The organism is Xenophilus sp. Marseille-Q4582 (genome assembly GCF_916700565.1).
GTDB lineage: Bacteria > Pseudomonadota > Gammaproteobacteria > Burkholderiales > Burkholderiaceae_C > Xenophilus.
In genome coordinates, this window is the sequence record NZ_CAKAKO010000001.1 from 1,068,429 (window position 1) to 1,123,800 (window position 55,372).

A 55,372-nucleotide genomic window follows, 5' to 3' on the forward strand; every position below is an offset into this window, starting at 1 on the left:
GAAGACCACGACGTCGATGAAGTCGTGATGGGCCTGCTGCTGGAAAGCTGAACCGCGCGCAGCGCGCCCGCAGGACGCCGCCCGCGCGGGCGGCATGCCGCGCGCATTCAGCGCGGCCCGCGGAACAGCTCCAGGATCAGCGCCCGCGCCCAGCGCAGCAGCGGGTCGTTCTCGTAGCGCGGGCTCCAGTGCAGCGACACGGTGAAGCGCTGCGCGGGCAGCGCCGCATCGACGACGCGGTAGCCGCCCCGGCTGGCGAAGCCGCTCGCGATCTCCAGCGGCATCAGCACGCCCAGGTCGGTCTGGCGCACGATCGACGGCACGGCCAGGAAGTGCGCGGCCGTGAGCCGCACGCGCGACTCCAGCCGCAGCATGCGCAGGATGCGCAGCGTCTGCGCGTGCGAACGCACGGCCACGTATTCCAGCTGCGCCAGTTCCTCGAGCCGCAGGGCGCGGCGCCGCCGCCGCGCGAGCAGCGGATGCCCTTCGCGCAGCAGCACCCCATAGCGGTCGTCCAGCACCTCGGCATGCTGCGTGCCCTGCACCGAAGGCAGGAAGCCCAGCGCGAAGTCGAGCGCCCCGCTGTCCAGTGCCAGCGCGATCTGCTCGTGCGGCCAGGGCATGGTCTCGGCGCGCACGCCGGGCGCGCGCGCATGCAGCGCGGCCATGAGCTGCGGCAGGAAGCGCGCCTCGCCAATGTCGCTCAGGTGCAGGCGCAGGGTGGCCTGGGCGGTGGCGGCCTCGAAGCTGTCGTCGACATGCAGCACGGCCTGCACCGTGGCCAGCGCCGACTGCACGCCCTGCGCCATGCGCTGCGCGCGCGGCGTGGGCGCGACGCCGCCGCCCGCGCGCACGAAGAGCGGGTCCTTGAGCAGCAGGCGCAGCCGCGTCAGCGCCTGGCTGGTGGCCGGCTGCGCCATGCCCAGCAGGGCCGCGGCGCGGCTCACGCTGCCGGCGCGGTAGATGGCGTCGAACACGCGCAGCAGGTTCAGGTCGAGGTCGTTGACGTGCATGGATCGAAGGGGCGGCTGGCTGCCCGAGAGGCGGCCGCGGGAAGGGCGGGGCGGCCGCAGTATGCCTGTCATGCATGAAGCATAGTGCCGCAGATGGCTTGTCCCGCGGCACCGCGCGGCCGAGACTGCGGGCATTGCTCCAGTGCGGCGCCCTCGTGCCGCCCGGCCCGAACCGCCCGCCGCGGCCGGGCCCCGAGCGTCGATCACCGAGTTCCCGAGTCCCCGAGTCCGCCGTTTCATGCCTTCACCCCTCCCACCCTCCGCGTCCGCCCCTTCCTCGACCGTGCGCACCGCCGTGCTCGCGCTGCTGCGCGAGCTGGGCATGACCACCATCTTCGGCAACCCGGGCTCTACCGAGCTGCCCATGTTCCGCGACTTCCCCGAGGACTTCCGCTACGTGCTGGGCCTGCAGGAAGCGGGCGTGGTCGGCATGGCCGACGGCTATGCGCAGGCCACGCGGCGCCCGGCCATCGTCAACCTGCATTCGGCGGCCGGCGTGGGCAACGCGATGGGCAACATCTTCACGGCCTTCCTCAACCGCACGCCGCTGGTCATCACGGCCGGGCAGCAGGCGCGCTCGATCCTGCCCTTCGACCCCTTCCTGTTCTCGGCCCAGGCCACCGAGCTGGCCAAACCCTACGTCAAGTGGAGCATCGAGCCCGCGCGTGCGCAGGACGTGCCGCAGGCCCTGGCGCGCGCCTGCTACGTGGCCATGCAGCCGCCCTGCGGCCCGGTGCTGGTGTCCATTCCGGCCGACGACTGGGAACAGCCGGCCGAGCTCGTGCCCGCGCGCCGCATCGGCACCGGGCTGCGGCCCGATCCGGCCGTGCTGGCGCAGATCGGCGATGCGCTCGACGCGAGCCAGCGCCCCGCCATCGTGGTGGGCGCGGGCGTGGACCGCGACGGCGCCTGGGACGACGTGCGCGCGCTGGCCGAGCGCCACCAGGCGCGCGTGTGGGTCGCGCCCATGTCGGCGCGCGGCGGTTTCGCCGAAGACCATCCACTCTTCGCCGGCTTCCTGCCGGCGATCCGCGAGCGCATCGTCGAACGCCTGGCCGGGCATGACCTGGTGCTGGTGCTGGGCGCGCCGGCCTTCTCGTACCACGTCGAAGGGCAGGGGCCGCACCTGCCTGCAGGCGCGCAGCTGTGCCAGCTGATCGACGACCCGCACACGGTGGCCTGGACGCCCGTGGGCATCGCGGCCCAGTGCAGCATCGGGCTGGGCGTGCGCGACCTGCTGGCGCGCCCCGCGCCCGCCACGCCGCGCACGCCCCCGGCCCCGCGTCCGCAACTGCCGCGCGCCGAGCCGCCGCCGCCCGGCGAGCGCATGTCGGTCGCCTTCGCGCTGCAGACGCTCAATGACGTGCGCGACCCCGGCTGCATCGTGGTCGAGGAAGCGCCGGGCTCGCGCCCCGTGATGCAGGAACGCCTGCATTTCACACGCAGCCACACCTTCTTCACCATGGCCAGCGGCGGGCTGGGCTGGGGCATGCCCGCCACGGTCGGCGTGGCGCTCGGCAGCCCGGGGCAGCGCGTGATCGGACTGATCGGCGACGGCTCCAGCATGTACTCGATCCAGGCGCTGTGGAGCGCCGCGCAACTGAAGCTGCCCATCACCTTCCTGATCCTCAACAACCGGCGCTATGCCGCGCTGCAGGACTTCGCGCCCGTCTTCGGCTACGCCCCCGGCGAAACGCCGCAGGGGACGGCGCTGCCCGACCTGGACTTCGTCGCGCTGGCGCGCGGCCAGGGCCTGGAAGCGCTGCGCGTGAGCGACGCGAACGCATTGGCGGGCGTGCTGCGCCAGTCGCTGCAGGGCACGGGGCCGGTGCTGGTGGAAATCGAGGTGGACTGAGCTTCCCGCCCCGCCCCCGAGCCTGAGCGAACCAAGTGCGTGCCAGAACGGATTCGCACGCGCCTTCACCACGAGAGCGGAGACAGACCATGCCGAAGACCCTTTCCTCGACCCCCGCGCGCTTCCTGCCCCGCCGCCGCGCCGGCCTGCTGCTGGGCGCCGCCCTGGCCCTCGCGCTGCCGGGCGCCGGCGCCTGGGCGCAGGCCGCGGCCTGGCCCAGCAAGCCCGTGAAGATCGTCGTCAACTTCCCGGCCGGCGGCGCGGCCGACCAGATCGCGCGGGCGATCGGCACGCCGCTGCAAGAGGCGCTGGGCCAGCCCGTGGTGATCGAGAACCGGGGCGGCGCGGGCGGCAACATCGGCGGCGATGTGGTCGCCAAGTCGGCGCCCGACGGCTACACCTTGCTCATGAGCTCGGGCGGCATGGTGTCGGTCAACCCCTTCATCTACGACAGGATGCCCTTCGACCCGGCCAAGGACCTGGTGCCCGTGGCCGCCACCGCGCGCGTGCTGGTGTTCCTGGTCACGCGGCCCGACTTCCCGGCCCAGGACGCGAAAAGCTTCCTGGCCTATGTGAAGGCGAACCCGGGCAAGCTGAGCTTCGGCTCGCCGGGCAACGGCAGTTCGCCACACCTGGCGACCGAGATGCTGAAGTCGCAGGCCGGGCTGGTCGCCACGCATGCGCCGTACCGCGGCGCGGCGCCCGCGCTCACCGACCTGCTGGGCGGCCAGCTTGACTTCCTGTTCGACCCTGGCGTGGCCGTGCCGCACATCCAGGCCGGCAAGCTCAAGCTGCTGGCCGTGGGCAGCCCCACGCGCTCGCCGCTGTTCCCCGACGTGCCCACGCTGGCCGAAGCGGGCCTGCCGGGCTTCGACGCCGACACCGTGTTCGGCCTCTATGCGCCGGCCGGCACGCCGCCCGAGGTCGTGGCGCGCCTGAACCGCGAAGTGAACAAAATCCTCGCGCAGCCCGGCCCGCACGAGCGCGTCCTGGCGCTGGGCGGCGAGGCCGCACCGATGACGCCCGAGCAGTTCCACCAGCGCGCGATGAGCGATGCGGAGCGCTTCGGCAAGATCATCCGCGAGCAGAAGATCCGCGGCGACTGACGGCTTCGCCGCCACGGGCCGCCAGGGGCCGGGCCCGGACCTTCAGCGCACCAGATCGGCCGGCAGCCAGCCGCGCAGGCTGTTGACGAACGCGAAGGCCTGCACGCGGGGCAGCTCCTCGACGCGCACCACGGCCTCGGCCAGCTCGCCGCTGCGCAGGCGCAGCGCGCGGCCGATGCCATTCAGCAGACCGCAGCGCAGCGGCGGCGTCACCCACCGGCCGTCCTGCCGTTGCAGCGCGATGTTGCCGCGCGTGCATTCGGTGATCTCGCCCTCGGCGTTCCACAGCAGCGTGTCGAACACGCCCTCGGCCGTGGGCGCGAAGGCCTCGTAGTGCGCGCGCCGCGTGGTCTTGTGGCGCGAGAACTCGCTGCGGGCCTCGTCGAAGGCGCGATCGGCCAGTTGCAGGCACACGCGCGCGGGCGGCGGCTCCATTGCAAAGGCCTGCGCGCGCGGCATGCCGCCTTCGTCCAGCAGCAGGCGCACGCGCCACAGGCCGGTGGGGTGCTCGGCCGTCAGCGCCTGCAGCACCTGCCGCACACGCTCGGGCTGCCAGGGCCGGCCGAAGTGGGCCGCCGCTGCGGCCATGCGGGCCAGGTGGTCGTCGACATGGCGCAGCGTGCCGCCGTCCAGTGCCAGGGTTTCCAGCAGGTCGAAGCTCGGTTCAGTGCTCATGGGGCTTGGGGGCGGATGGCGCGCCAGGGTGGGACGAGACGGGTGGCGCCGAGGCTGCGGCGGTCCACAGAAAAGCCAGCTTGTGCTGCCACTCGGCCCATTCGGCCGCGGCCTGTGCGTCGGAAGTGATGCCGCTGCCCACGCCGCAGAACGCGCGGCTTCCACGCAGGGTGACGGTGCGGATCGGCACGTTGAAGCGCGCGCTGCCGCCCGGCTGCACCACGCCCACGGCGCCGCAGTACACGCCGCGTGGCTGCGGCTCCAGCGCGTGGATCCGCTTCATCGCGCTGACCTTGGGCGCGCCCGTGATCGAGCCGCAGGGGAAGAGGGCGGCGAACAGGTCGGCCAGCGTGGTGCCCGCGCGCGTGCGCGCCTGCACGTCCGAGGTCATCTGCCACACGGTGGGCAGCGCCTCGGTGTGGAACAGGCGCGGCACGCGCACCGAGAAAGGTCGCGCCACGCGCGAGATGTCGTTGCGGATCAGGTCCACGATCATCACGTTCTCGGCCCGTTCCTTGGGCACGGTGCGCAGCCGGCGCGCGTTCGCTTCGTCTTCGGCAGGCGTGGCGCCGCGCGGCGCCGTGCCCTTCATGGGCCGGCCCAGCCACTGGTCGCCCTGCCAGTCGAAGAACAGCTCGGGGGAGACCGACAGCACCTGTTCCTCGCCTGCGTCGATGAAGGCCGTGTAGCCGTCGGGCTGCGCCTGGCGCAGCGCGCGAAAGCAGCGGCGCGCGGCTTCGGCGCTCGCGTCCGCCAAGGGCGCCTGCAGCGTCATCGTGTAGTTGAGCTGGTAGAGCTCGCCATCAGCGATGGCGCGGTGGATCTCGGCCATGTGGCGATCGAACTGCGCGCGCTGCAGCTGCGCCTGCCAAGCCAGCGGCGGCAGCACGGCCCCGGCCGCCAGTTCCTCGCGTGGCCAGGGCAGGGGCGTGTCGTGCACGCCGAACCAGGCCAGCGGCCCGTCGGCGGGATGCACGGCAAAGGCCGGGTCGAAGGCGGCCGCGGCTTCGTAGCGCAGGTAGCCCACGCACCAGCGGCCCTCGCGCGCCGCGGCTTCGGCCGCGTCCAGCACGGGCCGCACCTCCTGCGGCATGCGCGCGGCCAGCACGCGCCGGGGCGTGCCGAAGGCGGCGCGCAGGCGGCCGGCGCGCGGATCCGGGCTGTGCGGGTCGGCAAAGTCGATCAGCGCCTGCCAGGGCGCCGCCGGGCGCGCCGGCGTGTTCATGGCGCGGCCGCGGCCGCAGGCGCCGCCGGGGCTGCGGCCTGCCGCGCGCGCACGCGCTGGCGCACGGTGTCGATGTTGTGCCGCAGCGCGTACAGCTCGTCGGCATACGACAGCGGCACCGCGATGCGGTCCACCACGCGGTCGAGCTGGTCCAGCTCGTCCAGCAGCGCCTGCCACTGCTGCGGCGTGCGGCCTTCGCCCGCGTCGGCCTTGGCCTCCACCTCGCGCAGGCGCGCGTACCAGCGGAACACGCGCCGCCGCACGCGGAAGGTGTACAGCGGCGGCACGACGCGCGACAGCGGCAGCAGCAGCACGATCAGGCCGCCCAGCACCAGCCACATGCGCTCGATGAGGTTGCTGGCCCAGAAGGGCAGGTAGCGCTGCCAGAAGGGCGGTGTGCCGTTGATGGCGCGGTCGCCCTCGGCGCTCACGGGCAGTTCGCTGGTGCGCGTGTTCGGGAACTCGCGCGCGCCGTTGAACCAGTGCGCGCCGCCGTGGATGGTCTGCGCCGCCTGCGCGAAGAGCTGGCGCAGCGCGGGGTGCGTGTCTTCGCGCGTGAGCAGCGACACCGTGGCCGCCAGCATGGTCACGTCCTGCGGCGGCTGGTCGCCCGCCAGGTCCACGATGCCGCGCGGCAGGCTCACGGCCGAGAAGAAGGGGAAGATGCGCGTGTAGGCCTCGGCCTGGCGCAGGTCCAGCAGGCCGATGCCCGGGCTGCGCAGCAGGCGCTGCACCAGCGGCGACTGCGGGGCCGACGCCATCACCTCCACATCGATCATGCCGCCCAGCAGCGCCTCGGTGGCGGGGCTGGGGTCCAGCTGCGACAGCGGCATGCGCGCCGCGTCGATGCGGTTGGCGTTCAGCATGCGCGCCATGATGTCGGGCACGCCGCTGCCGGCCTGGCCCACGTTCACGCGCAGCGGCCGCAGGTCGGCCAGCGAATCGATGGCGCCGTGCTTCCTTTCATCGCCGGGCCGCCCCAAGATGAAAGGCGCCCCCTCGGGGGGCAGCGGACCACGCGCAGCGGGGGAGCGTGGGGGCGTATTTCTGATGCGTTGGGCCGCATCGAGCCGGTAGAAGATCCACAGCGGCTCGTAGTAGAGCGCGCCCAGCGAGACGAGGCCTGCCTCGCTGTCGGCCACCGGGTCGGCGCTGCCGCCGCGCACGAAGGCCGCGTCCACTTCGCCCTTGCGCAGCAGCGCCAGGTTGTTCACCGAGCCCGTGGTGGGCTTGAGCACCACGGTGATGCCGTTGGCGCGCAGGGCCTCGGCATAGCGCTGGCCGAATTCGGCATCGGCGCTGCCGGCCGGGCCGGTGGCCAAGGTCACGCTGCGCGGCGGCTGCGGCTGCAGGTAGACGTAGGCCGCGATCAGCACGCCGGCCACCAGGAAGACCACCGGCCCAACCGACGCGATCAGGTCGCGAAAGCCCAGCCACAGCAGCTTGAAGTAGCGCGGCACGGCTTTCATGTCAGGGCTTCTTGCGATCGGCTCGCATGACAGCCGTCATGCCTGCGGCGCCCAGTCCGCGCGGCCGGGGAAGCGCAGGCCCTCGGCGCCTTCGATGCTGCGCGCGGCCCACGCGGCGCGCACGGTGGCGCGGGCCACGGCCTCGGCGGCCATGGTGCTCAGCACGGTCATGCCGGGGGCGGCGTCGCCCAGCGGCACGCGGCCGGTGGCCAGCGCGAACAGCGTGTCGCCGTCGCTCATGGTGTGCACCGGGTTGATGGCGCGGGCCAGGCCGTCGTGCGCCACGGTGGCGAGCCGGTTGGCCTGCACCTTGGTCAGCACGGCGTCTGTGGCCACCACGCCGATGGTGGTGTTGGTGCCGGCCAGCAGCGGGCGCGGCGGCTCGCCGGCCAGCAGGGCGCGGCGCGTGTCGCGCAGGCGCAGGCCGTCGTCGGTGCGCGCACCGGCGATCACGGCGCCGGTGTCCGGGTCGACCACATCGCCCAGCGCATTGCAGGCGATGAGCGCGCCCACCGTCACGCCGCCCACGGTGACCGAGGCGGTGCCGATGCCGCCCTTCATGGCATGGGCGGCGCCGAAGAGCTTGCCCACCAGCGCGCCGGTGCCGGCGCCCACGTTGCCTTCGGCGGGCGCTTGCGCCGAGGCGGCCTCGCAGGCGGCGCGGCCGGCGGCGGCGTCGGGCCGCACGCGCGCGCCGGTGGAGGGCAGGTCGAAGAGCACGGCGGCGGGCACGATGGGCAGGGTGCCGTAGCGCACGTCCAGGCCCACATTGCGCTCTTCCAGCCAGGCCACCACGCCATCGGCCGCGGCCAGGCCCCAGGCGCTGCCGCCGGCCAGCAGCACGGCATGCACCTGCTGCACGAAGTTGCCGGGCGCGAGCAGGTCGGTTTCCCGCGTGCCGGGCGCGGCACCGCGCACGTCCACGCCGGCCACGGCGCCTTCGCGCGCCAGGATCACGGTGCAGCCGGTGGGGCCATCGGGGTGGGAGAAATGGCCGACTTCGAGGCCGGCGACGTCGGTGATCGCACCGGCGTCGGCAAGGGGGGCAAAGGGGGTGTTGCGGGACATCGGGCGGGATCATACGAGCCGGGTCGCCGTCCATGGCCCCGGCGCCCGGCTCACCCCGGCGCGGGCGTGGCCCGCCCGCATCGCCTTCAGTCCGCCTGGAAACCCGTGGCCTTGACCACCCGCGCCCAGCGCGCCGAATCCTCGTCCATGCGGGTGCGGAAGGCCGCGCCGCAGCGGTCGGCCGAGGGCGTGAGGCCCGAGGCCGCCATGCGCGTGCGGAACTCCGGCGAGGCCAGCGCCTTGCGGTGCGCGGCCGTCAGCCGCTCGGTCACGGCGGCCGGCAGGCCCTTGGGGCCGATCAGCCCGAACCACACCGTGGTCTGCAGCTGCGGCAGGCCCACTTCGGCCACCGTGGGCACTTCGGGCAGCTCGGCCGTGCGCTGCGGCGCGGTGGTGGCGTAGGCCGCCAGCTTGCCGGCCTTGATGTGCGGCGCGGCGGTGGAGATCTGCACGAAGCCCAGCGGCGAGACGCCGCCCAGCATGTCCGACACCTGCGGCGGGCTGCTGCGGTAGGGCACATGCGTCATCTCCACCTTCAGCGCTTCCGAGAGCTGGTAGCCCAGGAAGTGCGCGGGCGAGCCCGGCGAGAAGGAGGAGTACGCCGGCGCCGGCTTCTGCGAGGTGATCCAGGTCTTGAGCTGCGCGAAGTCGCCCTTGCCCACGCTGGGGTGGCTGGCCAGCACCAGGCCGGCTTCCACGCCTTCGCAGAGGGGCGTGAAGTCGGCCAGCGTGTAGCGGGCCTTGGTGTTGGCATGTGGCGTGATGGTGAGCATGCCGGTGGTGCCCACCAGCAGCGAATAGCCGTCGGCGTCGGCGCGCGTGAGCGCCTGCGCCGCCACCATGCCGCCCACGGCCTGCGAGTTCTCCACCACGATGGCCTGGCCCAGTTCCTTGCCCATCAGGTCGGCGATGGCGCGGGCGTAGGCGTCGGGCGGGCCGCCGGGGGCCGAGGGCGCGACCAGCTTGATCGGCTTGGTGGGCCAGTTCTGGGCCAGCACCGGCGTGCTGCAGGCGGCCAGGGCCATCAGCGCGAAGGCGAGAGGGCGGGGGCGGAAAGCGGGGGAGGGCGTGTGCATGAGGTCTCCTGTTCTTGAAATCGGAATCGGGGCAGCGTCCGGGCCGTGTTCGGGCCATGTGTGGGCTCTGCGGGCGGGTGCGGCGAATGGTGAGCCCACCGCTCGCGCAGCGGAGTGGCTCAGCGCTGCGGCATGTCGGCGGCCGAGTAGCCCAGGCTCACGGCCGCGTCCTCCGGAATGGGCGGCACGGTCTCGTTCCAGGCCAGCCATTGCGCGCGCAGCGCCTCGAAGATGTCGGGGTGGCGCTTCGCCAGGTTGGCGCGTTCGCGTGCGTCGCGGCTCAGGTCGAAGAGGTATTCGTGCTCGTCCACGCGCAGGTACTTCCACGGCCCCTTGCGCAGCGCGCGCTGCTGGCGGTGGTTCATGCGCCAGTACAGCGGGCGCTCGAAGGTCTGCGCAGGCTCGCGCAGCACGGCGGCCAGCGACACGCCGTCCAGCGCGTGGCCCGCGGGCGCCGCGGCGCCGCCCAGCTCGAGCATCGTGGCCGACCAGTCCATGGTCATGCAGTGCTGCGTGCTCGTGCTGCCGGCCGGAATCACGGCCGGCCAGTGCGCCACCCAGGGCACGCGGATGCCGCCTTCGGTCAGGTCCATCTTGCCGCCCACCAGCGGCCAGTTGTCGGAAAAGCGCTCGCCGCCGTTGTCGCTGGTGAAGACGATCAGCGTGTTCTCCAGCAGCCCTTCCTCGCGCAGCGCGGCCACCAGCTGGCCGATGCCTTCGTCCATGTGGTGGATCATGCGGCGGTAGGTCTCGACGTCGCCGCCGTCCAGGTGGAACAGGTTGGCCGCCACCTCGGGCGCCATATGGGCGTCGGCTCGCGTTTCCCACGGCCAGTGCGGCGCCGTGTAGTGCAGGCTCAGGAAGAAGGGGCGGCCTTCGCGCGCATCGCTGGCGCGCTCGCGCACATGGGCCACCGCGCGCTGCGAGAGCAGGTCGGTGAGGTAGCCCACCTCGTGGTGCTCTTCCTCGCCCACGAACAGGTCGTGGTCGCCCTTGCCTGAGCAGTGGGTGAAGTAGTCCACGCCGCCGGCCATGATCCCGTAGAAGGCGTCGTAGCCCGAGCGCAGCGGGCCGAAGGCCGGCGGGTAGCCCAGGTGCCACTTGCCGATCAGCGCCGTGGCGTAGCCGGCCTCGCGCAGCAGCGAGGGCAGGGTGGGCAGCTCGGGCGGCAGGCCCAGGCGCGGGTTGCCCTTGCTCTTGCTGTTGATGGGCTCTTCCATGCCGCCGCGCAGGCGGTACTGGTAGCGCATGGTCATCAGCGCGAAGCGCGTGGGCGAGCACACGGGCGAATTGGCATAGCCCTCGGTCATGCGCAGGCCGCCCGCGGCCAGCGCGTCGATGTTCGGCGACACCGGCCCGAAGCCCGCTTCGCGCCCGCCGTAGCAGCCCAGGTCGGCAAAGCCCAGGTCGTCGGCCACGATGTAGATCAGGTTGGGTCTGGGTGCGGAATCGGTCATGGCGCGAGGGGCAGAACAGTCCGGCCCGGTCGGTAGAGGGGAAACAGGGGCCAGCTTAGGCCGGGAACCGGCATCCGTAAAATTGAAAATTGATTGCCAAAGATAAAAATATCTATGGATCCGCGCCACCTCGTGCAGCTCGCCACCATCCTGGAAAAGGGCTCCATCACGCAGGCCAGCCGCCACCTGCACCTGACGCAGCCCACGCTCACGCACAACATGCAGACGCTGGAGATGCAGGCCGGCGGCCTGCTCTTCGAGCGCAGCCGCTACGGCGTGCGCAGCACCCCGCTGGGCGAGATGCTGGCGCGCGAGGGCCGGGCCATCGCGCGCCAGCTGCGCGACGCGGCCGAGGTCACGGCCCGCCACCGCGGCGGCATCCGCCGGCAGGTGCGCATCGGCGTGGGGCCGGTGGTGGGCGCGGCGGTGATGGGCGCGCTGGCGCACCAGCTGCTGGCGCGGCTGCCCGACCTGGCGCTGTCCATCCAGAGCGACCGCCCGCACCTGCTGATGGAACAGCTGATCGACGGCCGGCACGACTTCGTGATCGCGCCTTCGTGGCTGGAGCGCCCGCCGCCCGGCATCGCGCGCGAGCTGCTGGTGGCCGACGCGCTGGGCGTCTTCTGCGGGCGCACGCACCCGCTGGCGGGCCAGCCGCTGGGCGAGGGCGCGGTCGACGGCCAATCGTGGATCAGCCTGGGCACGGCCTCGCCCTTCGACCAGGACGTGCGTGACATGCTGCGCGCGGCCGGCGTGGCGCGCATGCGCGCCGAAGTCACGGTGCTCGGCGAAGCCTTCACCCTGCTCGACCTGCTGTCGCGCGGCCGGCACCTGTCGGTGCTGCCGCGCTTTCCGCTGCGGCGGCTCATGGCGCGCTTCGGTGTGGTGGAGCTGCCCTGGCCCGGCGTGGCCACGGCCCGGCCCATGTACCTGTGGAGCCGCGCCAGCGCCCAGGAAGACGCGGCGATGGCGCAGGTGGGACAGCTGCTGCGCGAGGAGATCGCGGCCATGGCAGCGGGCGATGCCGCCGAGGGGCCCGATGCCGCCGCTCACGCGCCCCGCGGCGCGGCCTGAAGTCCGGTGCAGCCGCTGCCGCGCGGACTCAGGTGTTCAGGCTTTCAGGCTTTTCGGGCCGGCTCAGCCCGCAGCGGTGTTGCGGGGCGCATGCGGCCGGTGCGGCGGGTGCGGCAAATGGGGCACCACCGCCACGTCGCTGTCCACGATGTCCAGCGCCTGCCGCGCCACGCTGCCCAGCAGCAGGCTGGCCAGCGCGCTGCGCTCGGCCCGGCCCAGCACGATCAGGTCTTCGGGCTGGCGCGTGCTGTGCTCGTACAGGCGCAGGGCCGCATCGCCCGGCTCCAGCGCCACGCGCACACGGGCGCGCTGCGCGGCCTCGATGGGCAGGCCCGCCAGCCACGCCTGCAGCCGCTCCAGCGCGGCGTCATGCGCGTTGCGGGTCGCCAGGCCCGCGCCCACGGCCTCGCGCAGCCGGGGCACGGTGTCGAAGGCGTGGAACAGCGTCACTTCCGCGTCGGGGAAGGCGGCCAGCGCCCAGCACAGCGCCTGGCCGGCGGAATCGCTCAGGTCGGTGGCCACGCGCACGCGCGCGTAAGGCACGCGGGCGCGGTTGCGCACCACCAGCAGCGGCACGGGCGAGCGGCGGGCCAGCGTGTCCACGCTGGAGCCCAGCAGCATGCGGCTCAGCGCCTCGTTGCGGGCCACGCCGGTCACGATGAGATCGGCGCCTTCGGATTGCGCCACTGCCAGCACCGTGTCGGCCACCGGGCCGCGCTCCACGCGCACGGTGAAGGGCAGGCATTCCACGGCCAGATCCGCGCGCAGGCGCTTCTCGGCCACGCTCTGCGGCACGCGCTCGGGGCCGCCCAGGGCTTTCAGGTCGCGCCCGGCGGTGGCCGGGTCCAGCACGCTCAGCGCCACGGCGCTGGCCTGCCATTGCTGGCCCAGCAGCACGGCGCGGTCCAGCGCGCGGTCGCAGCGGCTGCTCAGGTCGGTGGCGAACAGAAGGCGCTTCGGGGCTTGTGCGGTCATGGCGCCCATTCTCGGCCGCCCGCGGCGCCCTGCAGGTGAAGGTGCAGGATGCGGCGGATCTCGAGGATCGCCGCCGGGTGCTCCTGCACGCTGTGGCCCGAGGGGATGACCCGCTCGGACTGCGCGCTGGCCAGGTGCGCGCTGCGGTAGGGCACGATGCCGTCGCTGCTGTCTTCCAGCGGCACGGCCGGGTCGATGCGGCCGATGATCGAGTGGTGCGGCACGCGTGGGTCGATGGGCAGCGCCGCCGCGGCGCGCACGAAGGGGTCGCGGTCGCTCAGGTTGTCGATGCTGTTCGGAATGCGCGCCAGCGTGCTGCCCTCGGCAGAGGCGGGCAGGCCGCGCTGCGGCGCCTGCGCGCCCTGCTCGGCACCCGGCCGCATCTGCGCCAGCAGCCGCGCCAGGTCGCCCACCTCGTCGAGCATGGCCAGCGGCAGCGTCACCAAGTTGGCCACGCGGCGCGCGATGCGCTGTTCGGCAAAGGGCGTGCCGCGGTGCGGCGCGGCGATGAACACCGCGCGGCCCACGCCGGGCAGCGGCTCGAAGCGCAGGTACGCGGCCAGGCCCTCGCGCTCCAGCTGTCGGCGCGTGTCACCCTCGCGCGCCTCGGGCGGCAGCAGCTGCCACAGCTGATCGTCGGCCCGCGACACCAGCAGCCGCGCCAGCACGCCGCCCATGCTGTGGCCCACCAGCGTGATGTCCCGCGCGGCGACCGAGCGGCCCTGCGGATCGAACTGCGCCAGCGCCTGCTGCAGCGCCGCGCGGATGCTGTGCAGGTTCAGCGCCAGCGGCGCGTTGGTGGGGTAGTAGACCTGCCACACTTGGTAGTTCTGCCGCAGCTGCTCGTCGCCCATCACCTCGTTGGCCACGTTGACCCAGGCCTCGGGGCTGCTGGCCAGGCCGTGCAGCATCACGACGATGCGGCGCTCGGGGTTCCAGGGCTGCATGATCTGCACGCGCGGCGCCACGAGGCCGTCGGACAGTCCGAACAGCGTGCGCAGCGACTGCGTGGCAAAGCCCGAACGCGCCAGCCACAGCCCGTAGCCGGCCGTGAAGTTGGCCGCCAGCGGCACCTGCTCGCCGCCCAGCCGCGCATGCGTGGCGCGGTACGGGTCGTAAAGCAATACCTGCAGCGCGTCGGTGCGCATCACCTCGGCCAGCGTGGCGCCTTCGAAGCGCAGCAGCGCGGTCAGCGAGGGGTATTGCACCTCGCCCGTGCCGGCTTGTGCGGGCGGGGGCGGCGGCTTCAGCACGCGGTCGGTGTCGCCGCCGCTGGCCGCCACCTCGGGCGGCGCCAGCACGGCCACGAACTCGGCCCCGAAGCCGTCGCGCCGGTAGGTGTTGCGCAAGCCCGTGAAGCGCAGCGACGCGGCGGGCACCAGCTCCTGCGGCAGCGTCATGCCCGGCGGCAGCGGCATGTCGATGGCCTGGCTGCCGATCTGCCAGCGGCCGATGCGCGTGGTGATGGCCTGCGCGCCGGCCACGCCGCGCGCCTGGTACAGCGCGAACAGCCGCGACATCGCCTGCTGCGCCGCGTAGTTGTAGTAGTCGCGCACCTGCGTCTGCCGGTCTTCGAAGGCGCGCTCGCCCGGTCGCCGCGCCGTGTGGAAGAGGTAGGCATACGCATGGCGCGCCGACTCGATCCAAGCGTCGAGCACCGGATCGCCCTGCGCCAGCGTGGCCGGCAGCGTGTGGGCGCCGGGCGCGCGCGCCGTGGCCAGCGCATGTTCCAGCCACAGCTCCGACAGCGCCGACAGCCGCTGCTCGTCGGTGATGCCGCCGGGCGTGTTCGCCGGCTCCAGCGTGCGGCGGCAGGCCGCCGGCTGCTCGCGGCAATCGTTGATGCCCACCACGCGCAGCACCTCCTGCGCGGCCACGCTGAGCCGGCCCATGGTCAGCACGTCGCCGCGCCGCTCGGCCAGGTAGTCGGCCGGCAAAATGGTGGACACGCTCACCGCCGCGCAACCCGTGAGCAGCAGCACGCCGGCCATCAGCGCGCTGGCCCGCAGCGCCGACCGTCCCCAGCCGCGCAGCGCGGCGGCCGGCCGGGTCAGCGCACGGAAAGGCGCGGTCGTCGTCACACTCGAAGTCAGGGAAAGAAGAGGCAGAAGATGCGAAGGAGGCACGGTCGCGTGGGCAATCACAGTCACGCCCGCCATCATCCCTCAGGGCGATTGCATGGGGCTCAAGCCGTTCATGCCCGGAATGCCCGCACGGATCGCGCGCGAGAACTGCGGGTCCGCATCGGCCGCCTGCGCGCGCAGCGTGATGCGGCCCGCGCTGCGCAGCGCATCCAGCGGCACGCCCGGCGCCAGCGCGCCCACGTCATGCACGTACTCGGGCAGGTAGCCCGAGGCCAGCAGCCGCCAGTCGGCCGGCAGGCCGCCCACGATGCGCTGCGCCATCTGATAAACGATGGTGGTGCAGTTGGCCGTGAGCGTGTCGTAGAAGCGCGGCTGGCGCTGCAGCGACTCGGCTTCGGCCACATAGGCCAGAAACAGCGAGCGCATGGCCGCCGGCGCCATCTGCACGCGGTAGAGGTACACATCTTCATTGCGCACATTGGTGCGCACCCGCAGCAGGTCGCGCTCGTCGCCGGCCACCAGGCTCAGCTCGAACTCCTTGAAGAAGCCCGCCACGGCCGAAAAGCGCTCGTGCCGCTCCTTGCGGATCTCGATGGAGAAGGCCACGTAGTCGGTGCCGCCGCGCCCGTCGTCAAAGCCGAAAGACACCAGCGTGTGCGCAATGGCCGGCCCCATCCAGTAAGACAGGCCCATGTCCACCGTGCGCAGCCGGTCCAGGTCGTAACGCCGCGCTTCCCAGCGCGCCGTGTAGTCGGTGTCGCTGCGCCAGTCGAAATTGCGCACGTTCTGCAACAGTACCTGACTGCCCTGTACGCGCGGCTGCAGGTGCCGCGCCACATCGTCGGCCCAGTCGCGCGTGTCTGAAGGCACCAGCCGCACCCACCACCCCAGCAGCAGCGCAAAGGCCAGCCCGTAGGTCAGCAGCGCCCGCCAAGGCTGCCCGCGCCAGAGCAGCAGCAAAGCCGCGATGGCGAACAGGCCCCAGGCCACGACGGCGGCCACGCGCAGTTCCGGCGAGAGCGGGAGCTGGTAGTGGAGGGCGAGAGCGGCCCATAGGGCGGTAAGGAGCAGGGGGAGGCTGGCGGCGATGCGGCGCAGCCAGCCGAGGCGGCTTTCATTCATGCGAAAAGTGCTCTAGCAGGCCGTTGAAAAATCCCCTGCGAGCGTCCGCGTCGGCCGCTACGATCTGAAGCCATCCCGGAACAACTGCGACAAGAAAGATGAGAGGCAACCAAGACTTCCAGGGGGCGATGTTTAGCTACATCAGCCTTGAAGAAAGAGTGCCAGCGGCACACCCGCTGCGCAAGTTGCGCGCCGTGGTGGATGCGCTGCTGTCGAGCATGAACAGCGAGTTCGAAGCGGTGTACGCCCGCCGTGGCCGCCCCTCGGTGCCGCCGGAGATGCTGCTCAAGGCCTTGCTGCTGCAAATCCTGTTCTCCATCCGCAGCGAACGCCAGCTGGTCGAGGCGGTCAACTACAACCTGCTGTACCGCTGGTTCGTGGGCCTGAACATTGAAGACAAGGTCTGGGACCACTCCACCTTCAGCGCCAACCGCGAACGCCTCTTCAACGAAGACCTGGCGCGCGCCTTCTTCGAGCGCGTCAAGCTCAGCGCCCAGTGGGGCCGGCTTGCCAGCGACGAACACTTCAGCGTGGACGGCACGCTGATTGAGGCCTGGGCCTCGCACAAGAGTTTCAAACGCAAAGACGACGACAGCGGCACGCCACCCGGACGCAACCCCGAGGTGAACTTCAAAGGGCAGGAGCGCTGCAACGACACCCACGCCAGCACCACCGATGCCGATGCCCGGCTGTTCAAGAAGAGCGCGGGCGACAAATCTCGCCTGTGCCACATGGGGCACATCCTCATGGAGAACCGCAACGGGCTGATCGTGGATGTGGAGATCACACATGCCAGTGGCACCGCCGAGCGCGAGGCGGCGCTGGCGATGCTCAAACGCCGGGGAAACAAGAACAAGCGGGCCACGGTCGGGGCCGACAAAGGTTACGACAGCCAGGCCTTCATCAAGGGCTGCCGAAAGCTCAAAGTCACGCCACACGTGGCGGCCAAGGACAAGCACTCGGCGGTCGATGGCCGCATCCGGCGCCACGAGGGCTACAAGACCAGCCTCAAAGTGCGCAAGCGCATCGAGGAGGCCTTTGGCTGGATCAAGACAGTGGGTGGTCTGGCCAAGACCAAATTGATCGGTCAGGCCAAGCTCGCGGGCCAGGCGCTGCTGTGCTTTGCCACCTACAACCTGGTGCGCATGGGCAGTCTGGGCGGCTGGTGGGACGCGCATCATGCGTGAACCATGGGATACGTGCGCCCGGAACGGGCAAAACGGCCTGCAAACAGGCCGAAATGGCCGCTCCAATCGCTGCGCAGGCCAGTTTGGGCGATCCGTTTCTTCGAAATCCACGACCCTGGCGCGTTCGATGAGCATTTTTTCAACGGCCTGTTAGCTACATCAGCCTTGAAGAAAGAGTGCCAGCGGCACACCCGCTGCGCAAGTTGCGCGCCGTGGTGGATGCGCTGCTGTCGAGCATGAACAGCGAGTTCGAAGCGGTGTACGCCCGCCGTGGCCGCCCCTCGGTGCCGCCGGAGATGCTGCTCAAGGCCTTGCTGCTGCAAATCCTGTTCTCCATCCGCAGCGAACGCCAGCTGGTCGAGGCGGTCAACTACAACCTGCTGTACCGCTGGTTCGTGGGCCTGAACATTGAAGACAAGGTCTGGGACCACTCCACCTTCAGCGCCAACCGCGAACGCCTCTTCAACGAAGACCTGGCGCGCGCCTTCTTCGAGCGCGTCAAGCGCAGCGCCCAGTGGGGCCGGCTTGCCAGCGACGAACACTTCAGCGTGGACGGCACGCTGATTGAGGCCTGGGCCTCGCACAAGAGTTTCAAACGCAAAGACGACGACAGCGGCACGCCACCCGGACGCAACCCCGAGGTGAACTTCAAAGGGCAGGAGCGCTGCAACGACACCCACGCCAGCACCACCGATGCCGATGCCCGGCTGTTCAAGAAGAGCGCGGGCGACAAATCTCGCCTGTGCCACATGGGGCACATCCTCATGGAGAACCGCAACGGGCTGATCGTGGATGTGGAGATCACACATGCCAGTGGCACCGCCGAGCGCGAGGCGGCGCTGGCGATGCTCAAACGCCGGGGAAACAAGAACAAGCGGGCCACGGTCGGGGCCGACAAAGGTTACGACAGCCAGGCCTTCATCAAGGGCTGCCGAAAGCTCAAAGTCACGCCACACGTGGCGGCCAAGGACAAGCACTCGGCGGTCGATGGCCGCATTCGGCGCCACGAGGGCTACAAGACCAGCCTCAAAGTGCGCAAGCGCATCGAGGAGGCCTTTGGCTGGATCAAGACAGTGGGTGGTCTGGCCAAGACCAAATTGATCGGTCAGGCCAAGCTCGCGGGCCAGGCGCTGCTGTGCTTTGCCACCTACAACCTGGTGCGCATGGGCAGTCTGGGCGGCTGGTGGGACGCGCATCATGCGTGAACCATGGGATACGTGCGCCCGGAACGGGCAAAACGGCCTGCAAACAGGCCGAAATGGCCGCTCCAATCGCTGCGCAGGCCAGTTTGGGCGATCCGTTTCTTCGAAATCCACGACCCTGGCGCGTTCGATGAGCATTTTTTCAACGGCCTGCTAGGAGGAGCATTTCAGTGGAATAGAAAAACTGGTAAAGCATGGAGAATTCAGCAGTGCGATTTGGCACTTGCCTCACTCGCCGTCTCAGAGCTGATTCAATTGACCCGCTCGGAAAACAATACCTAGTCAGCCCTGAACAATTCAGTTGTCAGCTACAGATAGGCTGACGTCGCCAGGAGCGGCCAGCAGTGCGGCGATGACCGCCTGCATCGATAACCCGAATCGGGCGCAATAAAGCCGCAGCGCGGCCAGGATCAGGCGCAGGTTATGCCCGGCACCGCACATCACCGCGTGCAGCGCATCGCCCAGCGCACCCTTGAGCGGGTTGCGGCCCAGCCGCCCGTCCATCTTCATGTGCCCAATGGCCGGTTCGATGGCGCTGCGCCGCTTGATCATGGCCCTGAGCGTTCGGGTGATGCCCCGCTTTTGGCCCGACATCAGGATGCGCACACCTTCAACTTTCACACCCCGGTAGCCCTTGTCCACGATTGCCGTGGCGGGCGGCCTGTCCGTGCCAGTGAGGATGCCCACCTGCTCCAGTGTCTCAGCCAGGGTGTGGCCGTCGTAGGGGTTGCCCGGCATGGAGCGCATGCCCACCACCAGGCCTTCCTTCAACGTGGTAGCGATGCTGACCTTCACGCCGAACTCGTACGGTGTCCTGGCTTTGCCTTTGCTGATGCATTCGACCTCGGGCGCGTGCAGGGCGTACAGCTTGTTCTTGTCCTTCGTGCGTTGACTGAGGATGCGGCCGGTGCGCTGCAGCAGGTCTTGGACCTTGGCCTGGGCCGCTTCGGGCAGCATGTGCAGTTGGCGGGCCACCTCGCGGTGCACGCGGCCAACCCGGGTGCGCAGTGTGCGAACGGCCTTGTTCATGCGCTTGAACTGCTTGGCGTGGGCGTAGCGCCCGATCTGCGCGGCCAGCCGTGGGGCGATGCGGTTGTAGTTCTGGCGCAGTTTCAGCCCATTGCCCTCGGCCACCTTGACCAGGTGCTGGCGGCTTCGCTCCAGCAGGCGGCTGTCGGTGGGGTGAGCGATAGCCTTGGGCATCACCGTGGTGTCCACGATCACTTGCTGCACGCTGGCTTTCTTGATGACGCCACCACGCCGGGCGGCATCGATGCTGGCCGCCAGCAGCATCTCCACGCCTTCTTCCCCAACGCGCTTTCTCCAGCGCGTCAGGCTGGACGGGTCAATGGGCAGCTCGGTCTGCAGGTAGGTCTCGCCGCAGAAGAACTGCCAGTATGGGTTCTCCACCCAGGTGTTGACCACCGCCTCGTCGGAGGCATCGAAGGTGTGCTGCAGGTACAGCAGCCCGGCGACCAGGCGCGGCGCCAAGGCGGGCCGCCCGCGCCCCGAAGTGAACGACACCGCGAACGTGCGCTCGATCTCGGCCCAGTCGATCAGCGCGCCCAGCCTGACCAGCGGATGCTTCATGTTGATCTGCTCGTCCAGTCGTGGACGAAACAACTCGCCCGTTTGCGGCTGCGAAGGCTTCGGACCCATCGGACTCCCCGGAGAAATTTGCAAAAAAACAGGCACTGGCAAGACCATACCTTGCAAATCCCGCGCCCATCAACTCGAAGAACAACCAGTCAGATCAAGGGCTTGCGAGTTGTTCAGGGCGGACTACCTAGTCAGCCCTGAACAATTCAGTTGTCAGCTACAGATAGGCTGACGTCGCCAGGAGCGGCCAGCAGTGCGGCGATGACCGCCTGCATCGATAACCCGAATCGGGCGCAATAAAGCCGCAGCGCGGCCAGGATCAGGCGCAGGTTATGCCCGGCACCGCACATCACCGCGTGCAGCGCATCGCCCAGCGCACCCTTGAGCGGGTTGCGGCCCAGCCGCCCGTCCATCTTCATGTGCCCAATGGCCGGTTCGATGGCGCTGCGCCGCTTGATCATGGCCCTGAGCGTTCGGGTGATGCCCCGCTTTTGGCCCGACATCAGGATGCGCACACCTTCAACTTTCACACCCCGGTAGCCCTTGTCCACGATTGCCGTGGCGGGCGGCCTGTCCGTGCCAGTGAGGATGCCCACCTGCTCCAGTGTCTCAGCCAGGGTGTGGCCGTCGTAGGGGTTGCCCGGCATGGAGCGCATGCCCACCACCAGGCCTTCCTTCAACGTGGTAGCGATGCTGACCTTCACGCCGAACTCGTACGGTGTCCTGGCTTTGCCTTTGCTGATGCATTCGACCTCGGGCGCGTGCAGGGCGTACAGCTTGTTCTTGACCTTCGTGCGTTGACTGAGGATGCGGCCGGTGCGCTGCAGCAGGTCTTGGACCTTGGCCTGGGCCGCTTCGGGCAGCATGTGCAGTTGGCGGGCCACCTCGCGGTGCACGCGGCCAACCCGGGTGCGCAGTGTGCGAACGGCCTTGTTCATGCGCTTGAACTGCTTGGCGTGGGCGTAGCGCCCGATCTGCGCGGCCAGCCGTGGGGCGATGCGGTTGTAGTTCTGGCGCAGTTTCAGCCCATTGCCCTCGGCCACCTTGACCAGGTGCTGGCGGCTTCGCTCCAGCAGGCGGCTGTCGGTGGGGTGAGCGATAGCCTTGGGCATCACCGTGGTGTCCACGATCACTTGCTGCACGCTGGCTTTCTTGATGACGCCACCACGCCGGGCGGCATCGATGCTGGCCGCCAGCAGCATCTCCACGCCTTCTTCCCCAACGCGCTTTCTCCAGCGCGTCAGGCTGGACGGGTCAATGGGCAGCTCGGTCTGCAGGTAGGTCTCGCCGCAGAAGAACTGCCAGTATGGGTTCTCCACCCAGGTGTTGACCACCGCCTCGTCGGAGGCATCGAAGGTGTGCTGCAGGTACAGCAGCCCGGCGACCAGGCGCGGCGCCAAGGCGGGCCGCCCGCGCCCCGAAGTGAACGACACCGCGAACGTGCGCTCGATCTCGGCCCAGTCGATCAGCGCGCCCAGCCTGACCAGCGGATGCTTCATGTTGATCTGCTCGTCCAGTCGTGGACGAAACAACTCGCCCGTTTGCGGCTGCGAAGGCTTCGGACCCATCGGACTCCTCGGAGAAATTTGCAAAAAAACAGGCACTGGCAAGACCATACCTTGCAAATCCCGCGCCCATCAACTCGAAGAACAACCAGTCAGATCAAGGGCTTGCGAGTTGTTCAGGGCGGACTACCTAGCGTCAACAAAGACCGCTGCCGGCCGTCAACTTCTTTCGTCTATAGCGCGCCTTGCTGCGAATTGAAAGCGTCTGGGCATTAAGCAGAAATCGATTTTTACCGCATCAATGCTTGTTTCTACTTTTCTGATTGATATTAAGCTTCTGCGTTGCGGTGAATATGCGACTATTCGTCGTTGTACTCATACATATCGCGGTGGTATTCTCGCAGAATTTCTTCTGCGTCGACGTAGTCTCTTGGATCAATATTAAAGTGCTCCAGAGGATCTACTTCGTCAATAGAGCGGTACTCATGCGAGAAACCTGCCGCCATTAGTTCGTCCAACCCCTTGATTTCCAATGCACAGCATTTGCATGAAAATTGCATCGGCGTGACACGAACTTCCTGTACCAGTTCCTCGCCCTTCAAGAAGGCCGAACTCCTTCCAACAGGTGTTGCGATCAACTTACCTATCGCTGCACAAGCGGGGCATTTTAGGAATTTAAGATGGTGGCCACTCGTGAGAACTGCCGAAACAGCATCAGTTTTTTCTTCGTCGCGCTTGATTTTTTGATCGGATTCAGAAAGAGCGAAAAATCGTTCCTTGCAAATACGTATCAAGTCAGATACTCGTTTCGATCTATCTTTCGCGATGGCGCTGGAAGTTTGCAATGCGAGCTGTGCGTCTTCTGAGCCAAGTAAGGACTGCAGGTCTTCTTTGGCGAAAACCGAGACCTTTACGATGAATGAATAAACGCTTGGCATTAAAGCATCTACGGACAGCTGTGCCATCTCGGCGGAATCACCGTGCAACTCCCCATTTCGAGCATCGATAAGTGAGCGCACCTTAAGGATCTCGTTGTCCCGTCAGTTCCGGAATCAAGCGATGTAATCGCTTGAGAGCCTCAGTGAGGTCAATTGATCTTGCCGGTGTTCTCGGTGCTTGCCCGCAAGCGAAAAACAGACTTTCAAGATCCGGCGCTGAGTTTAGGGCTGGGTTGACTGAACAGAGTGCTCCCCGGGTAACAAACTCAATAGTGAAGCTTACACTCAACAAAAAGTCTTCTTCCGATCTCTCCCGTGCGCTAGCCTTTGTCCAATAATTCTGCGCTTTAGCAAAGAAACTAGCTGATGTCCAAGTCATTTATTTTGCTCCAAACTGAGAATCTAAACAATGATACGTCGTCGTTATCAGTAAATGCACTTCTAGCGTGAAGCATAGCCCAATTATCCACTAGGGTCATATAGTTCGCCCTCCAGTCAATAGTAATCGTGTTGCATTTTGGGGAACGCAAATATTCATCTATCGCACTGGCTTCAGCGTTTACTGCGCGCATCACGTCCGGGTTATATCGGATACATTGCTGGTTACTGATATCAACCAGTAATCGAGAGTAGTGACCGTTGCGCGCTATCTGAACGAAAAGTGCGCGACGTAAATAATTTTCTCCAAAAATAGTTTTCAGATTTTCAGTGTCAAAAAGTCTAGTTTGAGTTGTGCGAGGGCGCGGTGCAACTAGGAGCAGCCACCTTGGAGGCGTGTGAGTGAGTGCCCTATCCGAATGCAGTGGAAACTCTTCATGTCCATGAAAATATGAAAGAGTATTTTCTCTAGCAGCTGACGACGAGCGGCCCCATAGTCGTTCCAATACAACCCGGTCAGGTCGTAGGGATTCAATAATTTCTCTTGCACGAACACGTAGCCTTCCGTCTGTTCGTGGATAAATTTTCCAGCGTATAGGGTCTAACTGCGACATAAAATTTAACGAAAACTAGCAGAGCAACTGCTTTCTATTTTGGTGCCCCCCGCTTCCTTGCGATGCGTCGGATTCTCTTTAGTCCGCCCTGAACAACTCGCAAGCCCTTGATCTGACTGGTTGTTCTTCGAGTTGATGGGCGCGGGATTTGCAAGGTATGGTCTTGCCAGTGCCTGTTTTTTTGCAAATTTCTCCGAGGAGTCCGATGGGTCCGAAGCCTTCGCAGCCGCAAACGGGCGAGTTGTTTCGTCCACGACTGGACGAGCAGATCAACATGAAGCATCCGCTGGTCAGGCTGGGCGCGCTGATCGACTGGGCCGAGATCGAGCGCACGTTCGCGGTGTCGTTCACTTCGGGGCGCGGGCGGCCCGCCTTGGCGCCGCGCCTGGTCGCCGGGCTGCTGTACCTGCAGCACACCTTCGATGCCTCCGACGAGGCGGTGGTCAACACCTGGGTGGAGAACCCATACTGGCAGTTCTTCTGCGGCGAGACCTACCTGCAGACCGAGCTGCCCATTGACCCGTCCAGCCTGACGCGCTGGAGAAAGCGCGTTGGGGAAGAAGGCGTGGAGATGCTGCTGGCGGCCAGCATCGATGCCGCCCGGCGTGGTGGCGTCATCAAGAAAGCCAGCGTGCAGCAAGTGATCGTGGACACCACGGTGATGCCCAAGGCTATCGCTCACCCCACCGACAGCCGCCTGCTGGAGCGAAGCCGCCAGCACCTGGTCAAGGTGGCTGAGGGCAATGGGCTGAAACTGCGCCAGAACTACAACCGCATCGCCCCACGGCTGGCCGCGCAGATCGGGCGCTACGCCCACGCCAAGCAGTTCAAGCGCATGAACAAGGCCGTTCGCACACTGCGCACCCGGGTTGGCCGCGTGCACCGCGAGGTGGCCCGCCAACTGCACATGCTGCCCGAAGCGGCCCAGGCCAAGGTCCAAGACCTGCTGCAGCGCACCGGCCGCATCCTCAGTCAACGCACGAAGGACAAGAACAAGCTGTACGCCCTGCACGCGCCCGAGGTCGAATGCATCAGCAAAGGCAAAGCCAGGACACCGTACGAGTTCGGCGTGAAGGTCCGCATCGCTACCACGTTGAAGGAAGGCCTGGTGGTGGGCATGCGCTCCATGCCGGGCAACCCCTACGACGGCCACACCCTGGCTGAGACACTGGAGCAGGTGGGCATCCTCACTGGCACGGACAGGCCGCCCGCCACGGCAATCGTGGACAAGGGCTACCGGGGTGTGAAAGTTGAAGGTGTGCGCATCCTGATGTCGGGCCAAAAGCGGGGCATCACCCGAACGCTCAGGGCCATGATCAAGCGGCGCAGCGCCATCGAACCGGCCATTGGGCACATGAAGATGGACGGGCGGCTGGGCCGCAACCCGCTCAAGGGTGCGCTGGGCGATGCGCTGCACGCGGTGATGTGCGGTGCCGGGCATAACCTGCGCCTGATCCTGGCCGCGCTGCGGCTTTATTGCGCCCGATTCGGGTTATCGATGCAGGCGGTCATCGCCGCACTGCTGGCCGCTCCTGGCGACGTCAGCCTATCTGTAGCTGACAACTGAATTGTTCAGGGCTGACTCTTTAGTCTTGGGATTTTTTAATAAGATGCCCATGCCGGGCCATGAGCAAGAATTTATGTTTAATTTCTTTTAAAAACATATCCTATTAAAAATCAGTACAGCAATCCTAGAATTGCCAATTTTTCGAAATTCTATGTTTAATCCAAATCATAGACTTCATAATCCCCTCGTTTTATATATCCCATGTAATTTTCAATACGAACGGGGATTCTTTCTATTGCAACCCAGGGCGTCATTTTTGAGTCTCGCCCTAGTCGAAATAAGTAGTTTTGGCCAGCGTCAAAATGCACATTTATCTCGCGCCATCCTGTGGGGTCGGGACCGATGTTGTGTAGACCGGGCTCCACGTCCGCATATAGGTACTCCGATATGCCAATTTTTCCGATCAACTTTCTGTCAAGGTAAAGCTCGACGTCCTTCAATTGAGTCAAGCCCCATGCGGCTTCCCTGACTGCGAATAGGCCGGCTTTGCCAGGTGCGGGAGTCGAGTACTTGCTGGTGTCGAAGTTTTCCGTGCTGGTCGCGCAGCCGGCGAGTAGCACCGTTGCCCCAAAAAGCAACCCCAGTTGAAAACGAGAAATGCGATTCTTCATGCGATCTTAAGTACCAGTATTGGTGCGTGAACTGTTTGTGACCTAATGTATCTTGTTCTCCATCAGCGAGGGCTGGTTGTTGTGGCTTTCGACGATGCGGATCTGCACTCTGGCTAAGAACTTATCCGTAAATAGTTAAACTCACGACCCGAGCCGCAGCTGACGCGGTGCGGGATCGAGAACTTGGCCAATCGTGTTCAGTCATGGGTCGTGACAGATGAGTTCTGGCAGCGCGTTGAGCCGTTGATTCCTGCGCGCTCGCCGACAGACAAGATCTACGTGCGCAAGCCCGGCGCCGGGCGACCGCCCAAGCCGGCTCGACAGGTGTTCGAGGCCATCGTGTACGTACTGCGCACAGGCTGCCAGTGGAAGGCATTGCCCAAGGAGCGCTTCGGCAGTGCGAGTGCAATCCACAAGCGGTTCCTTGAGTGGGAGGCTGCGGGCTTTTTCGAGGAACTGTGGAAAGCAGGCTTGGCAGAGTACGACCAGATGCAGGGCATTGCCTGGCGCTGGCAGAGTGTGGACGGCGCAATGATGAAGGCGCCACTGGCCCGGGAGGCCGTGGGGCCCAACCCGACGGATCGGGGAAAAAAAGGGCAGCAAGCGGCATCTGTTGGTGGACGGCCGTGGCGTCCCGTTGTCGCTCGTCGTGACCGGGGCCAACGTCCATGACTGCAAGCGCCTTGACGCGGTCCTCAACGCCATCGTCGTCGAACGCAAGGATCCACCGCATCGACGAAACAAGCACCTGTGTGCTGACGCTGGCTACCGGGGCGCGGAACACCTTCGCACCATCGAAGACCACGGCTACATCCCTCATGTCGTCGGACGCCGCACTGAGGCTGATCTCATCAAGCAACGCGACCCCAAGAAGAAGGCGCGACGGTGGGTCGTAGAGGTCTGCCATAGCTGGTTCAACCGGTTCCGAAAGCTACTCGTGCGCTATGAGAAGCTTGAGCGCAGCTTTATCGCGCTCAATCATCTCGCCGCAGCCATCATTGCCTTGCGCAAGGTGCCGGCAGGGACGAACATTATTTACGGATAAGTTCTAAAGGTCGTGACCCTGCTCAGCTACGAGAGCAACTAAATCGGGCCATAAGCCTGAAGCGCCACTCGGTACCGCTGCAGCACACTTCAGCGTGACATGCGTCGTCTCCACTTTCTTGCTATCGCGTGTCACAACCGCCGTTGCCTTGGCGTCCGCCTCAGCCTCAGCCTCAACCTCGACCGCTGCATGAGGTCTGGATCAATGCACCACGCGAGCAGCCGTGTAGATGTCTGGGCAACGCTGACGGCATGAGCCGCTGGTAGGTGGCACGGAGAATGAGGGGGGTCACGCCGTGTGGTCCGGTTTGAGAGCACTCGCCCGGCCCCCGTGCATGGGGTGGTGCAGATGCTGGTGCTGGCGCGCGAGTCGGGCCGCATGCTGCGGTGGCAATGCATCAGCGCGCACGATGCGTCCACGCCCGCGTCGGAGTGGACGGGCACGACCATCACCTTTGCCCTGGGTGAGCGCGCGTCTTCGGCCGCGGCCAGCGGGGGCTGGGCGCGGCAGATTCCGGTGCAGACGGTGCTGAGCTTCACGCACCAGGGTTGGAAAGAGGGCGCGCGCTTCTTCGCTTTTTGCAACACGGCCTGGGGCACGGTGCTGCAGCAGTTGAAGGACTGCGCCATGCTGGAGCCGCATCACTGAGGTGCCAAGGTCGATGGCACGCGCGGCGGCACGACCGGCGCGGTAGCCGGCTGCCGCCGCAGGGCGTGCTTCACTTCAGCGTGAACCGCGCCGTCCCCAGGCTCTTGCCTTCGCGCGTCACCACCGCCACCACCTTGGTGCCGGCCGGCACGGTAAAGCTACCCGTAGCTTCCAGCTTGTCGCCGGCGGGCTTCAGTTCCACGTCTTGCTTCTGCGTGCCGGCCAGCAGCGTGAGCTTGGCGCTCAGGCCGGCCGCGGGCACGGGCTTGCCGTGGTCGCGCAGGTACAGCTGCACGGCGGCGGGCTTGGCCACCAGTTCGTAGACCATGTGCTTGGCCTCGACCACCACGCCGCCGTGCGCGGGGGCGAGGTCGTGGCTTTCATCGGCCCAGGCGGGCAGGGCGGCGAGGGTGAAGGCGGCGCACACGGCGAAAACGGCGCTGGGGGCCAGCAGGCGGGTACGGGGTGTCATGCGGTGCTTTCCTTGTGAAGTAAGTGTTGGAGACAGGAAGGAAGGATGAGGAAGGAGGCGGGCGCGCTCGTCACAGCGCCTGCGTGTCGTCGGAGTTTTCGACCAGCCGCTGTGCGCTCTTGCGGCCGAAGAGCCAGAACAGGGCGGGCGTCAAGAAGGTGTCGAGCAGCGTGGAGCTGATGAGGCCCGAGAAGATGACCACGGCCACGGGGTGCAGCACTTCGGTGCCGGGGCGTTCGGCCTCGAAGAGCAGCGGGGCCAGCGCAAAGGCGGTGACCAGCGCGGTCATCAGCACCGGAGACAGCCGCTCCAGCGAGCCGCGCACGATCATCTTCGTGTCGAACTGCTCGCCCTCGAAGCGCATCAGGTTGATGTAGTGGCTGACTTTCAGAATGCCGTTGCGCACCGAGATGCCCGCCAGCGTGATGAAGCCCACCAGCGCCGCCACCGACAGCGGCTGGCCCGACAGCCACAGCCCGATCACCGCACCCACCAGCGCCAGCGGGATGTTGGCCATGATGAGCACCGACAGCACGGTGGACTGATAGCGGCTGTAGAGCACCACGAACATCAGCGTGAGTGACACCAGCGACAGCAGGCCGACCAGGCGCGACGCTTCTTCCTGCGCCTGGAATTGGCCGCCCAGGGTGATGAAGTAGCCCTCGGGCAGCTTCATGTCGGCCACCACGGCGCGCATGTCGGCCACCACGTCCGATAGAGCGCGGCCCGATGCGTTGGCCGAGAGCACGATGCGCCGGCGCCCGTCGTCGCGGCTCACCTGGTTGGGGCCGTCGCTGTCTTCGATGGTGGCGATGCGCGACAGCGGCACGTGGCCGGTGGGCGTTTCGATCAGCAACTGGCCCAGGCCTTCGGCGCTGCGCGCGCTTTCGGGCAGGCGCACCACCAGCGCGAAGCGGCGCGCGCCTTCGGTCACCTGCGACACGCGCTGGCCTTCCACCAGCCGCTGCAAAGACGCCAGCACCTGCGGCGCGGCCACGCCGTACTGCGCGGCGCGGTCGTAGTCCACATGCACCTTGATCTGCGGCGACAGCACCTGCTTTTCCACCTCCAGGTCGGTCATGCCGTCGATGGTGGCCAGCCGTGCGCGCAGCACTTCGGCCTGGCCGCGCAGCACGTCCAGGTCTTCGCCGAAGAGCTTGATGGCGATCTGCGCGCGCACGCCCGAGAGCATGTGGTCGATGCGGTGCGAGATGGGCTGGCCGATGCTGATGGCGGCTGGCAGGTGCGCGATGCGCTGGCGGATGTCGGCCGTGATCTCGGCCATCGGGCGCTTGAGTGCCGATGCAGGCAGCAGGCCCACGTCCAGCTCGCTCACGTGCACGCCTTCGGCATGCTCGTCCAGTTCGGCCCGGCCGCTGCGCCGGCCCACGTGCGTGACTTCGGGCACTTCGCGCACCAGGCGTTCGGCCTGGCTGGCCAGGCTGGCGCTTTCGGCCAGCGTCACGCCGGGGTTCAGGCGCATGCCGATCAGCAGCGTGCCTTCGTTGAAGGGCGGCAAGAAGGTGGTGGGGAAGAAGGGCACCGCCGCGCCTGCTGCCAGCACGGCCACGGCCGCCGTGGCGATGGCGATGCGCGGGCGCCGCAGCACGGCCTGCAGGCCGCCGCTGTAGCGCGCCTTCAGCCAGGCCAGCAGTTTGGTGTCGCCGTGCTGAAGCCGCTTCATGCGCGGCAGCAGGTAGTAGCTGAGCACGGGCGTGACGGTGACCGACACCACCAGCGAGGCCAGCGTGGACACGATGAAGGCCACGCCCAGCGGCACGAACAGGCGCCCTTCCAGCCCCGGCAGCGCGAACAGCGGCAGGAACACCAGCACGATGATCACGGTGGCGTAGAGGATGGCCGAGCGCACTTCCATCGACGCGCGCTTGACCACTTCCAGCGGGTTCAGGCGCGCGCCGGGGTTGCGCGCGCGGTCTTCGCGCAGACGGCGCATGATGTTTTCCACGTCCACCACGGCGTCGTCCACCAGGCCGCCGATGGCAATCGCCAGACCACCCAGGGTCATGGTGTTGATGGACATGCCGAACCAGCGGAACACCAGCGCCGTGATGAAGATGGACACCGGAATGGCCGTGAGCGCGATCAGCGTGGGCCGCACGGTGCCGAGGAAGAAGAACAGGATCACGGCCACGAAGACCGAGGCGCCGATCAGCTTGCCCTGCAAGGTGGTGATGGAGGCCTCGATGAAGCTGGCTTGGCGGAAGGTGACGCGCGGTGCGTCCATGCCCGCGGGCAGCGAGGCCTTCATGCCCGCCAGCGCTTCCTCGATCTGTTTGGTGAGCGCGATGGTGTCGGCCGTGGGCTGCTTCTGGATGCCCAGGATCACGGCGGGCCGGCCTTCGAAGCCGGCGTCGCCGCGCTTGAGGGCGGGCGCGAAGCTCACCTGCGCCACCTGGTGCAGCAGGATGGGCTGGCCGTTGCGGTGGCCCACGGCCAGGCGGCGCAGGTCTTCCAGGCGCGAGGTGCGGCCCAGATGGCGGATCAGGTACTCACGGCCGTTGACTTCGAGGAAGCCGCCCGAGGTGTTGGCCGAAAAGCCCTGCAGCGCGGCCTCGAGCTGTTCGAAAGACACGCCCAGCTGCGCCATCTGCGCGGCCAGCGGCTGCACCTGGAACTGCCGCACCTCGCCGCCGATCGGGATCACCTGCGCCACGCCGGGCACCGACATCAGGCGCGGGCGCAGCACCCAGTCGGCGTACTCGCGCACGGCCATGGCCGAGATCTTTTCGCTGTCCACCGGAATGGCGATCTGCATGATCTCGCCCATCACCGAGCTGATGGGCCCCATGCGTGGCACCACACCGGGCGGCAGGCCTTCTTCCATCGCCGACAGGCGCTCCGACACCAGTTGGCGGGCGCGGAAGATCTCGGTGCTCCAGTCGAAGGTGACGTAGAGGAAGGACAGGCCGGCGGACGACACCGAGCGCACCGTCTCCACGCCGGGCAGACCGTTCATGGTCGTTTCCAGCGGGAAGGTGATGAGCTGCTCCACCTCTTCGGCGGCCATGCCGCCGGCTTCGGTCATCACCGTCACCGTGGGCTTGTTGAGGTCGGGGAACACGTCCACCGGCGTGCGCGAAAGCGTGAACAGGCCATAGGCCATGGCCGCCAGCGCGACGATGATCACCAGCAGCCTGTGGGCCAGGCTGCTGTCGAGGAGCCACTTGAACATGGTGTGTCGGTGCCTCGTTCAGCGGACCTGGTTGATCAGCGTGGCGCCCTGCGTGGCCACGCGCTCGCCGGCCTTCAGGCCCGAGGTGACGGCCACGCGCACGCCGTCGAGCGGCACCACCGTGACGGTGCGCGGCGCGAAGTGCTCGGGCTGCGTCTTGACCCAGACGATGGCCTGGTTGGCGGCGTTCTTCATCACGGCCGATTGCGGCACGGCGATGGCCTGCACCGTGCTCTTGCTGTGCACCTGCACGCGCAGCGGCTGGCCCACGGCCAGCGTGGCCAGTGCGTCCGCCTGCGCCTGCGTCTGGGAGCCAAAGGCCAGCGGCAGCGCCTGTTCGCGCAGGCTGCGCGCGGCGCCGATGAAGCGCAGCGGCACGCGCGCATCGCCCACCGCGACGCTGGCACCGGCGATGTCGGCCAGCAGCGCCGGGTCGTAGGCCAGCGCCTCGATGCGCAGGCGCTGCGGGTCGACGATTTCGAAGATCACTTCACGTGCGTCCACCACCTGGCCCGCCACCACGGCGGAAGAAGCGATGACGCCCGACACGGGCGCGACCAGCGGGTCGCGGTTGGTCAGGCCCGCGCCGATGGCCTGGGCGCGGGCGCGCGCGCTGGAGGCCTCGCTTTCGGCGGCTTCGATGTCCTTGCGCGGGATGGTGTCGCTGAGCTCGCGCAGGCGGGCCAGGCGCTTTTCCGCCAGTTGCTGGGCGGCGCGCAGCTCGGCCAGCTGGGCCGATTGCGAGGCGCGTTCCAGCGGCGCGGCGGCCGGTTGCACCCAGGCCAGCACCTCGCCCTTGCGCACGGCCTGGCCGGGCTCGGGCAGGCCGCGTGGGCCGGCTTCCACCCGGCCGGCGATCAGCGCCTGCACGCGGCCGCCGCTTTGCGGGTCCATCACCACGCGGCCGTCCAGCTCGGTGCTGCGCGGGTGCTGGCCGCTTTCGGCCCGCACGGTGCGCACGCCCAGCTGGCGCTGCGCGGGCTTGGGCAGGAACACGCTGCCATCGGGCAGGCGCTGCGGGCCGTTGCTGCTGGCGGCGGGGGGCGCGTCGCCATGGTCATGGCCGGGGCCGGCGAAGGCGGGGGCGCCCAGCGTCAGTGCGGCGAGCAGCGCCATGTGTCGCAGGCGCGCGGCGCTGCACTTGAGGGGGCGGGTCGATGCGGCGCGGTGCCCCTCCAGCGAGGGCAGGTTCAGGCGGTTCATGCGCGGGCTCCTTCGAGGGGGGCGTCGCGCTTGCCACGGCCCCGGGCCAGGCCGAGCGCGGCGATCAGCGCCAGTCCGCCCACGGCCCAGGGCGCATAGCGGCGCCAAGCCGGCGCGGCGGCGGGGGCGTCGTGCACGGCCTCATCGATGTGCAGCTCACCGGCCAGCAGGTCGGCTTCAGGGCCCACGGCCAGCGTGGCCGTGACGGGCAGCTCGCCGGCGGGCAGGGGCTGCGGCAGCGTCACTTCGTATTCGCCGGGGCCGTGCGGCTCGGCGGTGTAGCTGGCGTCGCCCAGTTGCAGTTCGATCTTGGCGTCGTTCACGGGCTCGTTGCTGGCATGGCGGTCCAGGTAGATCGCCAGGCGCTGGCCTTCGAGCACGCCGACCAGTTCGAAGGCTTCGGATTCGAGCGCGAAGCGCGGATGGGCCTGGCCGGTGGGCGCGGCGGGGCCGTCGTCGTGGCCCTCGTGGGCCTGGGCAAGCGGTGTGAGGAGCGCGCCGGACAGGGCCAGCACGCCCGCAAGGCGAAGGACATTCATGGTGTTGGCAAAAGAGGAGGAAGGCAGACAGAGGGGCGAGGCGCGTGGTGCGCGGCGGGCGGCAGGGGCGGGCGACAGGGGTAGGCGACAAAGGCAGGGGCCGCGCGGTCAGGGCAGCAGCCCCAGCGACTGGCGCCATTGCGAAATGGCGCTGGCCAGCTCCAGGCGCGCGGCGGCTTGCTGGCGCGCGGCCTCCGTGGCTTCGAGGTTGGTGCGCAGGCGGGTGGGCAGGTCCGACTCGCCGAGGCGGAAGGATTTTTCGATCATCTGGCGCGTCTGTTCGGCCAGACGCGCACGCTCCTCGGCCGCGGCCAGCCGCACGCGCGTGGCCGCGATGCGCATGCGCAGGCTCTGTTGTTCCGTGGCCAGGCGCAGTTGGGCCTGCTCGATCTGCGCTTCGAGTTCGAGCGCCTCGGCCTGCGCGTTGGCGACCTGCGCCTCCTGGCGCGCGGAGGCGCCGAAGGGCACGCGCAGGCCGATGTTGAGCGAGGAGCGCCCGCGCTCCTCGAAGCTGCCGCGCTCGCGCGTGGTGCCCAGCGTGAGTTCCGGGTTGCCGGCGCCCTGGCGCTGCGCGAGGGCGACGTTGGCGCGTGCCACAGCCAGGCGCTGGGCCAGCGCGGCGCCCTGCGGGTGCGCGTCGAAGGCGGGGGCGGCCGCTTCGGTGGGCTCGGCTTCGGGCTGCAGTTGCGCGCCGTCGGGGGCGGCGACGCCGGTCAGCGCCTGCCAGCGCTGGGCGGCTTCGGCGCGCGCCTGCTGCGCTTGCGCCTGCTCGGCGCGCGCGGCGGCCACGGTGCCCTGGGCCTGCAGCAGGTCGCTGCGCGCCAGTTCGCCAGCCCGCAGGCGGCGCTCCACGTCGGCGGCCAGCTGTTCGGCGTGGCGCAGCTGCTCGGCGGCCAGCCGTTCGGCCAGGCGCGCCTGGGCCAGGGGCCACCAGGCCTCGCGCAAGCTGCCGGCCAGTTGCAGGCGCGCGAGCGCGGCGCGGCGTTCCACGCCTTCGGCTTCGGCCTCGGCCAGCGCGCGGCTGCGGCTGCGTTCGCCGGGCCGCCACAGCGGGATCGCCAGGCCGGCCTCCCATTCGCGCTGGCCTTCGTTGTCGTTGACGCGGTCGGTGGTGTGGGCCAGTTCCAGCGCCAGGGCCGAAGGCGTCCACGACGACGCCGCGCGCTGCGAGGCCTCGGCCGCGGCGCGGCGCTGGGCCAGCGCGCGGGCCTCGGGCTGGCGCTGCCAGGCGGCGTCGAAGGCGTCTTTCAGCGAGCCGGCCGGGCGGGCCGCGGGGGCCGCGGCAGGCGTGGATGGCGCGGAAGCGGGGAAAGGCTGGGCGCCCGCGGGCGCCACCGCGCCGAGGAGCGGCGCGCAGGCGAGAACGATGAGACGAAGGAGCGGCATGAAGCAGGACGCCCGCAACCCCGGGCGGGCCGCATGGCTGAAACGAATGCGTTCATGCTAGGAAGGCAGCTCGCCCGCCAGATCACGCGAAGATTACATCTGCGTCATCTGGCAGAGGGGGAGGGCGCGTCCGCCGCCGGGGCCGCGAGGTGCAAGCCGATGCGCGTGAGCCCCATCGCGCTGCTGGCGAAGGTGCGCCCGTCGTGCATGCGCGCGATGGCCGCGACGATGGCCAGCCCCAGGCCGTGGTGCTGCGAGGAGCCGGTGCGCGCCGCGTCGGCACGGAAGAAGCGCTCGAAGATGCGCTCCAGCGTGCCGGGCGGAATGAGCATGCCGCGGTTCTGCACGCTGATGCTCACGCCCGCGGCGGCCTGTTCGATGGAGACCACGATGGCGCTGCCCGCTTCCGCGTGGCGGATGGCATTGCTCACCAGGTTGGAGAGGGCGCGGCGCAGCAGGCCCGTGTCCACGGCCAGCAGCGCATCGCCGCGCAGTTCCAGGGTCAGCCCCCGGTCGTCCAGATCGGGCTCGTGGAACTCGGCCACGGCCCGCACCTGTTCGGCCAGGCTGCAGGGCGCCGAGCGGCGCGCCTTGGCGCCGCGGTCGGCCTGCGAGAGAAAGAGCATGTCGGCCATGATGGCGGACATGCGCCGCACTTCCTCCAGGCAGGAGCCCAGCGCTTCGCGCAGCGCTTCCACACTGCGGCTGCGGCCCAGTTCCACTTCCACCTGCGCGATCATGTTCGACAGCGGCGTGCGCAGCTCGTGCGCCAGGTCGGCGTTGAAGGCTTCCAGCTGCGCGTAGGCGCCCTCGGCGCGCTCCAGCAGCGCATTGAACTGGTGGATCCAGGGCTGCAGCTCGTCGGCATAGGCACCCGCCACGATGCGCCGGCCCGGCTTGTCGGGGCCAAGCTCGGCGGTTTCGGCGGCCAGCAGCTTGAGCGGCGCCAGGCTGCGCCGCACCAGCCAGAAGCCGGTGAGCGACACCCCCAGCGAGCCCAGCGCGGCGGTGACGATCAGCACATAGCCCAGGCGGCGGCGCATCACGTCGTCGCGGCCCACGTCCAGCGCCATGCGGGCTTGCAGCGGCTGGCCCTGCAGCACCAGGTCGCCCGCGGGCGCGCTGCGCCACACCCAGCGCGAGGGGCCGCTGGTCAGGGGCTGGTGCGCGTAGAAGGTCTGGCCGTTCAGCGTCAGCTCCACCGCCAGGTCCGGGTGGCTGGCGAAGATATCCTTGAGCTTGTGCTGAACGTCGCCAGTGGTGGGGCTGTGGTTGCTGTCGGTGATGGCGTGCTTCACCATCTCGTAGTGCTGGCGGTACTCGTCTTCGTGCTTGGCCTCGAAGCTCCAGCTGATGGCCGCGTAGATGCCCGCGCAGACGATGCTGAGGCCGACCAGCGTCTGCAGCGCCAGCCAGCGCGAAAGCCGGGCCTGGATGGAGCCGGGCGGCGTCATGGCGCCGCGCCGTCCCGCTGCTCCAGCACGTAGCCCATGCCGCGCACCGTGTGCAGCAGTTGGGTGTCGAAGGGATCGTCGATCTTGCTGCGCAGGCGGCGGATGGCGACTTCGACCACGTTGGTCTCGCTGTCGAAGTTCATGCCCCACACCTGGTCGGCCAGCACGGCGCGCGACAGGATCTGGCCCTGGCGGCGCAGCAGCAGCGACAGCAGCGCGAATTCCTTGGCCGTCAGGTCCAGCCGGCGGCCGGCGCGCTGGGCGCGGCGCGTCAGCGGGTCCAGCTGCAGGTCGGCCAGGGCGTAGCGCGTGACGTCCTGCAGCGGGCTGCGGCGCAGCAGGGCGCGCACGCGCGCGAGCAGTTCGGAAAAGGCGAAGGGCTTGGCCAGGTAATCGTCGGCGCCGCTTTCCAGGCCCTTGACGCGGTCTTCCACGGCGTCACGCGCGGTGAGCATGAGCACGGGCACCGGCACGCCGGCCTGGCGCAGGCCCTTCACGAAGTCGAAGCCGCCCAGGCCGGGCAGCATCACGTCGAGCACGATGGCGTCGTAGTTGCCGCTGCGCGCCATGCCGAAGCCGAGGGCGCCGTCGCGCGCCAGGTCCACGTTGAAGCCGCTTTCGCTCAGCCCCTTGCGCAGGTAGTCGCCCAGCTTCTGTTCATCTTCGACAACCAGCAGGTACATGGATGGGATGGTAGTGGCCGGCCCGTGCGGGCGGTCGGACGTTCAGCGGGGGCGTGGCGAGGGGGCAAGGCCCGGCGCGCCGGGCGAAGCCCACTGTAGACGGCGTGCCTGTCAGCCGGCCTGCACGAAGATGACAGATCCGTCATCTGCGGCACCCGCTGCACCCGCTGCACCCGCATGTGGCCCCGCCCGCTCAGCGCTGCGGCGGCCGGGGCGCCGGGAGCGGGGCGGCCGCAGCCTGCCGGTCCGCCGACAGGGCACGGAAGGCCTGCAGCGCCCGTTCATAGCTCGGGCCGCGGCTGTCCAGGGCGACCTCGCCGTAGGCGATCTCGCTCATGCCCGACCGCGTCCAGGCCACGGCTTCGGCATGGACCTCGGCGCGGCTCTTCTGGCCGGAGATCGCGGTCGCGCGCGGATGGCCTTCGGGGTAGCCGACCGTGGGCGCCGTGGCCCTCCATTGCCGGGTCTCGTGCTGGACCTGGGCCGTGGTGAGTTGGGTCGGCAGCGCCGACGGCCGCGGATCGCCCTCGGCGTAGTTACCGGCAAAAGCCGGGACGGTGGCCGCGGCCAGGCAAAGCGAAGAAAGTGCCAGGAAGGTCTTGCGCATGGGCATTCCTTGGAGAAGTTGAGGGAGGTGAAAGGGCAGTCGCGCTGCACCCTGGCCTTCACTCTAGGAATGCGAGCTGTCATCGAACGAACGGCGCGATGACGGCTGCGTCATGGACGGCAACGAATGGCATCCCGCCCTGGCGCCCGACGCCGGGTCCGGCTCGCCCCCTTGAAAACGCGGAACGGCGGATGTTTGCGGGCAAAGCGGTCCCTTCATCGGCCCCGTGATTGTCAAATAAAGTAACAAGAAGAATTATTTACTTACGTGCAAAGTAATAGTTTTTGAGTCACGCAAAATTCCTCGCGTCCTTGGCGCATGGAGTGAGATGAATTTGGAGCAGGTGAAGCTGGTCGTGTACGTGGGCCGGAGCAAGCGTGGGAAATGGCCCCTTTCGGCCTTCGTGACGGCCGCCCGGCAGGTGGCGATGCGCGAGCCGGTTACCGGCGCCCTGCTGGACGACGGATTGGGCATCTTCCACGTGGTCGAAGGGACCGAGGCCGCCGTGGACCGCTTCATGGCTTTCGTGCTGCTGTCCAAGCGACTGAAGGACACGCGCGTGATCTACGAAACGCGCCGCGCCGCGCCCATGTTCGACGGCCAGCCGCTGGCCTATTGTTTCGACGCCTCGTGGCGTGAGCGCATCGCCACGTTGATTGCCGCGCAGCCGGTGGACCGGCGCGACCTGTGGCACTTCTGCACCGGGCTGGCCGAGCGCATCCAGCGCCAGGGCGGCCCCGCCGCCCCGCCGCCGCTGCGCGAAGCGCCCGCGTGGTGGAAGGGCGGATAGCGGCCGGGACCGAGGCCCCCGCCGCCCGCTGAAGTTGCCCGGCCGGCCTTCGGTGCGCATGCCCGGCCGCTCGCAGCCCGCCCGCACGCACGCACGCATCGCCGGTGGCCCTATGCTCGGGTCTTCCTCGCTGCGCCGGCGCCTGCCATGACCTGGTCCAACCTCTCGCTCTTCCTGGTGCCCTTCCTCGTCGCCGCGGCCCTGCCCGGGCCGGCCCAGGGCACTTTCGTGGCCACGGTGCTGGCGCGTGGCCGGGCGTCGGCGCTGCCCTTCGTCTCGGGCATGGTGGCGGGCAATGCCGTGTGGCTGGTGGCGGCCATCGCGGGGCTGGCCTCGCTGGCGCTGCGCTACGAGATGCTCTTCCTGACCGTGAAGTGGATCGGCGTCGCCTACCTGCTGTTCGTGGCCTGGAAGCTGTGGACGTCGCCCGTGTCGCTGGAACTGGCCGACGGCCGCAAGCCCGGCGGCTTCCTGGCCGGGGCCGCGCTGACCCTGGGCAATCCCAAGGCGGCCGTGTTCTTCGGCGCCATCCTGCCGCAGGCCTTCGATCTCACGGCGCTGTCTTTCGCGCAGGCGGCGCTGATCGTGGCGGTGGGCGTGGCCGTGGACTTTGCGGTGCAGGGCACGTACCTGCTGGCGGCCACGAAGGCGCGGCGCTTCATCACCACGCCGCGGCACCTCAAGGCGGTGAACCGCAGCGCGGCCGTGATGATCTGCGGCTGCGCGGCGCTCATCGCGCGCCGCGGCTGAAGGCCGCAGGGCCGAAGCCCGGGGGCGGCGCGGCGACATGCGTCAGCCGTGGCCGACATGAAGGGTTGGCGGGAGCCGGCCGCCCGGGCGCGGCCGCTGGCCATACTGGCCCACGTGTCCGTTCCCAAGGAAGAAAAATGTCCTTCGCGCTTTACATGATCGGTTTCCTGATCTTCATGGCCGGCCTCGTCTGGGGCGCCACGGTCGTGGGCGTGCCCACCGTCTACATCGGCATCGGTGCCCTGATCCTGCTGGGCATCGGCATCTTCAGCGCCGTGGGCCGCACGCGCAGCAAGGATCCTTCCTGACCCTGCGGCGCGCTGGCGCCGCGGCGCCGGGCGGGAGTCAGGGCCTGGCCGGCAGCGCGGTGCACAGCGCGGCCTGCCCGGGCACGCAGCCGCCCATGCACACGGGCTGGCCGTGCATGTCCTTGTCGCTGGCGCCGCGCGGCGTGGCCGCGCAGAACACGTCGCCCTTCCAGTCGCGCGTGCAGTAGCCCGGTTCGCACAGCGGCTGGCCGAAGTTGTTGACTTCGACGCCGCCGTCTCGGGGGGCGCAGAACCATTGGCCCAGCGCGTCCGGCATGCACTGCACGCTGCCCTGCGGGCAGCGCAGCCCGCCGTCCCGGTGCACGAAGCAGCGCGCCGGTGGGTCTGCGGCCAGCGCCGCATGCAGCATGAGCGCGGCGGCGCAGCCGGTCAGCGTTCGGGCCAGGAAGGCAAGGAGCGTCATGACGGTCGTTTCAGGAAAGCCGGGGAGGCGAAGCCCTTAAGTCTGCGCCAGTTCGAAGGGCGGAATCCAGCGCCCGTCCACGTCCGTGAAGCCGTATTCCCGCGCCAGGTCGGCCACGCGCAGTGCGCGGCCGGTCTTGGCCATCACGGCCGGATCGGCCGCCAGCGCCGCCACGGCGCGGCCCAGGTAGCGCGGCGTCTCGGTGCCCGCCAGCTCCGGCTTTTCGTGCCAGTGCGCCTCGTCGGTGAAGTGGCAGGCCAGCACGAACTCGGTGCGCATCCAGCCGGGCGACACGGCCACCGAGGCCACGCCGTGCGGCCGCAGCTCCTGCGCCATGCCGAAGGCCAGCCGCGTCATGGCGGACTTGGCCAGGTCGTAGAGCAGGTCGCCGGCCATGAAACGGTCGCGGTCCCAGAAGGTGGTGGTCACGATCAGGCCGCGGCCCTGGCGCACGAAGATCGGCGCGGCCTGCTGGCTGGCCAGCAGGTGGTTGCGCACGCCGCGGTCGAAGAATGCGTCCCAGCGCGCGATGGGGCGCTGCCAGAACGGCGCTTGCGACAGGCCCTCGAAATCCTGGTGGCCGCCCCAGGCGTTGTTGACTAGCACATCCAGCCGGCCCTGTTCGCGCTCGACGCGCTGGAAGAGCGCGGCCACCTCCTCGGGCCGCGTGTGGTCGCAGCGCACGGCGATGCCGCGCCCGCCCGCGCGCGTCACTTCGTCGGCCGTGTCGTCGATGCTGCCGGGCAGCTGCGCGATGCCGGCCGCGGCCATCAGCGGCTCGTAGCCGGCCCCCGGCTGCGCGCGCGTGCTGCGCCCGGTCACGTACACCGTGGCGCCGGCGGCGCCCAGTTCGACCGCGATGCCGCGGCCCGCGCCGCGGCTGCCGCCCGTGACCACGGCCACACGCTGTTGGAGGGATGTCATGCTTGCCTGCTTCCTGTTGAGGGTTCTTGAACATGCAGTGGGCATGGTGGCGCGCGCTCAGCGCGCCGTCTTGGACGAAAGCGAAACGCGCCGCCGCTGCAGGAAGGCGCCGGGCGACAGGCCGCACAGCGCCTGGAATTCGCGCACCAGGTGCGACTGGTCATAAAAGCCGCTGTCCAGCGCCAGTTCGCTCCAGCGGGGCGGGCCCGGCTCGCGCAGCCGCTGCAGGCAGCCGTGCAGGCGCATCAGCCGGCTCCAGGTGCGCGGCGACAGGCCCAGCTGCGCGCGAAAGAGCTGCTGCAGCCGCCGCTCGCCCACGCCCACCGCGGCCGCGGCCTCCGCGATGCGCGCCTCGCCGGCGCCCGGGCGCAGCAAGGCGACGGCCTGACGCACCTTGCGCAGGTCGGCCGAGGCGGCCGGATCGGCGGGGCGCTGCGCGCGGGCCAGCGCGTCCACCAGCCGCTGCACGCGCGCGGCTTCGTCGGGCGCCTCCTGCAAGTGCAGCGCCAGGCCCCGCAGCGCGGGCGGCACCAGCGTGTCCCAGTCCAGCTGGCGCTCGGCCAGCGCATGTGCCGGCAGTCCGCCGAAGAGCGCGGGCGCCGCGCCGGGCCGAAGCGTCAGGGACAGGCCGCGCAGCGGCCCGCGCAAGGCCAGTTGCACCGGCCGCACGCTCGGGCCCGCGATCTGCACGGTGCCCGCGACCGAATCCACGCTCAGGCGCAGCGCGCCGTCGGGCAGCACGCGCTCATGCACCACGGTGCCCGGCGGCAGCGCTTCCTGGTAGGCGATGAGATGCGCCACCTGCGCCTGCAGCGGAGCCGGCACCGCGAACTCGCGCAGCGTGCCGGCCGGCACGGTGGTTTCCGGCGCATAGACCGGGTCGCCGTCCAGCCGCAGGTAGAGGCGTTCGGGCGGTGGCGGGGGCGACAAGCGAGGGGCGGGCTCCACCGCGCCATTGTCCGGCCTGGGCGGCCGGCCGGAAGGCCCGGGCAGGGCGCTGCGCCCCAGGGCCGTGCTACGCCGCGCCCGGCTGCGGCGCGGCGAGCAGGGCGTGCGCCACTTCGTCGGCGAAGCGGTAGCGCCGCTCGCCGACCCACACGAGCTCGGCGCCTTCCGGGTCGGGCCGCCGGGGCGGCAGGTGCGGCGCCAGGGCCTGGGCGCAACCCACCCAGTCGCCGCCGGCCACCGGCTCGTTGAGCGAGGCCCAGGACAGGCTGCCGCAGGCGTTGTCGCCGAAGCCGTGCAGGGTTCGCCAGTCCGCGCCCTGGGCGAGCAGGAAGCGCGTGAGTTCGGCGTCGCCGCGAAAGAGGGCCTGGTTGAGCGCGCTGCCGTCGATGTCGCCGCCGCGCACTTCCAGCGGCCAGCCGCAGGCCACCATGGCGCGCACCGCGTCGCCGCAGCCCTGCGCGGCCAGCTCGGGCAGCAGGCGCAGCTGGGCGGCGTCCAGCGCGTCGAGCAGGCCCGGATGCGCGGCCTGGATCGCGCGGGCCGCGTCGGCGTCGCCGCGCGCGCAGGCCGCCACGAAGGCCTCGTCGGCGGGCAGGGGCTGCAGCGCCTCGGGGCCCGCACCGGCGCGGGCGAGCAGCGCCGCCACGTCGGGCTGGCCGAAGCGCAGGGCCAGCGTGTGGGCCGACACGCCCGATGGCGTGCGCGCGTCGGCACGGGCGCCGGCCGCGAGCAGGGCGTCGATGTGCGCCAGCGAGCGGCGGCGCCGGAGGGCCCACAGCAGCGGGGAGCCCCAGTCGGCCGTCGGTGGGCCCGGTGGTGGCTCGTTCGCATCGCCGCCATGGGCCAGCAGCAGGCGCAGCGCCGCGCCGCCATCGTCCAGGTCCAGCGCGCGGTACATCGCGTTCGTGCCGGTGATCCGCGCGCCGGCCTCCAGCAGCAGCTGGGTGCAGTCCGGCGCCTCGAGCGCGTGGTAGAGCGATTCGCCGTCGTTCGGGTCGGCGCCCGCGTCCAGCAGCTCTTGCGTGAGCACCGGGTCGCGCGCCTTGCCGGCGGCGCCGTACAGGGCCGACAGCCGCTCGGTGGCCGAGGGCGCTTCCAGCGAGGCGGGCGGCCAGCGGTTGCCGATGGCCTGGTTCGGCGACGCACCCGCGCGCAGCAGGAGCCGCGCGCATCCGCGCAGGCGCTCGCGGAATTCCGGCAAGGCGGCCAGGCTTGAATGCGTGACAGCCACCAGCGGCGGCAGTTGCAGCGGGCCGCCGGCGCGGTGCACCCAGGCCGGATCGTGCGCGGTGGCCCGCCGCAGTGTTTGTTCGTCGCCGATGGCGCAGGCCAGATACGGGTCGTCGCCGGGCAAGGCCGGGTCGTCGGCCAGCAGGCGCGCGGCCACGGCCGGGCGGTGGGCGTTGTTGCCGCCGGCCACGTCGCCCGCATAGAGCCAGCGCAGCCAGTGCAGGCGTGCGCGCTGCGGGTCGTCCGCCAGCGCGCGGCGCGCGAGCACGAAGCCCTGCAGGTCGGCCCAGGAGGGAAAACCGTGCTCACGCGCCAGGCAGGACTGCGCGTCGTGCAGCCGCAGGCCGAGCGCGGCCAGGTGCGCATCGCTGTGGCCGCGCGCGGCGGGCAGGGACGCGCGCAGGCGCTGCATCGCGGCGGGGTCGCCCGCGCGGTAATGCGCGAGCAGTTCCTTGGCCTGCTTCTTGAGCTGGCCCAGGTCGGGTCGGGGGGGAATGCGTTTCAAGAGACACCTCCGTGCATCCATGGCCGATGACCCGCAACGTCGGCTGCACAAAAGGCGTGCGTGAAAAAGACCTGGGACAGGCCGATGAAGACAAGTGGGTTCCACCCTTCCCGCGGGTCCGGAGGCGTCTTGCACGCGGCGCGCATCTTAAGGCATGGGCTTGCGCGGCGCGGCGCCGCGCCCGCGCACGAAGCGCCACTGGCTGACAGCGCACGGCGCCAAGGGCCGCGAAGCTTGCCGCATCGTCTGCAGGAGTCCGCGACATGCGCATGCCCCCGTTTTCCCATCCCCCCGCCTTCCCGCGCGGCACGCGCTGGGCGCTGGCGGCGGGCCTGCTCGTGCTGCTGGCCGCCTGCGGCGACACCGCCAAGCTGCCGCCCGAGGCCGGCATCGGCCCGTCGCCCACGCTGCCCGCGCCGAACAAGACGCTGCTGCCCACGGTGCACATCGCCCCCGCCACGGGCTGGCCCGCAGGCACGATGCCCACGCCCGCGGCCGGCATGCAGGTGACGGCTTTCGCCCGCGACCTGGCGCACCCGCGCTGGGTTTACGTGCTGCCCAACGGCGACGTGCTGGTGGCCGAAAGCGACAAGCCCGCCGTGCCCAAGGAAGACCAGGGCTTCGTGAAGAAGGTGCGCAACTGGGTGATGGGCAAGGTGATGGCACGCGCCGGCTCGGGCACGCAACCGTCGGCCGACCGCATCACGCTGCTGCGCGACGCCGATGGCGACGGCCAGGCCGAGGTGCGTCACGTGTTCCTCGAAGGCCTGCATTCGCCCTTCGGCATGGCGCTGGTGGGCAGCGACTTCTACGTGGCCAATGCCGATGCGGTGGTGCGCTTTCCGTACGAGGCCGGCCAGACGCAGATCACGGCGGCGGCGACCAAGGTCACGGACCTGCCGGGCCTGCCGCTCAATCACCACTGGACCAAGAACCTGATCGCCAACGCCGACGGCAGCAAGCTCTACGTCACCGTGGGCTCGAACAGCAACGTGGGCGAGAACGGCCTGGCGGTGGAGGAAGGCCGCGCCGCCATCTGGGAGCTGGACCGCGCGAGCGGCCACAAGCGCCTGTTCGCCACCGGCCTGCGCAACCCCAACGGCATGGGCTGGGCGCCGGGCACGAACACGCTGTGGACGGTGGTCAACGAACGCGACGAGATCGGCAGCGACCTGGTGCCCGACTACCTGACCTCGGTGAAGGACGGCGCCTTCTACGGCTGGCCCTACAGCTACTTCGGTGCGCACGTGGATGCGCGCGTGAAGCCGCCGCGACCCGACCTGGTGGCCCAGGCCGTGGTGCCGGACTATGCGCTGGGCAACCATGTGGCGCCGCTGGGCCTGGCCTTTTCCGATCCGAAGGTGCATCAGGGCCTGCCCGCCGCGTGGCGCCAGGGCGCCTTCATCGGCCTGCACGGCTCGTGGAACCGCAAGCCGCGCAGCGGCTACAAGGTCATCTTCGTGCCCTTCGAGAACGGCCGGCCCCAGGGCATGCCGCAGGACGTGCTCACCGGCTTCCTGAGCCCCGAAGGCGAGGCGCGCGGCCGCCCGGTGGGCGTGGCGCTGGACGCCCGGGGCGGCCTGCTGGTGGCCGACGACGTGGGCGACGCCGTGTGGCGCGTGGCGGCGCCGCGCTGAGGCGCCGGCGGCGGGGCCGGCCCGGCGCACAGGTGCCGCTTGGCCATCCCGCAACGGACGGCCCCGCCTGAGGCAGCAGCGTTCGATCGCGCGCCGCCGCGCGCGGGTTCAGCGGTGGCTCTGGAACACCCGCGTCTGCCCGTTGGCCAGCACCAGCAGCGTGTCGTAGGGGTCGCGCCGGCCGCCATAGACCGCGCCGTCCATGCCCGGGGAGCCGACGGGCATGCCGGGCACGGCCAGGCCGATGGCGCCGGCCGGGCGCTCTTTCAGCAGCCGCTGCACGTCCGCGGCCGGCACATGGCCTTCGAGCGCGTAGCCGCCGACGAAAGCCGTGTGGCAGGAGCCCAGCGATTTTGGAATCCCGGCGCGGGCGCGCGCAGCATTGTTGCCCTCGGCATGCACGCGCGTGGCAAAGCCGTTCGCGTTCATGTGCTTCACCCAGTCGGTGCAGCAGCCGCAGTTCGGGTCCTTGAACACCTCCACGCGCGGCGCGGCCAGCGCGTGCGGGGCGGCGGCCCACAGCGGGGCGCTCAGGAGCAGGGTGCGTCTCTGGATCATGGTGCGCATTGTGGAGCGCCGCCATGGCCCTGGCGTGCATCGCCCTCCGGCGTGGAGGGCGCTTCGGCGCGCGCTCAGCGCTTCAGGAAGTCCAGCAGCGCCGCGTTGAAGGCCTGCGCATGCGAGACGTTGAGCCCATGCGGCCCGCCCGGGATGACCACCAGCTGGCTGTGCGGCACGGCCTGGTGCGTGCGTGCGCCGGAGCCTTCCAGCGGCACGATGGCGTCGGCGTCGCCGTGCAGCACCAGCGTGGGCCGGGTGATCTGGCGCAGGTCTTCGCGGAAATCGGTGCGGGCGAAGGCGTCCGTGCAGGCCAGCGCCGCATGCGGCGCCGACTGGTGGCACTGCGCGAGGGCCTGGGCGCGGTCCGCATCATCGACCTGGAGTTCGCCATGGGCCGAGAAGAAGTCCCGCGTGAACTGCTCGAAGAAGCGGTCGCGGTCCTGCTCCAGGCCCTGCTTCATCGCCTGCGCCTTCTCGGGCGTGAGCGGGCCGTCGGGGTTGTCGGCGGTTTTCAGCAGGGCCGGCGGCACGGCGGCCGCGAAGACCAGGCTGTGGAGGCGCTCCTCGCCATGCCGGGCCACGTAGCGCGCCACCTCGCCGCCGCCCATCGAGAAGCCGACCAGGGTCACGCGCTGCAGCTCCAGCTCGTCCATCACGCGCTCCAGGTCGTCCGCGAGCGTGTCGTAGTCGTAGTGCGCGGCCGGCTTGTCGGAGCGGCCGAAGCCGCGGCGGTCATAGGCCACCACGCGGTAGCCGGCGGTCTGGAGCGCTTCGGTCTGCGCCGACCAGGCCTGCGCCGACAGCGGCCAGCCATGGATCAGGACCACGGGGCGACCGGGGCCGCCGCTGTCCTCGATGTGCAGGTGCAGATTCTCGGGCGCTGCCGGCTCGGGGAGCACCGCGTTGCCCGTGGCCACGGCCCCGAGCGCGCCGGCCACGCCGCCGAGCGTGCCGCCCAGCACGACGCCGATGGGCCCGCCCACCACGCCGCCGATGCCGGCGCCGGCGGCCGCGCCCACCATGGCGCTGCCGCCCACCAGGGGGACTTGGGATTCGCGCTCGGCCTCTTCGGGCGTGCGCGGCTGCTGGGCGCCCGGGCGCGGATCCTGCGCGGGAATACCGAAGTCCGGGTGCGCCTGCGCGGCCGGGGCTTCGTCCGTGCCCATCGGCGCGATGGCGGGACGGAGGGGCGTGTTCATGGGGGCTCCTTGAGATCGGATGAGGTTCGGAGGCGGCGCCGGGGCCGGAGCGCTCGGCCGCTGCCACTGCTGCAGACGTTGTAGGGCGCGGCAGGCGGCGGCCGCGCCGTCCCGGCCAGCATGCTGGCGTCGGACGCGTCCTGCCTCACGGCCCGGCGGCGGTGGCTTTCGCCCGCGGTGCGCGCGCCGCCTCCGGCCGGAAGGGCGGGCGCCCGTCGAGGGCCAGTGCGGCCGCCGCTTCTTAAAATCCGCGCCTTTTTCTCCCCGGCAGCGCGCATGGACATCGTCGTCAACGAAGAACTCAAGGCCTACATCGATCCGCTCACCCCCGATGAATACGAGGCGCTCGAACGCAGCCTGCTGGCCGAAGGCTGCCGCGACGCGCTGGTGCTGTGGGGCGACGTGCTGGTCGACGGCCATAACCGCTACGGCATCTGCAAGAAGCACAACCTGCCGTTCCAGACGGTGCAGAACACGCGCTTCCAGTCGATGGAGGACGTGCACCTGTGGATGATCGACCAACACCTGGGCCGCCGCAGCCTGTCGGACTTCCAGCGCGGCGTGCTGGCGCTGCGCAAGCGCGAGATCGTGGCCGGCCGCCGCGCGCGACAGGCCCCGCCCGCCGAGTCGGCCGAAAGTGCGGCGCCACCGCCGGGCGAAGCGGCGCCGGTCCCGGCCGCCGCCCCTTCGGCCGAGGAGGCGCTGAGCACGCGCGAGGCCCTGGCCCGCGCCGCGCGGCTGCGCAGCAACCAGGTGCAGCTGATCGAGAAGATCCAGCAGAGCGCCACGCCCGAAGTGGTGGAAGCCGTGAAGGCCGGCACACTGTCGCTGAGCGCCGCGGCCGCCGTGGCCACGCTGCCGGCCGAAGAACAGGTGGCGGCCGCCACCGCCGGCAAGGACGAGCTCAAGCAGGCCGCCAAGCGCGTGCGCGAGGCCAAGCGCAAGCCGCCGCGCGACAAGCCGGAGGCCGCGGGCGATACCGACGCCGCGCCTGAAGGCGCCGCGGCGGGCGCGTCCTCGGCCGGCGAGGAGCTGATCGCCTTGCGCAAGCGCGTGGCCGAGCTGCAGGCCGAGAACACCCGGCTGAACCAGGAAGTGGCCACCTTGCGCAAGCAGGTCCTGAACCTGCTGGGCCCCGCCGCCGGGCCGGCGCCCCAGGTGCCTGCCGCCGCGCAGGCGGCTGCTGCGGCTGCGGACGAATCCGACCCACCGTTCTGACGGGCGCGCCTACGCCGGCGGACCCAGGGGCCGACGGGCTCCGGCGCATGGGCGCACGTGCGGCCCGGCCCTGTCGCGCATCGGCCGCGCGGCGAGTGCATCAGCGCATGCGCAGCAGCCGCAACCCGTTGGCCACCACCAGCAGGCTGGCACCCATGTCGGCGAACACGGCCATCCACATCGTCGCGCTGCCGAAGACCGCGAGCACGAAGAACACGGCCTTGATGCCCAGCGCCAGCGTGATGTTCTGCCACAGCAGCGCATGGGTGCGGCGCGACAGCTTCACGGTTTCGGCGATGCGGCCCAGGTCGTCGTTCATGATCACCACGTCGGCCGCCTCCATCGCGATGTCGGTGCCCACCGCGCCCATGGCGAAGCCGATGTCGGCCTGCGCGAGCGCGGGCGCGTCGTTGATGCCGTCGCCGGTCATGCCGGTGGCGCCGTGGCGCTGCTGCAGGTCGCGGATGGCCTGCAGCTTGTCTTCGGGCAGCAGGCCGCCGCGCGCGTCGGCGATGCCGGCTTCGCGCGCCACGGCCTGCGCGGTGGTCGGGTTGTCGCCGCTCAGCATGACGGGCGTGACACCGACGGCGATCAGGTCGGCGATGGCCTTGCGGGCGCCGGGCTTGACCGTGTCGGCCACCGCGAACAGGCCGCGCACGCCGCTTTCATCCATCAGCAGCGTGACGGTGCGGCCCTGCTGTTCATGCGCGGCCAGCGCGGCTTCCAGCGCGGGGCTGCACAGGCTGCGTTCCTCGGCCAGGCGATGGTTGCCCAGGGCCCAGGCCCGGCCGTTCACGCGGCCTTCGCTGCCCCGGCCCACGAGGGCGCGGAAGTCCTCCACCGGCTCGCCGGCGGCATCCAGCCCCTCGGCGATGGCGCGCGACACCGGATGGTCCGAGCGGCCGGCCAGGCTGGCGGCGATGCGTGCGACTTCGTCGCGGCCCGCGTCTTGCCAGACCTGCCAATCCACCAGCCGGGGTTGGCCTTCGGTGATGGTGCCCGTCTTGTCCAGCGCCACGGCGCGCAGGTGGCGCGCATTCTCCAGGTGCGTGCCGCCCTTGATGAGCACGCCTCGCCGCGCGGCGGCCGTGAGCCCGCTCACCACCGTGACCGGGGTGGAGATGACCAGCGCACAGGGGCAGGCGATGACCAGCAGCACCAGGGCCTTGTAGATCGCGTCGAGCCAGGTCCAGTCCAGCAGCAGCGGCGGCAGCAGCGCCACCAGCACGGCCAGCACGAACACGGTGGGTGTGTAGACGGCCGCGAAGCGCTCGACGAAGCGCTGCGTGGGCGCGCGCGTGGCCTGGGCCTGTTCCACCGCTTCGATGATGCGGTCCAGCGTGGTCTGGCCGGCGGCGGCCGTCACGCGCAACTGCAGCTCGCCGCCCTGGTTCACCGTCGCGGCAAACACCGGGTCGCCGGGCCCCTTGTCGACGGGAATGCTCTCGCCGGTCACGCTGGCCTGGTCGATGGCGCTGCGGCCTTCGGTGACGGTGCCGTCCAGCGGCACGCGCTCGCCGGGGCGCACGCGCACCACCGCGCCCACGGGCACGTCCTTGGCGCTCTGGCGCTGCCAGCGGCCGTCAGGGGCCTGCACCTCGGCCTCGTCGGGCGCCAGTGCCATCAGGCCCGCGATGGCGTTGCGGGCGCGGTCGGCGGCCTTGTGCTCGATCAGCTCGGCCAGCGCGTAGAGCGACATGACCATCGCGGCCTCGGGCCACTGGCCGATCAGGAAGGCGCCGGTCACGGCCACCGCCATCAGCGTGTCGATGCCCAGCTTGCCGCGCATCAGCGCGCGCAGGCCGCTGGCATAGATGCCCAGGCCCGACAGGCCGATGGCCAGCGCCGCGAGTGCCATGCCGGCGATGTGCCAGGCGCGCGTGTCGGGCAGCAGCAGGTGGCTCAGTTCGGCGGCCAGGGCCACCCCCAGGGCCGCGATGATGCGTGGCAGGCTGGGCAGCGGGCCGTGGTCGTGGCCGTCGTCGCTGCCCGCCGCGCCGTGCGCGTGGTCGTGCGCCGGGCCGGTGTCATGTGCATGCTCAGGGTCGTGGCTGTGCGGGGCCGAGGCACGCGCCGCGCTGGCGGAGGGCCGCAGCGAGAGCGGGGCGCCGCAGCCCCCGCCGCAGCACGAAGCGGCGGCATCGGCCGCGCTCCGGGAAGAGGGGGCGGAAGGGGGGCGGGAAGGGTTGTTGGCAGAAGTCATGGCACGCAAATCTCAAGCTGTGCCACGATTGGAAAGGTTGAAGTCACTCCAAGGTCAAGCCATGACGCTGCGTCCCCCCCATTCGCTCCAGGGTTACCGCATTGGTGAAGCTGCCGCGGCCAGCGGCGTGAGCGCGGCCAACATCCGCTATTACGAAAAGCAGGGCCTGATCGCGCCGCAGGGCCGGGCCGACAACGACTACCGCCTGTACAGCGCGGCCGATGTGCATGCGCTGCGCTTCATCCGCCTGTGCCGCGCGATGGACATGTCGCTCGACGAAGTGCGCACGCTGCTGGCACTGAACCTGGGCAGCCCCGCCGACTGCGGCACCGCGCGCGCCGCGCTGGACGCCCACCTCGGCCACGTGCGCGAGCGCCTGCGCGAGCTGCGTGCGCTGGAAAAGGACCTGGCGGCCCTGCGCGACAGCTGCGATGGCCAGGGTGCCCATTGCCGCATCATCGAGGCGCTGCATGCGCGCGCCGATGCGCAGCCCGCGACCGGCGAGCGCGGCTCGCCCGCGATGCGGCACGTGTGAGCGCGCGCCGTCGAGGCTCGGCTCAGTGCAGCGCCTCGGCCGGCAACAGCTTCTCGATGCGCGCGCGGATGGACGCGGCGCGTTCGGCGCCGGCTTCGCGCTCGATGTCCGCCAGCAGGGTGTCGGCCACCACCAGCATGGTCACGCCGTCGCGCGCCTCGCGCAGGGCCTCGCGCAGGCGTTCGGCCAGCGCCGGGTCGCGGCGCGCGAACATGCGCTCGCACAGGTCGAACAGGAACATGCGCGTGGTGGCGAGCGAGCGTTTGCCGTCGAAGTTGTCGGCCGCGTTGCCGGCCGCTTCATCCGCATGCGCCCCGGTTCGCGCAGGCGCCGCCACGGCCGGGGTCGCATCCCGGGTGCGGATGGGCTGCACGGGGGCACCGGCCGCGGGCGCAGCTCCCTCCGGCGCCGGCCCGGACCATCGCAGGTAGCCCTGCGCTTCGAGGTCCCGCGCCACGCGGCCGGCTTCTTCCACGCCACCGAAGATCGGGCCGAAGTCGGTCATGGAGTGGCGCCCATCCGCCATCAGCAGCAGCGCGCGCTCGCGCTGGCTCAGGCTGCGCCGGCCGGGGCGCAGCTCTTCACGGGCTTTGTCGGTCTTGAGCAGGAACATGGGCGGCGCGGGGTGGGAACGGAGGCAGGAGCCTCGCATGCCCGCGTGACAGGGCCGTGATGCCGGCATGCGAAGCGCCCGTGTTCAGGCGCCGCGCAGCGGGGCCCACCCGGCCCCCCGCGCCGTGCGCCGCCGACGTCGTTCAGCGCGCGTACACCAGGTCGCGCAGCCCCAGTGACAGGCCCGGCACATAGGTGATGATGAGCAGGCACCCCAGGATGACGAGCACGAAGGGGATCAGGTGCCCCACGATGCGGTCGAGCGAGATGCGCGCCACCGTGCAGGCCGCGAACAGGTTCACGCCGAAGGGCGGCGTGATCATGCCCAGCGCCAGGTTCACGACCATGATCAGCCCGAAGTGAACGGGGTCGATGCCGAAGTGCATGGCCACGGGCGCGAGGATGGGGGCGAGCACGATGATGGCCGCGCTGGTCTCGATGAACATGCCGATGATGAACAGCGCGGCGTTCACACCCAGCAGGAACATGGCGGGCGACTTGAGCACTTCCTGCAGCCACAGGCCGATGGCCTCGGGCACGCCCGCGCGCGTGATGAGGAAGGCGAACAGGCCGGCGTTGGCGATGATGAACATGATCACCGCCGAAGAGATCACCGACTTGCGCAGGATCAGGTACAGGTCGGACAGCCTGATCTCGCGGTAGATCACCACGCCCACCACGAGCGCATAGAACACCGCCACGGCCGAGGCTTCCGTCGGTGTGAAGATGCCGCCGTAGATGCCGCCCAGGATGATGACGGGCATCAGCAGCGCCCAGCCGGCCTGCCACAGCGCCTTGCCGAAGGGCATGCGTCCCTCGCCGTCGTTCTTGCCCCAGCCCTTCCACTTGCAGTAGATCCAGACGAAGAGCATCAGCGCCCCACTGATCAGCAGCCCCGGGCCGAAGCCGGCGATGAACAGTTCGCCGATCGACACTTCGGCGCTCACGCCGTAGAGGATCATCGGGATCGAGGGCGGAATGATCACGCCCAGTTCGGCGCTGGTGGCCTGCAGCGCGGCCGCGTAGGGCGTGGGGTAGCCGTGCTTGATCAGCGCCGGGATCAGGATCGCGCCGATGGCGAAGGTGGTGGCCACCGAGGAGCCCGACACCGCCGCGAAGATCATGCAGGTGAGCACGCAGGTCATGGGCAGGCCGCCTTGCACGCCGCCCACGATGCTCTTGGCGAACTCCACCAGCCGGCGCGAGATGCCGCCCGTCTCCATCAGGTTGCCGGCCAGGATGAAGAAGGGGATGGCCGCCAGCGGAAACTTGTTGATCGAATTGAACATCTCCTTGGCGGAGATGAGCATGGGCGCGCCCGACACCTGCATGCCCAGCACCGAGGCCAGGCCGATGGAGACGGCGACCGAGATCGACAGCGCGAAGCACAGCACCATCGTGATGACCATGATGGGCGTCATGCCGGCACCTCCGTCGTCGGGATTCTGGGGACGTTGTGGAAAGCGGCGTTGCTCATTGCGCGGTCGCCAATTCGAGCCGCTTGGGGTCGAGGTAGTTGCCCACGATGCCGAAGAGCGAGAACACGGCACCCACCGGCAGGGCCAGGTAGGCCCAGACCATGGAGATGCTCTCCAGCCCGGCCATGGTCTGCACGCGGCCGCGCATGGCGTAGTCGAAGCCCCACCAGAGGATCACCAGCATCAGCGCCAGCGCCGCCACGCTGACGGCGGCGTCCAGCAGGCGCTTGATCCTGGGCGGGCTCCAGCGGTAGAGCACGTCCACGCTCACCATGGCGCCCTGGCGGAAAGCCATGGGAATGCCCAGGAACACCATCCAGATCAGGCTCACGCGGATCAGGATCTCGCTCCATTCCGCCGGTTGCTCCAGCACGAAGCGCGTGATGATCTGGAACATGCCCAACGATGCCGCGATCACCAGCATCAGGCAGGCCAGGGCCATCGACAGCGCGGTGGTGCGCCGCTCGAGCCCAAGGAACTTGTCTTTCATCTCTGAGCAACTCTCACAGTCTCATTCAACAAAAAAGCCCGTCGGCGGCCAGCAGGCCATCCGATCAGGCTGGGCAAGCAAGGCGGCGGCGTGCTTCGGAGCGCGCGCCGCCCGATGCATCACTTGAAGTCGCGGATCTTGTCGAGGTTGGCCTTGCCGAACTCTTTTTCGAACTGCGCATTGACCGGGGCCAGCGCTGCGACGAACTTCGACTTGTCGACGTTGTCGATGACGGTCATGCCCTTGGCGCGCAGGTCGGCCACGCCCTTGGCGTCGTCCTCGTCCACGCGCGCGCGGTTGGCCTTGGCGGCTTCCTTGGCCGCCTCGAGGAAGGCCTGCTGGTCCGCCGGAGCCAGCTTGTCGAAGGTGCCCTTGTTCATCACCAGGATGCAGGGCGAATACACGTGGCCGGTCAGCGAGAGGTGCTTTTGCACCTGGTCGAACTTGGCCGAGATGATCACGGGCAGCGGGTTCTCCTGGCCGTCCACCGTGCCCTGCTGCAGGGCCGTGAACACTTCGGGGAAGGCCATGGGCGTGGTGATGATGCCGAAGCCCTTGTAGGCCGCGATGTGCACCGGGTTCTCCATGGTGCGCATCTTCAGGCCCTTGAGGTCGCCGGGCTCTTTCACGTCCCGCTTGCTGTTGGTCATGTGGCGAAAGCCGTTCTCGGCCCACACCAGGGCCTTGAAACCCTTGCTTTCGAACTTCTTGAGCAGGTCCTGGCCGATGGGGCCGTCGAGCACCGCGCGCGCATGGGCCTTGTCGCGGAACAGGAAGGGCACGTCCAGGATCTTGGTCTCGGGCACGAAGTTGGGCACCGGGCCGGTCGAGCTGAACGCCAGCTCCTGCGTGCCCAGCTGCACGGCTTCGATGGACTCGCGCTCGCCGCCCAGCGAGCCGTTGTAGAAGGTCTGGATCTTGTAGCGGCCGTTGGTGCGCTTCTCGACTTCCTTGGCGAAGGTGTCGATGGCCACGCCCTGGTGCGAGTTCTGCGCCACCGAAATACTGATCTTCATCGTGGTCTGCGCCATCGCGGCGCAGGCCATACCCAAGCCCAGAACCAGGCCGGCGGCCAGTCGGTTCAACTTCATGAAACGTCTCCTCGGTGGTGGGAACGCGGGGCCAGAACGGGCCGCGCAGAGCAAAGCGCCGACTATGCCTTCAGTTTTTGCTGCACTGCGTCGGGATTTTCACGGACGTAGTCGCGAATGATGCTGTCGAAATCGGCATCGGCCCGCAGCCCCAGTCGGGCCGCACGCTCGAATTCGAAGCGGCCGGGCCAGCTGACGACGATGCGCTGGATGGCCGGATCGGGCGTGCGGTCCAGCAGCGCCAGCGCCTCGGGGCCGGCCACGCGGCCCAGCGCGGCCGCCATCTCGCCCACCGTGGTGGCCAGGGAGGGCAGGTTCATCGCGGTGCGCGGGCCCCACTGGGCCTCGCTGGCTTCGGCCGCGCGCACGATGCCCTCGATGGTGCGCGCGGGCGAGGCCAGGGCCACCGGCGTGTCGTCGGGCACGGGGCAGGGCGCGCGCAGGCCGGCCAGCGGCTCGCGGATCATGCCGCTGAAAAAGCCCGAGGCCGCGCCGTTGGGCCTGCCCGGGCGCACGCTCACGGTCATCAGGCGCACGCTGCGCCCGCGCAAGAAGCCCTTGCGCGTGTAGTCGGCCACCAGCTGTTCGCCGATGAACTTCTGGATGCCGTAGCTGGTCTGCGGCGTGGGCAGCGTGTCGTCGCGGATCACGGGCGGTAGCGGCTGCGCGGGCGAGTCGCCAAAGACGGCGAGCGAGCTGGCGAACACCAGCACCGGGCGTGTGCCCAGCGCCCGCAGCTTTTCCAGCAGCGCATGTGTGGCCGCGAAGTTGCTGCGCATGCCCAGGTCGAAATCGGCTTCGCATTCGCCGCTCACGGCGGCGGCCAGGTGGAAGACGGCATCGGCTTCGGCCCAGAAGGCCGCGGCGCGGTCGGCGAGCTGGTCGTTCAGGTCGCCCACCGCGCTGCGCACGCGCGCGTCGGCCGCCAGGTCGGCAGGGGCCGCGGCGCGGTCCACGAGCGTGATGCGTTCGATGGGGCGCGCCGCGGCGCCGTCCAGCGCCAGCGTGCCCTGCGCGAGCAGCGTGCGCGCGAGGCGCGCGCCCAGAAATCCGGCGCCGCCGGTGATGACGATCTGCATGTCTTGGTGTCTCCTTGAGGCGCCGAGCATAAGGCAGCGCGCGGCGCGAATGCGGCGCCCGCAAACGCAGAAGGCGCCCGTAGGCGCCTTCTTTCAAGCCACGCGTCGCTCGCGCGTCACATGCCCACGTAGTTGGGCCCACCGCCCCCTTCGGGCGTGACCCACACGATGTTCTGCGTCGGGTCCTTGATGTCGCAGGTCTTGCAGTGCACGCAGTTCTGCGCGTTGATCTGCAGTCGCTCCTTGCCCGCGTTGGCTTCGTCGGGCACGAACTCGTACACGCCCGCCGGGCAGTAGCGCCCCTCGGGGCCGGCGTACTCGGGCAGGTTGATGCGCGTGGGCACCGTCGCGTCCTTGAGC

General features: G+C 69.6%; 50 protein-coding genes and 1 pseudogene (2 of these 51 only partly in view). 16 read left to right on the top strand and 35 right to left on the bottom strand.

Annotated elements, in window-relative coordinates; genetic code table 11:
* Positions 1-51, top strand: partial view of a GNAT family N-acetyltransferase gene (locus LG388_RS04940; RefSeq protein ID WP_225781703.1) — the 3' portion only. It extends 435 nt beyond the left edge of the window; 51 of the gene's 486 nt are visible here — the last part of the coding sequence; the start codon falls outside the window, past its left edge; it ends in the stop codon at positions 49-51.
* 56 nt (positions 52-107) lie between these two features.
* On the opposite strand, the gene LG388_RS04945 is transcribed toward LG388_RS04940, so the two are convergent.
* Complete coding sequence (locus tag LG388_RS04945) at positions 108-1,013, bottom strand: LysR substrate-binding domain-containing protein (protein ID WP_225781704.1); 906 nt, start codon at positions 1,011-1,013, stop codon at positions 108-110.
* Between the two features lie 238 nt (positions 1,014-1,251).
* On the opposite strand from LG388_RS04945, the gene mdlC reads away from it, so the two are divergent.
* Together mdlC and LG388_RS04955 are read left to right on the top strand one after the other, a co-directional pair.
* Positions 1,252-2,868: a benzoylformate decarboxylase gene (gene mdlC, locus LG388_RS04950; protein ID WP_225781705.1), complete on the top strand. Its 1,617-nt coding sequence runs from the start codon at positions 1,252-1,254 to the stop codon at positions 2,866-2,868.
* Positions 2,869-2,957: 89 nt separating this feature from the next.
* The gene (locus tag LG388_RS04955) at positions 2,958-3,974 is read left to right on the top strand and encodes a tripartite tricarboxylate transporter substrate binding protein (RefSeq protein WP_225781706.1); all 1,017 of its coding nucleotides are present in this window, start codon (positions 2,958-2,960) and stop codon (positions 3,972-3,974) included.
* Positions 3,975-4,016: 42 nt separating this feature from the next.
* Here LG388_RS04955 and pabB read toward each other — a convergent pair.
* From pabB to LG388_RS04980, 5 genes and pseudogenes are all read right to left on the bottom strand, one after another.
* Positions 4,017-5,874: pseudogene (gene pabB / locus LG388_RS04960) on the bottom strand (aminodeoxychorismate synthase component I).
* Positions 5,871-7,343, bottom strand: coding sequence for a TAXI family TRAP transporter solute-binding subunit (locus tag LG388_RS04965; protein ID WP_225781707.1), 1,473 nt, complete (start codon positions 7,341-7,343; stop codon positions 5,871-5,873). Before LG388_RS04965 ends, pabB begins: the two are co-directional and overlap by 4 nt.
* A gap of 36 nt (positions 7,344-7,379) precedes the next feature.
* Positions 7,380-8,411 (bottom strand): P1 family peptidase, encoded by a 1,032-nt coding sequence (locus LG388_RS04970; protein ID WP_225781708.1) that lies wholly within the window; start codon positions 8,409-8,411, stop codon positions 7,380-7,382.
* A gap of 86 nt (positions 8,412-8,497) precedes the next feature.
* Positions 8,498-9,487, bottom strand: a complete 990-nt coding sequence (locus LG388_RS04975; RefSeq protein WP_225781709.1) for a tripartite tricarboxylate transporter substrate binding protein — start codon at positions 9,485-9,487, stop codon at positions 8,498-8,500.
* Between the two features lie 119 nt (positions 9,488-9,606).
* Positions 9,607-10,944: a sulfatase gene (locus LG388_RS04980; RefSeq protein WP_225781710.1), complete on the bottom strand. Its 1,338-nt coding sequence runs from the start codon at positions 10,942-10,944 to the stop codon at positions 9,607-9,609.
* 114 nt (positions 10,945-11,058) lie between these two features.
* Here LG388_RS04980 and LG388_RS04985 point away from each other — a divergent pair, with 114 nt between their 5' ends.
* On the top strand, positions 11,059-12,018 hold the full coding sequence (locus tag LG388_RS04985; RefSeq protein ID WP_225781711.1) for a LysR family transcriptional regulator: 960 nt from the start codon (positions 11,059-11,061) through the stop codon (positions 12,016-12,018).
* Positions 12,019-12,081: 63 nt separating this feature from the next.
* Here the strand turns inward: LG388_RS04985 and LG388_RS04990 are convergent, their stop codons facing one another.
* The 3 genes from LG388_RS04990 to LG388_RS05000 form a co-directional block, all read right to left on the bottom strand.
* Entirely contained in the window at positions 12,082-12,993 is a 912-nt protein-coding gene (locus LG388_RS04990) for a universal stress protein (RefSeq protein ID WP_225781712.1), read from the bottom strand.
* The gene (locus LG388_RS04995) at positions 12,990-15,074 is read right to left on the bottom strand and encodes a triacylglycerol lipase (protein WP_225781713.1); all 2,085 of its coding nucleotides are present in this window, start codon (positions 15,072-15,074) and stop codon (positions 12,990-12,992) included. Before LG388_RS04995 ends, LG388_RS04990 begins: the two co-directional genes overlap by 4 nt.
* An 84-nt stretch (positions 15,075-15,158) precedes the next feature.
* Complete coding sequence (locus LG388_RS05000) at positions 15,159-16,199, bottom strand: DUF4105 domain-containing protein (protein WP_225781714.1); 1,041 nt, start codon at positions 16,197-16,199, stop codon at positions 15,159-15,161.
* Positions 16,200-16,297: 98 nt separating this feature from the next.
* Between LG388_RS05000 and LG388_RS05005 the strand changes: the two genes are divergently transcribed.
* From LG388_RS05005 to LG388_RS05015, 3 genes are all read left to right on the top strand, one after another.
* Positions 16,298-17,386 carry an IS5-like element ISCte5 family transposase gene (locus LG388_RS05005; RefSeq protein ID WP_225781276.1) on the top strand — a complete coding sequence of 363 codons (1,089 nt, stop codon included), beginning with the start codon at positions 16,298-16,300 and terminating at the stop codon, positions 17,384-17,386.
* Between the two features lie 158 nt (positions 17,387-17,544).
* Complete coding sequence (locus tag LG388_RS05010) at positions 17,545-18,591, top strand: IS5 family transposase (protein ID WP_225781829.1); 1,047 nt, start codon at positions 17,545-17,547, stop codon at positions 18,589-18,591.
* Between the two features lie 3 nt (positions 18,592-18,594).
* Positions 18,595-18,870: a hypothetical protein gene (locus tag LG388_RS05015; protein ID WP_225781715.1), complete on the top strand. Its 276-nt coding sequence runs from the start codon at positions 18,595-18,597 to the stop codon at positions 18,868-18,870.
* Between the two features lie 15 nt (positions 18,871-18,885).
* Here LG388_RS05015 and LG388_RS05020 read toward each other — a convergent pair whose 3' ends face one another.
* The 4 genes from LG388_RS05020 to LG388_RS26775 all read right to left on the bottom strand — a co-directional run bounded on the left by LG388_RS05020 (position 18,886) and on the right by LG388_RS26775 (position 23,622).
* Positions 18,886-20,247 (bottom strand): IS5 family transposase, encoded by a 1,362-nt coding sequence (locus LG388_RS05020; protein ID WP_225781640.1) that lies wholly within the window; start codon positions 20,245-20,247, stop codon positions 18,886-18,888.
* A gap of 146 nt (positions 20,248-20,393) precedes the next feature.
* Positions 20,394-21,755, bottom strand: a complete 1,362-nt coding sequence (locus tag LG388_RS05025) for an IS5 family transposase (RefSeq protein ID WP_225781716.1) — start codon at positions 21,753-21,755, stop codon at positions 20,394-20,396.
* Between the two features lie 296 nt (positions 21,756-22,051).
* Entirely contained in the window at positions 22,052-22,657 is a 606-nt protein-coding gene (locus tag LG388_RS05030) for a hypothetical protein (RefSeq protein WP_225781717.1), read from the bottom strand.
* 332 nt (positions 22,658-22,989) lie between these two features.
* Positions 22,990-23,622 (bottom strand): TauD/TfdA family dioxygenase, encoded by a 633-nt coding sequence (locus tag LG388_RS26775; protein ID WP_225781718.1) that lies wholly within the window; start codon positions 23,620-23,622, stop codon positions 22,990-22,992.
* Between the two features lie 205 nt (positions 23,623-23,827).
* Here LG388_RS26775 and LG388_RS05040 point away from each other — a divergent pair, with 205 nt between their 5' ends.
* A complete protein-coding gene (locus tag LG388_RS05040) occupies positions 23,828-25,189 on the top strand; it encodes an IS5 family transposase (protein ID WP_225781719.1) in 1,362 nt (453 codons plus the stop codon).
* Positions 25,190-25,344: 155 nt separating this feature from the next.
* Here the strand turns inward: LG388_RS05040 and LG388_RS05045 are convergent, their stop codons facing one another.
* On the bottom strand, positions 25,345-25,800 hold the full coding sequence (locus LG388_RS05045; protein ID WP_225781720.1) for a DUF2846 domain-containing protein: 456 nt from the start codon (positions 25,798-25,800) through the stop codon (positions 25,345-25,347).
* Between the two features lie 183 nt (positions 25,801-25,983).
* On the opposite strand from LG388_RS05045, the gene LG388_RS05050 reads away from it, so the two are divergent.
* Positions 25,984-26,845 (top strand): IS5 family transposase gene (locus tag LG388_RS05050; protein ID WP_225781721.1). Its coding sequence is split into 2 segments (ribosomal slippage): positions 25,984-26,396 and positions 26,395-26,845, totalling 864 coding nucleotides; the frame shifts between segments, so codons are not numbered across the junction.
* Between the two features lie 342 nt (positions 26,846-27,187).
* Positions 27,188-27,493: a hypothetical protein gene (locus tag LG388_RS05055; RefSeq protein ID WP_225781722.1), complete on the top strand. Its 306-nt coding sequence runs from the start codon at positions 27,188-27,190 to the stop codon at positions 27,491-27,493.
* Between the two features lie 70 nt (positions 27,494-27,563).
* Here LG388_RS05055 and LG388_RS05060 read toward each other — a convergent pair whose 3' ends face one another.
* The 8 genes from LG388_RS05060 to LG388_RS05095 form a co-directional block, all read right to left on the bottom strand.
* Positions 27,564-27,965 carry a hypothetical protein gene (locus LG388_RS05060; RefSeq protein ID WP_225781723.1) on the bottom strand — a complete coding sequence of 134 codons (402 nt, stop codon included), beginning with the start codon at positions 27,963-27,965 and terminating at the stop codon, positions 27,564-27,566.
* Positions 27,966-28,035: 70 nt separating this feature from the next.
* The gene (locus tag LG388_RS05065) at positions 28,036-31,158 is read right to left on the bottom strand and encodes an efflux RND transporter permease subunit (protein ID WP_225781724.1); all 3,123 of its coding nucleotides are present in this window, start codon (positions 31,156-31,158) and stop codon (positions 28,036-28,038) included.
* A gap of 18 nt (positions 31,159-31,176) precedes the next feature.
* Complete coding sequence (locus LG388_RS05070) at positions 31,177-32,274, bottom strand: efflux RND transporter periplasmic adaptor subunit (RefSeq protein WP_225781830.1); 1,098 nt, start codon at positions 32,272-32,274, stop codon at positions 31,177-31,179.
* Positions 32,275-32,357: 83 nt separating this feature from the next.
* Positions 32,358-32,900 (bottom strand): hypothetical protein, encoded by a 543-nt coding sequence (locus tag LG388_RS05075; RefSeq protein WP_225781725.1) that lies wholly within the window; start codon positions 32,898-32,900, stop codon positions 32,358-32,360.
* Positions 32,901-33,008: 108 nt separating this feature from the next.
* Complete coding sequence (locus LG388_RS05080; RefSeq protein ID WP_225781726.1) at positions 33,009-34,286, bottom strand: TolC family protein; 1,278 nt, start codon at positions 34,284-34,286, stop codon at positions 33,009-33,011.
* Between the two features lie 104 nt (positions 34,287-34,390).
* Complete coding sequence (locus LG388_RS05085; RefSeq protein WP_225781727.1) at positions 34,391-35,740, bottom strand: heavy metal sensor histidine kinase; 1,350 nt, start codon at positions 35,738-35,740, stop codon at positions 34,391-34,393.
* Entirely contained in the window at positions 35,737-36,423 is a 687-nt protein-coding gene (locus LG388_RS05090) for a heavy metal response regulator transcription factor (RefSeq protein WP_225781728.1), read from the bottom strand. Before LG388_RS05090 ends, LG388_RS05085 begins: the two co-directional genes overlap by 4 nt.
* Before the next feature lie 193 nt (positions 36,424-36,616).
* Positions 36,617-37,030 (bottom strand): hypothetical protein, encoded by a 414-nt coding sequence (locus LG388_RS05095; protein ID WP_225781729.1) that lies wholly within the window; start codon positions 37,028-37,030, stop codon positions 36,617-36,619.
* Between the two features lie 328 nt (positions 37,031-37,358).
* On the opposite strand from LG388_RS05095, the gene LG388_RS05100 reads away from it, so the two are divergent.
* The 3 genes from LG388_RS05100 to LG388_RS05110 all read left to right on the top strand — a co-directional run bounded on the left by LG388_RS05100 (position 37,359) and on the right by LG388_RS05110 (position 38,878).
* Complete coding sequence (locus tag LG388_RS05100) at positions 37,359-37,820, top strand: BLUF domain-containing protein (protein ID WP_225781730.1); 462 nt, start codon at positions 37,359-37,361, stop codon at positions 37,818-37,820.
* A gap of 147 nt (positions 37,821-37,967) precedes the next feature.
* Positions 37,968-38,570, top strand: coding sequence for a LysE family translocator (locus LG388_RS05105; RefSeq protein WP_225781731.1), 603 nt, complete (start codon positions 37,968-37,970; stop codon positions 38,568-38,570).
* A gap of 137 nt (positions 38,571-38,707) precedes the next feature.
* Complete coding sequence (locus LG388_RS05110; protein WP_225781732.1) at positions 38,708-38,878, top strand: hypothetical protein; 171 nt, start codon at positions 38,708-38,710, stop codon at positions 38,876-38,878.
* A 37-nt stretch (positions 38,879-38,915) separates the two neighbouring features.
* Here the strand turns inward: LG388_RS05110 and LG388_RS05115 are convergent, their stop codons facing one another.
* From LG388_RS05115 to LG388_RS05130, 4 genes are all read right to left on the bottom strand, one after another.
* Positions 38,916-39,302: a hypothetical protein gene (locus tag LG388_RS05115; RefSeq protein ID WP_225781733.1), complete on the bottom strand. Its 387-nt coding sequence runs from the start codon at positions 39,300-39,302 to the stop codon at positions 38,916-38,918.
* Positions 39,303-39,338: 36 nt separating this feature from the next.
* Complete coding sequence (locus tag LG388_RS05120; RefSeq protein ID WP_225781734.1) at positions 39,339-40,226, bottom strand: SDR family NAD(P)-dependent oxidoreductase; 888 nt, start codon at positions 40,224-40,226, stop codon at positions 39,339-39,341.
* A gap of 57 nt (positions 40,227-40,283) precedes the next feature.
* The gene (locus LG388_RS05125; protein WP_225781735.1) at positions 40,284-41,174 is read right to left on the bottom strand and encodes a helix-turn-helix domain-containing protein; all 891 of its coding nucleotides are present in this window, start codon (positions 41,172-41,174) and stop codon (positions 40,284-40,286) included.
* Between the two features lie 67 nt (positions 41,175-41,241).
* Entirely contained in the window at positions 41,242-42,909 is a 1,668-nt protein-coding gene (locus LG388_RS05130; protein WP_225781736.1) for an ankyrin repeat domain-containing protein, read from the bottom strand.
* A 269-nt stretch (positions 42,910-43,178) separates the two neighbouring features.
* Here LG388_RS05130 and LG388_RS05135 point away from each other — a divergent pair, with 269 nt between their 5' ends.
* Complete coding sequence (locus tag LG388_RS05135; protein ID WP_225781831.1) at positions 43,179-44,546, top strand: sorbosone dehydrogenase family protein; 1,368 nt, start codon at positions 43,179-43,181, stop codon at positions 44,544-44,546.
* A gap of 108 nt (positions 44,547-44,654) precedes the next feature.
* Here the strand turns inward: LG388_RS05135 and LG388_RS05140 are convergent, their stop codons facing one another.
* Positions 44,655-45,104: a DUF411 domain-containing protein gene (locus LG388_RS05140; RefSeq protein ID WP_225781737.1), complete on the bottom strand. Its 450-nt coding sequence runs from the start codon at positions 45,102-45,104 to the stop codon at positions 44,655-44,657.
* Positions 45,105-45,178: 74 nt separating this feature from the next.
* The gene (locus LG388_RS05145) at positions 45,179-46,306 is read right to left on the bottom strand and encodes an alpha/beta fold hydrolase (protein ID WP_304956841.1); all 1,128 of its coding nucleotides are present in this window, start codon (positions 46,304-46,306) and stop codon (positions 45,179-45,181) included.
* 276 nt (positions 46,307-46,582) lie between these two features.
* On the opposite strand from LG388_RS05145, the gene LG388_RS05150 reads away from it, so the two are divergent.
* Positions 46,583-47,524: a plasmid replication/partition related protein gene (locus LG388_RS05150; protein ID WP_225781738.1), complete on the top strand. Its 942-nt coding sequence runs from the start codon at positions 46,583-46,585 to the stop codon at positions 47,522-47,524.
* 100 nt (positions 47,525-47,624) lie between these two features.
* Here LG388_RS05150 and LG388_RS05155 read toward each other — a convergent pair whose 3' ends face one another.
* Positions 47,625-49,727, bottom strand: a complete 2,103-nt coding sequence (locus tag LG388_RS05155; protein ID WP_225781739.1) for a cation-translocating P-type ATPase — start codon at positions 49,725-49,727, stop codon at positions 47,625-47,627.
* 61 nt (positions 49,728-49,788) lie between these two features.
* Here LG388_RS05155 and LG388_RS05160 point away from each other — a divergent pair, with 61 nt between their 5' ends.
* On the top strand, positions 49,789-50,262 hold the full coding sequence (locus LG388_RS05160; protein ID WP_225781740.1) for a MerR family transcriptional regulator: 474 nt from the start codon (positions 49,789-49,791) through the stop codon (positions 50,260-50,262).
* A gap of 22 nt (positions 50,263-50,284) precedes the next feature.
* On the opposite strand, the gene LG388_RS05165 is transcribed toward LG388_RS05160, so the two are convergent.
* The 6 genes from LG388_RS05165 to LG388_RS05190 form a co-directional block, all read right to left on the bottom strand.
* Positions 50,285-50,875: a hypothetical protein gene (locus LG388_RS05165; protein WP_225781741.1), complete on the bottom strand. Its 591-nt coding sequence runs from the start codon at positions 50,873-50,875 to the stop codon at positions 50,285-50,287.
* Positions 50,876-51,017: 142 nt separating this feature from the next.
* The gene (locus LG388_RS05170) at positions 51,018-52,295 is read right to left on the bottom strand and encodes a TRAP transporter large permease (RefSeq protein ID WP_225781742.1); all 1,278 of its coding nucleotides are present in this window, start codon (positions 52,293-52,295) and stop codon (positions 51,018-51,020) included.
* Positions 52,296-52,347: 52 nt separating this feature from the next.
* Complete coding sequence (locus tag LG388_RS05175; protein ID WP_225781743.1) at positions 52,348-52,842, bottom strand: TRAP transporter small permease; 495 nt, start codon at positions 52,840-52,842, stop codon at positions 52,348-52,350.
* A gap of 119 nt (positions 52,843-52,961) precedes the next feature.
* On the bottom strand, positions 52,962-53,933 hold the full coding sequence (locus tag LG388_RS05180) for a TRAP transporter substrate-binding protein (protein WP_225781744.1): 972 nt from the start codon (positions 53,931-53,933) through the stop codon (positions 52,962-52,964).
* A 62-nt stretch (positions 53,934-53,995) separates the two neighbouring features.
* Positions 53,996-55,012, bottom strand: coding sequence for a D-erythronate dehydrogenase (denD, locus tag LG388_RS05185; protein WP_225781745.1), 1,017 nt, complete (start codon positions 55,010-55,012; stop codon positions 53,996-53,998).
* Between the two features lie 116 nt (positions 55,013-55,128).
* On the bottom strand, positions 55,129-55,372 hold the 3' end of the coding sequence (locus LG388_RS05190) for an electron transfer flavoprotein-ubiquinone oxidoreductase (protein ID WP_225781746.1). It continues 1,457 nt past the right edge of the window; 244 of the gene's 1,701 nt are visible here — the last part of the coding sequence; its start codon lies off the right edge, out of view; it ends in the stop codon at positions 55,129-55,131.

Excerpts from the sequence above, each read along its gene's own strand:
- LG388_RS04965 (WP_225781707.1), bottom strand. The coding sequence starts at position 7,343 with ATGAAAGCCGTGCCGCGCTACTTCAAGCTGCTGTGGCTGGGCTTTCGC.
- LG388_RS05045 (WP_225781720.1), bottom strand. The coding sequence starts at position 25,800 with ATGAAGAATCGCATTTCTCGTTTTCAACTGGGGTTGCTTTTTGGGGCA.
- LG388_RS04990 (WP_225781712.1), bottom strand. The coding sequence starts at position 12,993 with ATGACCGCACAAGCCCCGAAGCGCCTTCTGTTCGCCACCGACCTGAGC.
- LG388_RS05025 (WP_225781716.1), bottom strand. The coding sequence starts at position 21,755 with ATGGGTCCGAAGCCTTCGCAGCCGCAAACGGGCGAGTTGTTTCGTCCA.
- LG388_RS05140 (WP_225781737.1), bottom strand. The coding sequence starts at position 45,104 with ATGATCCAGAGACGCACCCTGCTCCTGAGCGCCCCGCTGTGGGCCGCC.
- LG388_RS05085 (WP_225781727.1), bottom strand. The coding sequence starts at position 35,740 with ATGACGCCGCCCGGCTCCATCCAGGCCCGGCTTTCGCGCTGGCTGGCG.
- LG388_RS05175 (WP_225781743.1), bottom strand. The coding sequence starts at position 52,842 with ATGAAAGACAAGTTCCTTGGGCTCGAGCGGCGCACCACCGCGCTGTCG.
- LG388_RS05000 (WP_225781714.1), bottom strand. The coding sequence starts at position 16,199 with ATGAATGAAAGCCGCCTCGGCTGGCTGCGCCGCATCGCCGCCAGCCTC.
- LG388_RS05065 (WP_225781724.1), bottom strand. The coding sequence starts at position 31,158 with ATGTTCAAGTGGCTCCTCGACAGCAGCCTGGCCCACAGGCTGCTGGTG.
- LG388_RS04945 (WP_225781704.1), bottom strand. The coding sequence starts at position 1,013 with ATGCACGTCAACGACCTCGACCTGAACCTGCTGCGCGTGTTCGACGCC.
- LG388_RS05150 (WP_225781738.1), top strand. The coding sequence starts at position 46,583 with ATGGACATCGTCGTCAACGAAGAACTCAAGGCCTACATCGATCCGCTC.
- LG388_RS05135 (WP_225781831.1), top strand. The coding sequence starts at position 43,179 with ATGCCCCCGTTTTCCCATCCCCCCGCCTTCCCGCGCGGCACGCGCTGG.
- LG388_RS26775 (WP_225781718.1), bottom strand. The coding sequence starts at position 23,622 with ATGTCGCAGTTAGACCCTATACGCTGGAAAATTTATCCACGAACAGAC.
- LG388_RS05170 (WP_225781742.1), bottom strand. The coding sequence starts at position 52,295 with ATGACGCCCATCATGGTCATCACGATGGTGCTGTGCTTCGCGCTGTCG.
- LG388_RS05165 (WP_225781741.1), bottom strand. The coding sequence starts at position 50,875 with ATGTTCCTGCTCAAGACCGACAAAGCCCGTGAAGAGCTGCGCCCCGGC.
- LG388_RS05030 (WP_225781717.1), bottom strand. The coding sequence starts at position 22,657 with ATGGCACAGCTGTCCGTAGATGCTTTAATGCCAAGCGTTTATTCATTC.
- LG388_RS05155 (WP_225781739.1), bottom strand. The coding sequence starts at position 49,727 with ATGACTTCTGCCAACAACCCTTCCCGCCCCCCTTCCGCCCCCTCTTCC.
- LG388_RS05180 (WP_225781744.1), bottom strand. The coding sequence starts at position 53,933 with ATGAAGTTGAACCGACTGGCCGCCGGCCTGGTTCTGGGCTTGGGTATG.
- LG388_RS04985 (WP_225781711.1), top strand. The coding sequence starts at position 11,059 with ATGGATCCGCGCCACCTCGTGCAGCTCGCCACCATCCTGGAAAAGGGC.
- LG388_RS05020 (WP_225781640.1), bottom strand. The coding sequence starts at position 20,247 with ATGGGTCCGAAGCCTTCGCAGCCGCAAACGGGCGAGTTGTTTCGTCCA.
- LG388_RS05075 (WP_225781725.1), bottom strand. The coding sequence starts at position 32,900 with ATGAATGTCCTTCGCCTTGCGGGCGTGCTGGCCCTGTCCGGCGCGCTC.
- LG388_RS05095 (WP_225781729.1), bottom strand. The coding sequence starts at position 37,030 with ATGCGCAAGACCTTCCTGGCACTTTCTTCGCTTTGCCTGGCCGCGGCC.
- LG388_RS05105 (WP_225781731.1), top strand. The coding sequence starts at position 37,968 with ATGACCTGGTCCAACCTCTCGCTCTTCCTGGTGCCCTTCCTCGTCGCC.
- LG388_RS05005 (WP_225781276.1), top strand. The coding sequence starts at position 16,298 with ATGAGAGGCAACCAAGACTTCCAGGGGGCGATGTTTAGCTACATCAGC.
- denD (WP_225781745.1), bottom strand. The coding sequence starts at position 55,012 with ATGCAGATCGTCATCACCGGCGGCGCCGGATTTCTGGGCGCGCGCCTC.
- LG388_RS05080 (WP_225781726.1), bottom strand. The coding sequence starts at position 34,286 with ATGCCGCTCCTTCGTCTCATCGTTCTCGCCTGCGCGCCGCTCCTCGGC.
- LG388_RS05060 (WP_225781723.1), bottom strand. The coding sequence starts at position 27,965 with ATGACACCCCGTACCCGCCTGCTGGCCCCCAGCGCCGTTTTCGCCGTG.
- LG388_RS04955 (WP_225781706.1), top strand. The coding sequence starts at position 2,958 with ATGCCGAAGACCCTTTCCTCGACCCCCGCGCGCTTCCTGCCCCGCCGC.
- LG388_RS05015 (WP_225781715.1), top strand. The coding sequence starts at position 18,595 with ATGGGATACGTGCGCCCGGAACGGGCAAAACGGCCTGCAAACAGGCCG.
- LG388_RS05120 (WP_225781734.1), bottom strand. The coding sequence starts at position 40,226 with ATGACATCCCTCCAACAGCGTGTGGCCGTGGTCACGGGCGGCAGCCGC.
- LG388_RS05110 (WP_225781732.1), top strand. The coding sequence starts at position 38,708 with ATGTCCTTCGCGCTTTACATGATCGGTTTCCTGATCTTCATGGCCGGC.
- LG388_RS05040 (WP_225781719.1), top strand. The coding sequence starts at position 23,828 with ATGGGTCCGAAGCCTTCGCAGCCGCAAACGGGCGAGTTGTTTCGTCCA.
- LG388_RS05070 (WP_225781830.1), bottom strand. The coding sequence starts at position 32,274 with ATGGCGCTGCTCGCCGCACTGACGCTGGGCGCCCCCGCCTTCGCCGGC.
- LG388_RS05100 (WP_225781730.1), top strand. The coding sequence starts at position 37,359 with ATGAATTTGGAGCAGGTGAAGCTGGTCGTGTACGTGGGCCGGAGCAAG.
- LG388_RS04975 (WP_225781709.1), bottom strand. The coding sequence starts at position 9,487 with ATGCACACGCCCTCCCCCGCTTTCCGCCCCCGCCCTCTCGCCTTCGCG.
- mdlC (WP_225781705.1), top strand. The coding sequence starts at position 1,252 with ATGCCTTCACCCCTCCCACCCTCCGCGTCCGCCCCTTCCTCGACCGTG.
- LG388_RS05115 (WP_225781733.1), bottom strand. The coding sequence starts at position 39,302 with ATGACGCTCCTTGCCTTCCTGGCCCGAACGCTGACCGGCTGCGCCGCC.
- LG388_RS04980 (WP_225781710.1), bottom strand. The coding sequence starts at position 10,944 with ATGACCGATTCCGCACCCAGACCCAACCTGATCTACATCGTGGCCGAC.
- LG388_RS04970 (WP_225781708.1), bottom strand. The coding sequence starts at position 8,411 with ATGTCCCGCAACACCCCCTTTGCCCCCCTTGCCGACGCCGGTGCGATC.
- LG388_RS05090 (WP_225781728.1), bottom strand. The coding sequence starts at position 36,423 with ATGTACCTGCTGGTTGTCGAAGATGAACAGAAGCTGGGCGACTACCTG.
- LG388_RS05145 (WP_304956841.1), bottom strand. The coding sequence starts at position 46,306 with ATGAACACGCCCCTCCGTCCCGCCATCGCGCCGATGGGCACGGACGAA.
- LG388_RS05160 (WP_225781740.1), top strand. The coding sequence starts at position 49,789 with ATGACGCTGCGTCCCCCCCATTCGCTCCAGGGTTACCGCATTGGTGAA.